The sequence below is a fragment of the Brevundimonas sp. GW822-FHT03E11 genome, assembly GCF_058801445.1.
The window spans coordinates 1-55031 of record NZ_JBXANG010000010.1 but is presented as its reverse complement, the minus strand read 5'-3'; the positions used below and the strand labels follow the sequence as shown (position 1 = coordinate 55031).

Annotated in this window: 60 protein-coding genes, 1 tRNA gene and 1 pseudogene (1 of these 62 running past the window's edge); 28 read left to right on the top strand and 34 right to left on the bottom strand. The window is 67.5% G+C overall.

Annotation, left to right across the window (positions count from 1 at the left end):
- On the bottom strand, positions 1-478 hold the 5' portion of the coding sequence (locus tag AC1RKE_RS14145) for a hypothetical protein (protein ID WP_336966492.1). Its footprint begins 143 nt before the window's first position; 478 of the gene's 621 nt are visible here — the first part of the coding sequence; the start codon lies at positions 476-478; the stop codon falls past the left edge of the window.
- Positions 479-574: 96 nt separating this feature from the next.
- A complete protein-coding gene (locus AC1RKE_RS14140; protein ID WP_054765210.1) occupies positions 575-1069 on the bottom strand; it encodes a winged helix-turn-helix transcriptional regulator in 495 nt (164 codons plus the stop codon).
- Positions 1070-1215: 146 nt separating this feature from the next.
- Between AC1RKE_RS14140 and AC1RKE_RS14135 the strand changes: the two genes are divergently transcribed.
- Complete coding sequence (locus tag AC1RKE_RS14135; RefSeq protein WP_348684367.1) at positions 1216-2073, top strand: acyl-CoA thioesterase; 858 nt, start codon at positions 1216-1218, stop codon at positions 2071-2073.
- A gap of 119 nt (positions 2074-2192) precedes the next feature.
- Entirely contained in the window at positions 2193-2468 is a 276-nt protein-coding gene (locus AC1RKE_RS14130; RefSeq protein WP_348684368.1) for a hypothetical protein, read from the top strand.
- Here the strand turns inward: AC1RKE_RS14130 and AC1RKE_RS14125 are convergent, their stop codons facing one another.
- The 3 genes from AC1RKE_RS14125 to queC are packed head-to-tail and all read right to left on the bottom strand — an operon-like array spanning position 2469 to position 4179.
- Positions 2469-2837, bottom strand: a complete 369-nt coding sequence (locus AC1RKE_RS14125) for a 6-pyruvoyl trahydropterin synthase family protein (RefSeq protein ID WP_054765207.1) — start codon at positions 2835-2837, stop codon at positions 2469-2471.
- A complete protein-coding gene (gene queE / locus AC1RKE_RS14120; protein WP_333897264.1) occupies positions 2837-3472 on the bottom strand; it encodes a 7-carboxy-7-deazaguanine synthase in 636 nt (211 codons plus the stop codon). The genes AC1RKE_RS14125 and queE overlap by 1 nt, the downstream gene beginning before the upstream one ends.
- The gene (gene queC / locus AC1RKE_RS14115; protein WP_395942235.1) at positions 3469-4179 is read right to left on the bottom strand and encodes a 7-cyano-7-deazaguanine synthase QueC; all 711 of its coding nucleotides are present in this window, start codon (positions 4177-4179) and stop codon (positions 3469-3471) included. Before queC ends, queE begins: the two co-directional genes overlap by 4 nt.
- A gap of 340 nt (positions 4180-4519) precedes the next feature.
- On the opposite strand from queC, the gene AC1RKE_RS14110 reads away from it, so the two are divergent.
- Complete coding sequence (locus tag AC1RKE_RS14110; protein WP_348684370.1) at positions 4520-6052, top strand: response regulator; 1533 nt, start codon at positions 4520-4522, stop codon at positions 6050-6052.
- 4 nt (positions 6053-6056) lie between these two features.
- Here AC1RKE_RS14110 and AC1RKE_RS14105 read toward each other — a convergent pair whose 3' ends face one another.
- Positions 6057-7088, bottom strand: coding sequence for a ligase-associated DNA damage response exonuclease (locus tag AC1RKE_RS14105; RefSeq protein WP_395942233.1), 1032 nt, complete (start codon positions 7086-7088; stop codon positions 6057-6059).
- 79 nt (positions 7089-7167) lie between these two features.
- Here AC1RKE_RS14105 and AC1RKE_RS14100 point away from each other — a divergent pair, with 79 nt between their 5' ends.
- The 5 genes and pseudogenes from AC1RKE_RS14100 to AC1RKE_RS14080 all read left to right on the top strand — a co-directional run.
- A complete protein-coding gene (locus tag AC1RKE_RS14100) occupies positions 7168-7635 on the top strand; it encodes a PaaI family thioesterase (protein WP_182714949.1) in 468 nt (155 codons plus the stop codon).
- Positions 7632-8024, top strand: a complete 393-nt coding sequence (locus tag AC1RKE_RS14095; protein ID WP_182714950.1) for a PaaI family thioesterase — start codon at positions 7632-7634, stop codon at positions 8022-8024. Before AC1RKE_RS14100 ends, AC1RKE_RS14095 begins: the two co-directional genes overlap by 4 nt.
- A gap of 164 nt (positions 8025-8188) precedes the next feature.
- The gene (locus AC1RKE_RS14090; protein ID WP_054765200.1) at positions 8189-8533 is read left to right on the top strand and encodes a hypothetical protein; all 345 of its coding nucleotides are present in this window, start codon (positions 8189-8191) and stop codon (positions 8531-8533) included.
- A gap of 97 nt (positions 8534-8630) precedes the next feature.
- Complete coding sequence (locus AC1RKE_RS14085; RefSeq protein WP_395942232.1) at positions 8631-9071, top strand: hypothetical protein; 441 nt, start codon at positions 8631-8633, stop codon at positions 9069-9071.
- A 6-nt stretch (positions 9072-9077) separates the two neighbouring features.
- Positions 9078-9302, top strand: a pseudogene (locus AC1RKE_RS14080) (transposase); the annotation flags it as partial.
- A 506-nt stretch (positions 9303-9808) separates the two neighbouring features.
- Here AC1RKE_RS14080 and AC1RKE_RS14075 read toward each other — a convergent pair.
- Positions 9809-9946: a hypothetical protein gene (locus tag AC1RKE_RS14075; RefSeq protein WP_348684464.1), complete on the bottom strand. Its 138-nt coding sequence runs from the start codon at positions 9944-9946 to the stop codon at positions 9809-9811.
- Between AC1RKE_RS14075 and AC1RKE_RS14070 the strand changes: the two genes are divergently transcribed.
- Positions 9936-10433 (top strand): hypothetical protein, encoded by a 498-nt coding sequence (locus AC1RKE_RS14070; protein ID WP_348684465.1) that lies wholly within the window; start codon positions 9936-9938, stop codon positions 10431-10433. The genes AC1RKE_RS14075 and AC1RKE_RS14070 overlap by 11 nt on opposite strands.
- A 161-nt stretch (positions 10434-10594) precedes the next feature.
- The gene (locus AC1RKE_RS14065; RefSeq protein WP_348684466.1) at positions 10595-11230 is read left to right on the top strand and encodes a S24 family peptidase; all 636 of its coding nucleotides are present in this window, start codon (positions 10595-10597) and stop codon (positions 11228-11230) included.
- Positions 11231-11356: 126 nt separating this feature from the next.
- Here the strand turns inward: AC1RKE_RS14065 and AC1RKE_RS14060 are convergent, their stop codons facing one another.
- The 4 genes from AC1RKE_RS14060 to AC1RKE_RS14045 form a co-directional block, all read right to left on the bottom strand.
- The gene (locus AC1RKE_RS14060; protein ID WP_348684467.1) at positions 11357-11827 is read right to left on the bottom strand and encodes an SH3 domain-containing protein; all 471 of its coding nucleotides are present in this window, start codon (positions 11825-11827) and stop codon (positions 11357-11359) included.
- A gap of 87 nt (positions 11828-11914) precedes the next feature.
- Positions 11915-12292 carry a hypothetical protein gene (locus AC1RKE_RS14055; protein WP_054765196.1) on the bottom strand — a complete coding sequence of 126 codons (378 nt, stop codon included), beginning with the start codon at positions 12290-12292 and terminating at the stop codon, positions 11915-11917.
- A 60-nt stretch (positions 12293-12352) separates the two neighbouring features.
- On the bottom strand, positions 12353-14026 hold the full coding sequence (locus AC1RKE_RS14050) for a lysine--tRNA ligase (RefSeq protein ID WP_464160052.1): 1674 nt from the start codon (positions 14024-14026) through the stop codon (positions 12353-12355).
- Between the two features lie 39 nt (positions 14027-14065).
- A complete protein-coding gene (locus AC1RKE_RS14045; RefSeq protein ID WP_333897258.1) occupies positions 14066-14536 on the bottom strand; it encodes a hypothetical protein in 471 nt (156 codons plus the stop codon).
- Positions 14537-14638: 102 nt separating this feature from the next.
- Between AC1RKE_RS14045 and AC1RKE_RS14040 the strand changes: the two genes are divergently transcribed.
- The 4 genes from AC1RKE_RS14040 to tgt all read left to right on the top strand — a co-directional run bounded on the left by AC1RKE_RS14040 (position 14639) and on the right by tgt (position 17966).
- The gene (locus AC1RKE_RS14040; protein ID WP_054765193.1) at positions 14639-15133 is read left to right on the top strand and encodes a DUF305 domain-containing protein; all 495 of its coding nucleotides are present in this window, start codon (positions 14639-14641) and stop codon (positions 15131-15133) included.
- Between the two features lie 34 nt (positions 15134-15167).
- On the top strand, positions 15168-16253 hold the full coding sequence (queA, locus tag AC1RKE_RS14035; RefSeq protein WP_395942090.1) for a tRNA preQ1(34) S-adenosylmethionine ribosyltransferase-isomerase QueA: 1086 nt from the start codon (positions 15168-15170) through the stop codon (positions 16251-16253).
- Between the two features lie 111 nt (positions 16254-16364).
- The gene (locus AC1RKE_RS14030; RefSeq protein ID WP_152949813.1) at positions 16365-16850 is read left to right on the top strand and encodes a hypothetical protein; all 486 of its coding nucleotides are present in this window, start codon (positions 16365-16367) and stop codon (positions 16848-16850) included.
- Positions 16851-17966 (top strand): tRNA guanosine(34) transglycosylase Tgt, encoded by a 1116-nt coding sequence (tgt, locus tag AC1RKE_RS14025; protein WP_348684291.1) that lies wholly within the window; start codon positions 16851-16853, stop codon positions 17964-17966.
- Between the two features lie 4 nt (positions 17967-17970).
- On the opposite strand, the gene AC1RKE_RS14020 is transcribed toward tgt, so the two are convergent.
- The 3 genes from AC1RKE_RS14020 to AC1RKE_RS14010 form a co-directional block, all read right to left on the bottom strand.
- Positions 17971-18516, bottom strand: coding sequence for a hypothetical protein (locus AC1RKE_RS14020; RefSeq protein ID WP_054765190.1), 546 nt, complete (start codon positions 18514-18516; stop codon positions 17971-17973).
- 30 nt (positions 18517-18546) lie between these two features.
- Positions 18547-19419 (bottom strand): ROK family protein, encoded by an 873-nt coding sequence (locus AC1RKE_RS14015; RefSeq protein WP_287103825.1) that lies wholly within the window; start codon positions 19417-19419, stop codon positions 18547-18549.
- Between the two features lie 25 nt (positions 19420-19444).
- Positions 19445-19521: transfer RNA gene (locus tag AC1RKE_RS14010), tRNA-Lys, on the bottom strand.
- Positions 19522-19610: 89 nt separating this feature from the next.
- On the opposite strand from AC1RKE_RS14010, the gene AC1RKE_RS14005 reads away from it, so the two are divergent.
- The 8 genes from AC1RKE_RS14005 to astB all read left to right on the top strand — a co-directional run bounded on the left by AC1RKE_RS14005 (position 19611) and on the right by astB (position 32533).
- Entirely contained in the window at positions 19611-20699 is a 1089-nt protein-coding gene (locus AC1RKE_RS14005) for a CaiB/BaiF CoA transferase family protein (protein ID WP_348684290.1), read from the top strand.
- Between the two features lie 76 nt (positions 20700-20775).
- On the top strand, positions 20776-21042 hold the full coding sequence (locus AC1RKE_RS14000; protein WP_287397018.1) for a hypothetical protein: 267 nt from the start codon (positions 20776-20778) through the stop codon (positions 21040-21042).
- 107 nt (positions 21043-21149) lie between these two features.
- Positions 21150-22946 carry an autotransporter assembly complex protein TamA gene (locus AC1RKE_RS13995; RefSeq protein WP_348684289.1) on the top strand — a complete coding sequence of 599 codons (1797 nt, stop codon included), beginning with the start codon at positions 21150-21152 and terminating at the stop codon, positions 22944-22946.
- Complete coding sequence (locus tag AC1RKE_RS13990) at positions 22943-27169, top strand: translocation/assembly module TamB domain-containing protein (protein ID WP_395942089.1); 4227 nt, start codon at positions 22943-22945, stop codon at positions 27167-27169. The genes AC1RKE_RS13995 and AC1RKE_RS13990 overlap by 4 nt, the downstream gene beginning before the upstream one ends.
- A 185-nt stretch (positions 27170-27354) precedes the next feature.
- Complete coding sequence (locus AC1RKE_RS13985) at positions 27355-28605, top strand: hydrolase (RefSeq protein WP_348682899.1); 1251 nt, start codon at positions 27355-27357, stop codon at positions 28603-28605.
- Between the two features lies 1 nt (position 28606).
- Positions 28607-29614 (top strand): arginine N-succinyltransferase, encoded by a 1008-nt coding sequence (locus tag AC1RKE_RS13980; RefSeq protein ID WP_348682900.1) that lies wholly within the window; start codon positions 28607-28609, stop codon positions 29612-29614.
- A complete protein-coding gene (gene astD, locus AC1RKE_RS13975; protein WP_348682901.1) occupies positions 29611-31044 on the top strand; it encodes a succinylglutamate-semialdehyde dehydrogenase in 1434 nt (477 codons plus the stop codon). The genes AC1RKE_RS13980 and astD overlap by 4 nt, the downstream gene beginning before the upstream one ends.
- A gap of 151 nt (positions 31045-31195) precedes the next feature.
- Entirely contained in the window at positions 31196-32533 is a 1338-nt protein-coding gene (gene astB, locus AC1RKE_RS13970) for an N-succinylarginine dihydrolase (RefSeq protein WP_348682902.1), read from the top strand.
- Here the strand turns inward: astB and phhA are convergent.
- Positions 32530-33405 (bottom strand): phenylalanine 4-monooxygenase, encoded by an 876-nt coding sequence (phhA, locus tag AC1RKE_RS13965; RefSeq protein ID WP_348682903.1) that lies wholly within the window; start codon positions 33403-33405, stop codon positions 32530-32532. The two genes, astB and phhA, sit on opposite strands and share 4 nt — an antisense overlap.
- A gap of 57 nt (positions 33406-33462) precedes the next feature.
- Positions 33463-33771 carry a heat shock protein HspQ gene (hspQ, locus tag AC1RKE_RS13960; protein WP_287396993.1) on the bottom strand — a complete coding sequence of 103 codons (309 nt, stop codon included), beginning with the start codon at positions 33769-33771 and terminating at the stop codon, positions 33463-33465.
- A gap of 145 nt (positions 33772-33916) precedes the next feature.
- On the opposite strand from hspQ, the gene AC1RKE_RS13955 reads away from it, so the two are divergent.
- On the top strand, positions 33917-35029 hold the full coding sequence (locus tag AC1RKE_RS13955; RefSeq protein WP_348682905.1) for a Ppx/GppA phosphatase family protein: 1113 nt from the start codon (positions 33917-33919) through the stop codon (positions 35027-35029).
- Positions 35030-35192: 163 nt separating this feature from the next.
- Here the strand turns inward: AC1RKE_RS13955 and AC1RKE_RS13950 are convergent, their stop codons facing one another.
- The 4 genes from AC1RKE_RS13950 to AC1RKE_RS13935 all read right to left on the bottom strand — a co-directional run bounded on the left by AC1RKE_RS13950 (position 35193) and on the right by AC1RKE_RS13935 (position 38342).
- Positions 35193-36065: a peptidylprolyl isomerase gene (locus tag AC1RKE_RS13950; protein WP_183218202.1), complete on the bottom strand. Its 873-nt coding sequence runs from the start codon at positions 36063-36065 to the stop codon at positions 35193-35195.
- Between the two features lie 20 nt (positions 36066-36085).
- The gene (locus tag AC1RKE_RS13945; RefSeq protein ID WP_201463870.1) at positions 36086-36961 is read right to left on the bottom strand and encodes a peptidylprolyl isomerase; all 876 of its coding nucleotides are present in this window, start codon (positions 36959-36961) and stop codon (positions 36086-36088) included.
- Positions 36962-36969: 8 nt separating this feature from the next.
- Positions 36970-37458, bottom strand: a complete 489-nt coding sequence (coaD, locus tag AC1RKE_RS13940) for a pantetheine-phosphate adenylyltransferase (protein ID WP_348682906.1) — start codon at positions 37456-37458, stop codon at positions 36970-36972.
- Between the two features lie 83 nt (positions 37459-37541).
- Entirely contained in the window at positions 37542-38342 is an 801-nt protein-coding gene (locus AC1RKE_RS13935) for an aminotransferase class IV (RefSeq protein ID WP_348682907.1), read from the bottom strand.
- A 49-nt stretch (positions 38343-38391) separates the two neighbouring features.
- Between AC1RKE_RS13935 and AC1RKE_RS13930 the strand changes: the two genes are divergently transcribed.
- Together AC1RKE_RS13930 and AC1RKE_RS13925 are read left to right on the top strand one after the other, a co-directional pair.
- Positions 38392-38886: a DUF7662 domain-containing protein gene (locus tag AC1RKE_RS13930; RefSeq protein ID WP_348682908.1), complete on the top strand. Its 495-nt coding sequence runs from the start codon at positions 38392-38394 to the stop codon at positions 38884-38886.
- The gene (locus AC1RKE_RS13925; RefSeq protein ID WP_348682909.1) at positions 38876-39304 is read left to right on the top strand and encodes a type II toxin-antitoxin system VapC family toxin; all 429 of its coding nucleotides are present in this window, start codon (positions 38876-38878) and stop codon (positions 39302-39304) included. Before AC1RKE_RS13930 ends, AC1RKE_RS13925 begins: the two co-directional genes overlap by 11 nt.
- Here AC1RKE_RS13925 and gyrA read toward each other — a convergent pair whose 3' ends face one another.
- A complete protein-coding gene (gene gyrA / locus AC1RKE_RS13920) occupies positions 39305-42079 on the bottom strand; it encodes a DNA gyrase subunit A (RefSeq protein ID WP_348682910.1) in 2775 nt (924 codons plus the stop codon).
- 122 nt (positions 42080-42201) lie between these two features.
- On the opposite strand from gyrA, the gene AC1RKE_RS13915 reads away from it, so the two are divergent.
- Positions 42202-42777: a superoxide dismutase family protein gene (locus AC1RKE_RS13915; protein WP_183218194.1), complete on the top strand. Its 576-nt coding sequence runs from the start codon at positions 42202-42204 to the stop codon at positions 42775-42777.
- Between the two features lie 60 nt (positions 42778-42837).
- Here the strand turns inward: AC1RKE_RS13915 and AC1RKE_RS13910 are convergent, their stop codons facing one another.
- Complete coding sequence (locus tag AC1RKE_RS13910) at positions 42838-43368, bottom strand: DUF1003 domain-containing protein (protein WP_054765113.1); 531 nt, start codon at positions 43366-43368, stop codon at positions 42838-42840.
- A 29-nt stretch (positions 43369-43397) separates the two neighbouring features.
- Positions 43398-44318: a DMT family transporter gene (locus AC1RKE_RS13905; RefSeq protein ID WP_348682911.1), complete on the bottom strand. Its 921-nt coding sequence runs from the start codon at positions 44316-44318 to the stop codon at positions 43398-43400.
- 96 nt (positions 44319-44414) lie between these two features.
- Here AC1RKE_RS13905 and AC1RKE_RS13900 point away from each other — a divergent pair, with 96 nt between their 5' ends.
- Entirely contained in the window at positions 44415-44693 is a 279-nt protein-coding gene (locus AC1RKE_RS13900) for a type II toxin-antitoxin system Phd/YefM family antitoxin (protein WP_287106480.1), read from the top strand.
- Entirely contained in the window at positions 44690-45070 is a 381-nt protein-coding gene (locus AC1RKE_RS13895; protein ID WP_287106482.1) for a type II toxin-antitoxin system VapC family toxin, read from the top strand. Before AC1RKE_RS13900 ends, AC1RKE_RS13895 begins: the two co-directional genes overlap by 4 nt.
- Positions 45071-45073: 3 nt before the next feature.
- On the opposite strand, the gene AC1RKE_RS13890 is transcribed toward AC1RKE_RS13895, so the two are convergent.
- The 11 genes from AC1RKE_RS13890 to AC1RKE_RS13840 form a co-directional block, all read right to left on the bottom strand.
- Entirely contained in the window at positions 45074-45544 is a 471-nt protein-coding gene (locus AC1RKE_RS13890; protein ID WP_054765109.1) for a DUF2269 family protein, read from the bottom strand.
- Entirely contained in the window at positions 45541-46842 is a 1302-nt protein-coding gene (locus AC1RKE_RS13885; RefSeq protein ID WP_348682912.1) for an SDR family oxidoreductase, read from the bottom strand. Before AC1RKE_RS13885 ends, AC1RKE_RS13890 begins: the two co-directional genes overlap by 4 nt.
- Positions 46839-47294 carry a thiol-disulfide oxidoreductase DCC family protein gene (locus AC1RKE_RS13880; RefSeq protein ID WP_333897182.1) on the bottom strand — a complete coding sequence of 152 codons (456 nt, stop codon included), beginning with the start codon at positions 47292-47294 and terminating at the stop codon, positions 46839-46841. Before AC1RKE_RS13880 ends, AC1RKE_RS13885 begins: the two co-directional genes overlap by 4 nt.
- 9 nt (positions 47295-47303) lie before the next feature.
- Positions 47304-47798 (bottom strand): single-stranded DNA-binding protein, encoded by a 495-nt coding sequence (gene ssb / locus AC1RKE_RS13875; RefSeq protein WP_054766868.1) that lies wholly within the window; start codon positions 47796-47798, stop codon positions 47304-47306.
- 186 nt (positions 47799-47984) lie between these two features.
- Positions 47985-48407 carry a PDC sensor domain-containing protein gene (locus tag AC1RKE_RS13870; protein WP_152949785.1) on the bottom strand — a complete coding sequence of 141 codons (423 nt, stop codon included), beginning with the start codon at positions 48405-48407 and terminating at the stop codon, positions 47985-47987.
- Positions 48407-49093, bottom strand: coding sequence for a hypothetical protein (locus AC1RKE_RS13865; RefSeq protein WP_287106487.1), 687 nt, complete (start codon positions 49091-49093; stop codon positions 48407-48409). The genes AC1RKE_RS13870 and AC1RKE_RS13865 overlap by 1 nt, the downstream gene beginning before the upstream one ends.
- Positions 49094-49171: 78 nt before the next feature.
- Positions 49172-51874: a transcriptional regulator gene (locus AC1RKE_RS13860; RefSeq protein ID WP_348682913.1), complete on the bottom strand. Its 2703-nt coding sequence runs from the start codon at positions 51872-51874 to the stop codon at positions 49172-49174.
- A 62-nt stretch (positions 51875-51936) separates the two neighbouring features.
- On the bottom strand, positions 51937-52854 hold the full coding sequence (locus tag AC1RKE_RS13855) for a flagellin N-terminal helical domain-containing protein (RefSeq protein WP_054765103.1): 918 nt from the start codon (positions 52852-52854) through the stop codon (positions 51937-51939).
- A gap of 134 nt (positions 52855-52988) precedes the next feature.
- The gene (locus tag AC1RKE_RS13850) at positions 52989-53312 is read right to left on the bottom strand and encodes a flagellar protein FlaG (protein ID WP_224762229.1); all 324 of its coding nucleotides are present in this window, start codon (positions 53310-53312) and stop codon (positions 52989-52991) included.
- 86 nt (positions 53313-53398) lie between these two features.
- Complete coding sequence (locus AC1RKE_RS13845; protein WP_054765102.1) at positions 53399-54136, bottom strand: flagellin; 738 nt, start codon at positions 54134-54136, stop codon at positions 53399-53401.
- 112 nt (positions 54137-54248) lie between these two features.
- The coding region (locus AC1RKE_RS13840; protein WP_492897281.1) for a flagellin at positions 54249-55031 on the bottom strand (783 nt) is incomplete at its 5' end.

Below are 55031 nucleotides of genomic sequence, written 5' to 3'. Positions count from 1 at the left end.
CAAAAATCTCAAGGATCGACAGACCCTCAGCCGGCCCAGGCCAAAATTGGCACCCCACAACGGCATTCAACTGATCAATGTGAAACCAGGACACATTGTCCGTTGCGGGTTTCGTCCAAGGCCAAGGTTGCGAACTTCTTATCGCAGTGACTCCGCCGGCGCCTGAATTGTAGCGGGAAACGACTTCCGCCTGCTCGAAATGTCGGCGTGCGGCGGCCTCCTGAGGACCGGCTCGATCAAGGAATTGTTCGATAGCGGCCAGCTCTAGTGTTGAAAATCCTGGACCTTGCTGGCTTTGAAGACGCGTTCTGGACCTCCAGCGAAAGTAGTTTCGAACAAACCTCTGCTGCCAAAACAGGAATCCCAAAGTCCAGCAGAACGCATAGAGGCCGAAAAACCAGGGAATGGCGGCGTTGCCGAAGGCGATCAGGACGCCGAAGCAACCACCGGCAAAGGTAAAGGCCGACAGGGCCAGCACGGTGTTCTGAACACGAGCCTTCCTGTTAGGACGCCGACTGAACTTGTCCAACCAAAGCCCCCTGTCCCGCTCTCAAACCCGTCCTCGACGGCCGCCCTAAGCCGCCTCATCATCCTTCGGCATCACATCCCCCACCGTCGGCCGGTTCTCCGCCCGCGTCAGCCGGATGTCCCTCGGCTTGACGATCTCGCCGCAGCAGCCGCAGGCGATGCGCGGGGTCAGGGTGGCGCCGCAGGTCGAGTGGACCATGTCGATGCCGCAGTCGGTCTCGCCATAGACGTGTTTGGCGCCCCAGCCGTGCAGGGTCACCAGAACCCCGTACAGATCCTTGCCCTTGGGCGTCAGCACATATTCGTTGCGCGGGGGCCGTTCGGAATAGGGGCGCGGCTCCAGCACCCCGTGCTGGACCAGGCTTTTCAGACGCGCGGCCAGGACGTTGCGCGCCACGCCCAGATTGTCCTGCCACTGTTCGAACCGGCTGACCCCGTTGAAGGCGTCGCGGATGACCAGCAGGGTCCACGGATCGCCGATCACCTCCAGGGTGGCGGCGATGGAGCAGCTTTGGCGGCTGTAGTCTGCGGTGCGTCCCATGCGACAAAAGTGACCCCGCGTCAGGCGGTTGGCAAGAGGGTTGCCAATCCGAACCGGCTCAGTCAGTCTTGTTTGACAACGGACCTGCAACCCCTCCAGAACGCAGCGCCTTCCGTCCCTTCTTCGCCTGACGCAGGATGGCGCCCATGGCCGATACGACCCACCCCATCTCCCTCGACGCCGCCCTGGCCTTCCACACCCTGGACGACGGCGGCCTTTCGGCGCCCGTTCCCGGTCACTTCTCCAACGGTCCGTCCGGCCTGCCGCCGGAGAAGGGCTTCCCCTTCGGCGGCCTGCTGGCGGCCCTGTGCGCCCAGGCGATGCGGCAGGGCCTGTCCCTGACCGCGCCGCTGCGGACCCTGTCGGTCCAGTATCTGTCGGCGGCGCGGTTCGGCGAACAGGTCGCCTTTCGTCCCCGACTGCTGCGCGGCGGCCGCAATGTCGTCTATGCGGCGGTCGAGGCCGAGCAGGACGGCCGCATGACCCATCACGCCACCGGCACCTACGGCTTGGACGGCGACGCACCGCCGCTCGCCCCGCTTCATCGGCCTCCGCCCCCGCCGGACGGCCTGAACCCCGCCGCCACCATCCGAGGGCCGATGTCGCCCCACTTCGCCCAGCATGTCGAATACCGGTTCGACGGCGGGCCCAACATCCTGGGCGGCAATGCGGGCAAGCCGGTGATCGAACGCACCTGGATGCGGATGGCCGACCGCCGCCCGCTGGACGAGGTCGGGCTGTGCTATCTGCTGGACGCCCTCTATCCCCCGGCCTGGACCGCCTCCTCCACCCCCGCCCCCATGACCACCGTCGATCTGCGTATCGACATTCTGACCGACCCGACGCCGCAGACGGCGCCCGAGGGCTGGGCCTTCTTCGAGTTCCGGATGCTGGATCTGGGCCTGGGCTGGACGGTGGACGAAGCCACCGCCTGGGGCGCCGACGGAAGCCCGCTGGCCATCTCGCGCCAACGTCGCAAACTGTTGCCGCAACGGGCCGGCTGATCCCGACCACGGTCAGCCTGCGTTCATCATTATCAGGGACTATTCGAAATCTCTGGAGTAGGCTCCGGACGTCGCTGTCGTCGCCCTATCCTCTCTTCCAAATCTCTGGTGTCTCACCCATGCGTCGCAGCCGTCTTATCGCCGCTTGTCAGACCGTCGTCGTCATGGGCGGAGCCTTGATGCTCCAGGGCTGCGTCGCCGGCGCCGTGGTCGGCGGAACCGCCGCCGTCGTGGGCGGCGCGGCCAAGGCCGGGGGCGCGGTCGTCGGCGCCGGCTTCGACGCCGTCACCACCTCGGACGAAGAAACCCGCGCCCGCCGCGAACGCGAACAGCGCGACTACGAACGCGAACAACGCCGCTGCGAACAGCGGCAGAGGCAGGGCAAAAGCTGCTGACTACAGCGACAGCACGCACCGCTCGTTGATCGTCGGCCGCGCCACCTGCACCCGGCAAAGCCCCGGCCAGTCCGGCTTCAGGGTCTTGGCGAACCACAGGCACAGGTTTTCCAGGCTGGGCAGCTCCAGCCCCTCGTGCTCGTTCAGCATGCCGTGGTCCAGCTGCTCCGCCGCCGACTTCAGCGCCCGGTCCAGCGCCCCCAGGTCCGCGACCCAGTTGTGCTCGGCGTCCAGGGTCTCCGACCGGATCGTCGCCTCGACCGTGAAGGAATGGCCGTGGACGCGGCGATAGATGCTGCCCTCGGGTTCGTTGGGGAAGTGGTGGGCCGCGTCGAAGGTGGCCTGTTTGGTGATCTCGAAAACGGGCATTAGCGGACGCCGATGTATTTGTGGGTCTGGACGCTCAGGCGCCACTGGGGATGGGTCAGGCAATATTCGATGGCGGCGGCGGTGTTCGCCGCCTGGTCGGGGCCGTCCAGGGGCTGGAGCCAGAACCGCTCGAACGCCAGGTGTTCGAACCGCTCGGGCGGGGCCTTGGGCTGCGGATAGACCAGCTTCAGCTCCTGCCCCTTGATCTGGATCACGTCTGCGTCCGCCTTTGGGCTGACGCAGATCCAGTCGATCCCGTCGGGCGCCGCCAGGGTGCCGTTGCTCTCTATGGCGATCTCGAAACCGCGCGCGTGCAGGGCCGCGACCAGGGGCGCATCCAGCTGCAGCAGGGGCTCTCCCCCGGTGCAGACCACCAGTTTCGGATCGCCCTCGCGCCCCCGCCACATCGCCGCGACATGATCGGCCAGCCCGTCCGCGGTGGCGAACTTGCCCCCGCCGTCCCCGTCTACGCCGACGAAGTCCGTATCGCAGAAGCTGCAGACGGCGCTCGCCCGATCCTGCTCGCGCCCGCTCCACAGATTGCAGCCGGCGAAGCGCAAAAAGACCGCCGGCCGGCCCGCCTGTCCGCCCTCGCCCTGGACCGTCAGAAACACTTCCTTGGCCGAATAGGTCACTTCGAAGCGACCCATTCCGCATGACCCGCCGCCCGCAGCTCGCACGCCGGGCATTGGCCGCAGCCATAGCCCCAGGCGTGGCGATGCGTCCGGTCGCCCTGGTAGCAGGTGTGGCTGTCCTCGATGATCAGCTCGACCAGCGGCGCCCCGCCGATCGTATGCGCCAGGTCCCAGGTCTGGGCCTTGGTCAGCCACATCAGCGGGGTCTCGATCACCACCGGCTTGTCCAGCCCCAGCGACAGGGCCCGCGCCATGGCCTCCATGGTCTCGTGGCGACAGTCGGGATAGCCGGAATAGTCCGTCTCGCACATGCCGCCGACCAGCACCTCCAGCCCGCGCCGATCCGCCAGGGCCGCAGCCGCCACGAGGAAGATCAAGTTGCGCCCAGGGACAAAGGTGGTCGGCAGGCCGCGCGCATCCATCTCGATCTTGCGGTCGGCCGTCAGGGCGCTTTCGGCGATCCGGCCGTATCCGGTCAGGTCCACCACATGATCGTCGCCCAGCCGGTCGGCCCATTGCGGCAGGGCCGTCTTCATCCCCGCACGCACCGCCTGGCGCGCCTCCATCTCCACGAGGTGCCGCTGGCCGTAGTCGAAGCCGACCGTCTCCACCCGCCCGAACCGCTCCAGCGCCCAGGCCAGACAGGTGGCGCTGTCCTGCCCGCCGGAAAAGAGAACCAGGGCCGATGTCGTAGACTTTTCCAGGATGACGCTCATGACGAATCTGCGGTCGGCCGGTCGGCCGCGCGCATGCACAAAGGGATGAGGACCTCAGATGGGTCGGGCGGGCCTTCTACACCAGACCCGCCCCCGGCGCAAAATCCTGAAACAGCCGGCGCCCGCCCCTGAGATGACACCGAGGGTACAGGCCGAAACTTTCTGATCCGGCTTAACTAATCGGCAAGCGCTACTGGTGCATATGGGAGGCGAGTAAGGAGTTCCAGGCAGTATGCCGACGATTGAGACCCTTTCAGAACAACCCGAGCCGGTAGGTCCGTCCACGCTCGGCTGCGAGGTTTTCGCCCGGTTCGAGCGCGAACCGGACACTTTGGTCATACCTGTCGTAGAGAACGACCGCCCCCTGGGCCTGGTGGAACGCACCACCTTCATACAGAAGATCGCCGGCCGCTTCGGCCACGCCCTCTACGATCTGCGCCCGATCACCTTCGCCATGGACCCCGAGCCGGCGGTGGTGGAAGGCGACGCTGAAATCGACGCCTTCAGTGAAATCCTGCTGAGGGGCGGTCCCGCCGCCCTGCTGCGCGGTTTCATCGTGACGAAAAACGGCCGCTATCACGGCGTGGGCACGGCTGCGACCCTGCTCCGCAGCGCGACAGACCGCCAGCGGCGCCACGAGGCGGAGTTGGCCAACCAAGCTGCAGCCCTCAACGACACGCGCGCCCAAGCCCTCATCGCCGCCCGCGCCAAGAGCCAGTTCCTGGCCATCATGAGCCATGAGCTTCGCACCCCGATGAACGGCGTCTTGGCCGTCGCCGAACTGCTGCGCCGCCAGCCCTTGAGCACGACGGCCCAGGCCCATGTGCAGACCATCGTCGAATCGTCCGAAAACCTGCTGCGCATCCTTCAGGACGCCGTCGACCTGGCCAAGGCCGAGGCGGGAGAGCTGGAGTTGACCCCCGTCGCCACCCCGCTGCGGGCCGTGATGGACGACGTCCAATCCCTATGGGAGCCGCGCGCCTCCCAGGACGGCGTGACCCTGCTGGTCGGCTACGAAGGCGACACGGAGCTGGCCGCCGTCATCGACGGAGTCCGCCTGAAGCAGGTGTTCAACAATCTGATCGGCAATGCGCTGAAATTCGCGCGCAATGGGGTGGTCGAGGCCGGGCTGAAGGCCTGGGTCGACGGCGACCAGGTGCGGATGGAGGCCCGGGTTCGCGACGACGGCCCCGGCGTCGACGCCGACCGTGTGGATTCCATCTTCGAACCCTTCGTCCACGGCTCGGGCCCGGACGGCGCCGGACTGGGCCTGTCCATCTGCCGCCAGGTCATCGAGCGTATGGGCGGTCGGATCTGGGCCGAGAACAACAAGGGTCGGGGCGCAACCTTCGCCTTCGACATCACCGCGCGCCGCGCCGCAGCGGTCGTCGAGCCCGCCTCCAATGTCTCGAGCCTGCCGGAACTCGATCTGAAGTCCGCGCCCCACGTGCTGATCGTCGATGACAACGCCACCAACCGCGTCGTGGCCCAGGCCTTGTGCGAAATGTTCGGCTGCAGTTCCGAACTGGCGGAGGACGGGCTGGAGGCGGTCCAGGCGGTTCAGGAAGGTCGCTATGATCTGATCCTGATGGACATCAAAATGCCGCGCATGGACGGGGTCCAGGCGACCCAGGCCATCCGCGCCCTGGGCGGCGAGGTGGGACGCACCCCCATCGTCGCCCTGACGGCCAACGCCGATCCCGAAGACGCCAAACACTATCTGTCCGTCGGCATGGCCGCCGTGGTGGAAAAGCCGATCAAGCCCGAGCGCCTGCGCATGGCGATGAACGCGGCCCTCGTCGAGAACAAGGGCGAGGACGAGACGCAGACGTCGGCGCCGGCCCCTCGCCGGGCGCGGCGCTGATCGCTCAGTCCGGCCGGACCTCCAGCGTCTCTTCATCCTCCTCGTCATAGCCGACCAGGCGCAGCGCGCGCGCCTTCTGGCCGTTCAGTTCGGCCCAGCGCAGAAGCCCCTCCTCCCGGCCATGGGTGATCCAGACCTCGTCGGGTTTCAGCTCCTCGAAGGTCGTGACCAGTTCCTCCCAGTCGGCATGGTCGGAGATGACCAAGGGCAGCTCCACCCCCTTCTGGCGGGCCCGCGCCCTTACCCCCATCCAGCCCGAGGCGAAGGCCACGACCGGATCGGCGAACCGCCGGGACCAGCGATCCTGCACGGCCGACGGCGGCGCGACCACCACCTCGCCTCCCAGCGCCCCCTTTGGGAGATCGCGCGTCGGCAGGATCGGCCCCAGATCGACGCCCTCGCGCTCATAGAGCGCGTTCAGCCGCTCCATGGCGCCGTGCACATAGATGGCTCGGTCCCAGCCCGCCTCACGCAGCGTGCGTATGATCCTCTGGGCCTTTCCCAAGGCGTAGGCGCCGACCAGATGGGCTCGGTCAGGAAACTGCGCCAGCGACCGAACCAGCCGACCGATCTCATCCTGCGCCGGCGGATGGCGGAATACAGGCAGGCCGAAGGTCGCCTCAGAGATGAAGACGTGACAAGGCACGGGTTCGAACGCCGGACAGGTCGGATCGCGCCGCCGCTTGTAATCGCCCGACACGACCATGGTCAGACCCTTCCAGCGCACCTCGACCTGGGCGGATCCCAGGACATGGCCTGCCGGAAACAGCCGCAGCTCGACCCCGTTGATCGCGGCCCTCTCTGCGTATTCGACCGCCTGCTCCCGCGCCGTAAAGGCGTCGCCGTAGCGCTCGGCCATGATGGCCAGGGTCTGGCGCGTGGCCAGCACGGCGCCGTGCCCCGCCCGCGCATGATCGGAATGGCCATGGGTGATCACGGCCCGATCCACGGGGCGCACCGGATCGACGTAGAAGTCGCCGGGCGGGCAATAGAGGCCGGCCGGCGTCGGATGCAGCAGATCTTCGGGTCGGATCATGGGGGCGTAACGCTCTCGACGCCGTCGGGTCGCCCCGTCATACAGAAGACTGTCACCGACTCCACGGACGCCCTTTCGCATGCACGACAGTTTCGTCGACGCCATCCTGCCACAACTCGCGGCGGGCGCCGCCCACACGGGCGCTCTGGGCTTCATCTTCGACGGGCTTCATGACGGCGCGCCGCGCATTCGGGTTCCCTGGCGGCCCGACCTGGTCGGCGATCCTGACACGGGGGTGCTGGCCGGGGGGCTGGTGACGACCCTCTTGGACCATATCGGCGGCCTGGCCGTCTGGACCGCCATGGACGCCTTCCACCCGATCGCCACCCTGGACCTGCGGGTGGACTATATGCGCGCGGCCCGGCCGGGCGTGGACCTTTTGGCCCAAGCCAGCTGCTATCGTTTAACCCCCACGATCGCCTTCGTGCGCGGCTGGGCGTTCGAGGACGATCCCGCCGATCCGGTTGCGGCGGCTCAGTCGGCCTATGTGCTGAACCGCTCGCGCAGCAGCACCAAGCCGGCGCCCGCAGGAGACCTCGGCGCATGAACGAGCTTCTGGATCGGCTTCCCTACGCCCGCTTTCTGAACCTCCAGACCCAGATGAACGGCGACGAGGTCACGGTGGTCATGCCCTTTGCAGATCAGTTGATCGGCAATCCGATGCTGCCGGCCCTGCACGGCGGCTCAACCGCCGCCCTGTTGGAAATGACGGCCATGGCACAGATCGCCCTGGCGTTTCCGAGTTCGCGCCTGCCGCGGCCGATCAACGTCACCGTCGCCTATCTCAGGACCGGCCGTCCGGTCGACGTCTTCGCCAGGGCCGAGATCAGCCGCGCTGGCCGGCGGATCGCTCACGTCCAGGCTGAGGCGTGGCAGGAAAGCCGGAGCCGCCCCATCGCCTCCCTGACCGCGCACTTCCTTCTGGAGGAATCCTAGCCTTTTCAAAGACTTTTGCTTGAGCTGAGGAAGGCTGCACTACGCATGCGCACCAGAACGCCTCCCCGCTCAACATTGATCGATTAGGTTAACAATATACTACCAGAAGCGGTTAAGCCGTGTTAGGATTTATCCATTGTAAACCTTGTTTGAGGGGCTTCCCAATGGACCGTACTGAAGTCATCGCCGGCGTGGCTGCTGATCTGCACGCCACGGAACACGCTATCGACGCCGCCATCGCTCAAGCGACGACGCTGGTTCAATCCTTCATCAGCGCGCGCGCCGACCTCTCGCTGTCGCCGGTCGCCGCCACGGCCTCGCAAGCCAAGGCCATGGAAACCATCGCCGCCCTCGCCGCCGCGCGGGAGTCCATCGTGGCGTGCCACGGCGAGTTGCAGAAGGACCATCGCCGCCTCGGCTTCGGAACCTACGCCGCCGGCCCGATTGGCAAGCCCGACGACTGGCTTGACCCCAAGGACACGCGCAATCATCTCCGCTCGGTTGCATGAAATTAAGTTAAGGTTAGGCCTCATTATCACTTAACCTAACATCGCCTAAAGTCGCCCCCTTCGCGTAAAACGCTTGGGGGCGACAATTATGGTAAACATGATGTACGCCGTCATAGGCGCCGTTTTCATGGTTACGATGGCGCTTTTTGCGCTGCTTAAGGGCGGAAATACTGAAAAGGTGGGCGCCAGCGCATACCTGATGGCGTGGTTTGCTTCGCTTGTCGTCCAACAGGAATCGCCCCGCGCCGATCAGGCTCCCCAGGGCGTCTTCTTCATCGACCTGATCCTGCTGGCCGTGTTTGCCGTTCTCGCTTTGAGATCAAACCGCGCCTGGCCCATATGGGCCGGAGCCATCCAACTTCTCACAGTCCTGTGCCACCTCATCCTGCTGATGAACGGCCGGACGCCGGTCAGCGCGCTGTTCACCATCATGAACCTGAACGGCTACCTCATCATCATCTCCATCACCGTCGGCACCTTCTGGGCCTGGCAGGAACGGAAGGCGGCGACTGAGCATCAGCTAAGTAGAAATTCCTAATCATGCACCAACTCGGCGGAAGGCTTCTTCGGCGTCTTCAAGAAGGGTATGAAGGGCGTCTATCAGCATTGCTCTGAGAAGCACCTGAACCGCTACGTCACCGAGTTTGGCTTCCGCCACAACACCCGCGCCAAGCTGGGCTTCACCGACGCCATGCGCACCGACGCAGCGCTTATCGGAACCATCGGTAAGCGCCTGACCTATCGGCGGACTGACGAAGCCTACGTTTAGGTTTCAGGCTCTGAGGCTGACGAGACTCAGAAAGAAGCTGAGGGCAACCTAGCGTCGCTGTGGACAGCGGAACAAACCGTGCACAGCGGCATGGCGCTGTATGCTAAGCTGGAATCGTTTGACCGCCCGCCTCTGCAAAAGTCGGCGGCAAACGATCACCAGCCCCACGCGGGCGTCACCAGAGACCACCCACATGACTCTTTTAAATTATCTCTCGCGTCCTGAACAGGACAAGTTCGCCGCTTGGCAAGCTTGCAGCCCTGTCCAAGGCCTTTTGCCCTCCGACTATCGCGTCGATGCCGATGGGAACATCATTCGGTGGGCGGACTACGGCTCTCAGTCTCAATATGGCTGGGAGATCGATCACGTCCTGCCGTCCGCGTTGGGCGGGGCCAGTCATGCGAGCAATTATCGCGCCCTCCATTGGAAAGCGAACCGCTCTCGCGGCGGCGTGTTGGGCAACGCCCTGAAGCCGAGAGGCTTGTTCGGCTGGGTGACCCGCTAACTCAATCAGCCTTGGGCGCGGGCTTCGGCTTGCGCCCCTCTTTCTTGGGCTTCTGCTTCACCGGCGGCATCGCCAGCATACGCTTCACAACCTCATCACGGCGTTCAGCCGTAGGATCGGAGACATTCTTGTCCGCCAAATCGTTCGCCATGGATCCTCTCGGAAATCTGCCCTCAAACCAAATGCTCATGGCCTACGGCGCGAGCACCCTACACTGGTCGGTACTTGAGAACTGCATCGACCTCCTAGTGGCCATCACTTTTCATCGCTTCGGCGGCAACGAGATCGACAAAGAAATACCCAGGATGTTTGGTCGAAAAACCAAATACCTGAAAAAGGTTTTTCGGCGATCTTCCGCACTCTCTCCTGTCGCCGACATGGCGATCAGAGCGATAGAAGATGCCGAGGAGCTCTCAGATCGTCGCCATTTGATCACTCACGGCTCCCCACGAGAATACCACCCAGATCGCATCGAATACCGCTGGCTCAAGGTCACGCCATCCATGCACGTCCTGGAAAGCCACACCGTCACCTTAGTCCAAGTCCGAAAGCTGGCTGAAGACGCTCTCCTCACGAGCGTCCCTCTCGCTCGCATCGGCGAACGCCTTGCTCAAGAGCTCGGCTGAAATTCGGAACTCTTTTACCGCCTCAGCAAGGCTTTGAGGGGTTAGTGCCAGCCTGTCGGCTAGATCCTCTGACATAAATTCCTCGGTATGCAAAGTGCACAGCTAGGTAGAAATTCCTAAGCTCTCACTCTAGGCTGGGCCGACTCATTGTCGGGAACGCCATGCCCCTGTCCCACGCAAAACTATGGAAGGCCGTCGACGCCCTGGCGCGGCGCGAGGGCTTGTCGCCGTCGGGGTTGGCGCGGCGGGCCGGGCTGGACGCCACCAGTTTCAATCCGTCCAAGCGGTTCAGCGCCGGGGATCCGCCGCGGCCCCGCTGGCCCTCGACCGAGAGCCTGACCCTGGTTCTTCAGGCGGCCGGCGTATCCCTCGCCGACTTCGCCGCCTTGGCCGACGACGCGCCCGCCACCCCGTCGACCGTGCCACTGCTGGGCCTGGCCCGCGCGGGCCTGGACGGCTTTTTCGACGAGGCGGGCCTGCCGACCGGCGACGGCTGGGACCAGACCGAACTGCCGCAGGTCAATCCCACCACCTTCAGCCTGCGGATCAGCGGGGATTCGATGGCGCCCCTGTACCGTGAGGGCGACCGGGTCATCGTCGACCGGGGCGACCCGGCCGTGCGGCGCGGCGACCGGGTCGTGGCGCGTCTGACCTCGGGCGAGGTGGTGGCCAAGGAGCTGACGGCGCTCAACGCCCGCACCGCCACCCTGTCCTCGATCAATCCCGACTATCCCCCGCGGGTCGTGTCCCGGCGCGAGATCGAATGGATGGCCCGCATCCTCTGGGTCAGCCAGTAGAAGACCCCGGCCGGCGAACCGGACGGGGTCTGGGCTCAAACGGCGAACCGCGAGCCTGGCGACCGTTCCGGCGGGATCGACGGGGGCAAGAACGACCCCGCCGGCGCGGTCTTTCCGGACGCGACCTCAGCGGGTCACATAGTTGGCGTTCACCCAGCCTCCGCCGGCGATCTGGATCCAGTCGCCCTGACGGGCCACGGCGGTGAAGGGCTGGCCGGCCGCCAGGCTGCCCGACTGGCGGAAGCCGGTGCCGGGGCCGCTGCGGATCCGCAGAGTGGTTCCGGCGCGATAGGTGTTGGCGTTGGCCTCGGCTGCGGCGCGGGCGCGCTGCTGGTTGCAGCCGATATAGGAGCCGGCCGCCGCGCCGGCGCCGGCGCCGACGATGGTCCCGGCCGTGCGCTCGTTACGCGCCAGGTTCGAGCCGACCACCCCGCCGACGACTGCGCCGATCAGGGCGCCCGCGCGCTGGCGACCGCCGGGGGCGTCGCAGTTGGTCACGCCATTGGCCTGGGCCTGGGCGGCCATGGGGGCTGCGGTCACCAGGGCGGCCAGAGCCGCAGCCGTGGCCAGACCCGTCTTCAGAAACTTGCTCGACATATTCATCTCCTGTCATCGGGTTTGCCGATGAGGGGAGAATGCCGAGCTGAACCTGAAGGCTCCCGGAGCTTCGCCGTTATTTTCCGTTCATCTTAAGGGACGCTCGGCGCGTCGGCGTTCGATCAACCGCCGCGCGGCCTCGACGTCGCGCTCGACCAAGTGTTTGCGGCGCAGAAATTGGAAGTCCATCACCCGGGCCCACAGGTGCAGCAGCCGGTCCTGAGTGACGAAAACGGTCAGCGCCTCGACCGTGGGCGGTGCGCCCCAGGCCTGGGCCAGTTTCGACAGATGGTCCACCGTCGCATCGTCGGGCAGGGGCTGGCATTCGACGATCCAGTCCCAGCTGCACAGCTCCGGCCGCGCCTTGATCAGCGCCAATGTCGCCGTCAGCACCTTGTCTGCGGACCCGGCCGAAACCAGGTCCATCCACAAGATCCGCGCCTGTTCGTCGATCTCGTACTGCACGTCGCCTCCCCGGCCACGTCGCCATACAAGCCCTTCGCGGTTAAGAAATATTACCTTGCGTCAAGCCTGCGCCAGTTCGCCGCGCGCGCCCTTTTTGATCAGGTCGATCGTCTGCGGCAGGCCGTAGATGGCCGCAAAGGAGCCGAAACGCGGTCCCTGGCTGGCGCCCAGCAGCACTTCGTACAGCGCCCCAAACCAGGCTCGGAGCGGCTCGAACTCATGCGCCTTGCCTGCTGCATAGACCTCGTTCTGGATCAGCTCGCCGTCGGTCGTGTCCGCCGGCAGGGCCTTCAGCCGCTCCGCCAGGTCCTCCAGCGCCGCCTTCTCCTTGTCGTCCGGCAGGCGGTACGACTTCGAGGGCTTCACGAAGTCCTCGTAATAGTTCAGCGCGTGGTCCATCAGCCGGTCCAGAAGCGGCTCGTTCTCCGGCGTGGCCTCGGGCAGATATTTGGCGAAATAGGCCCACAGCTGCGCCTTGGTCGAGGCGTTCGCCACCCCCACCAGGTTCAGCAGCAGGGCGAAGGACACCGGCGAGGTATGGGTCGGCGGATCGCCCGCATGGATCGACCAGACCGCATTGTCGATCCGCTTGGCCGGCTCCTGGGTCTTGTAGCTTTCGATGAAGGCCAGATAGTCGTCGATGGCGCGCGGAATGACGTTGAAGTGCAGGCTCTTGGCCGACTTCGGCGACTGGAACATGTACCAGCTCAGGCTCTCCGGCGTGCCGTAGCGCAGCCATTCCTCCATCGTCAGGCCGTTGCCCTTGGACTTCGAAATCTTCTTGCCCTCGATGTCCAGGAAGAGCTCGTAGTTGAAGCCTTCCGGCGGCGTCCCGCCCAGGGCGCGACAGATCTTGCCGCTCTCGCGCACGCTCTCGATCAGATCCTTGCCCGACATCTCGTAATCGACGTCCAGGGCGGTCCAGCGCATGGCCCAGTCCGGCTTCCACTGCAGCTTCACATGGCCGCCCGTGACCGGCAGCTCGGTGCGCCCGCCCGCGGGATCGTCGAAGACGATGGTCCCCTTTTCGACGTTCCGCTCAAGCGTCGGGACCTGCAGCACATGGCCCGTAATCGGGCTGACCGGCAGGAAGGGCGAATAGGTCGCCCGCCGCTCTTCGCCCAGGGTCGGCAGCATGATGGCCATGACCGCGTCGAACCGCTCCAGCAGGGTCAGAAGCGTCGCGTCGAAGGCGCCGGACCTGTAGGTCTCGGTCGAGCTCATGAACTCATAGTCGAAGCCGAACGAGTCCAGGAACGCCCGCAGCCGCGCGTTGTTGTGCGCCCCGAAACTGTCGTGCGTGCCGAACGGATCGCGCACCCGCGTCAGCGACAGGTTCAGGTCCTCGCGCAGCATCTCGGGGTTCGGCACCCCTTCCGGCACCTTCCTGAGGCCGTCCATATCGTCCGAAAACGCGACCAGCCGCGTGGCCCAGTGGTCGCCGGTCAGGGCGCGGAAAGCGTTGCGCACCATGGTGGTCCGCGCCACCTCGCCGAAGGTGCCCATGTGCGGCAGGCCCGAGGGCCCGTATCCGGTCTCCAGCAGCACCGGCTTCTGCAGGGCCTCGAACTTCGCCAGGGCCTCGTCGGCCTTGCCCGCGTCGATCAGCGCCCGCGCCTCGGCCCGCTCGCTCTCGCCCAGCCGTTTCTTCAGCACATGGGCCAGCAGATTACGGGCTTGTTCGAACGGCCAGGACTTGGCCTCGCGGGCGAGGGTTTCGAGGTTCTGAAGCATGGCGGCGGTTTGACTTGTCCCGCCCCCCGGGTCAACGGCTCAACGACGTCGGCCGGTCGCCATCGCCACCACCGCCGCCCCGGCCGCCACGATGAGGGCATCCTCGATCAGACCGCTCTTCGTCTGCCCGATCCGCGCCATCGCCTTTTTCCGCCCGGCCAGCCCCAGATAGGCCAGCGGAACCGCCGTCCCCACCGCAAGCGCCGCGCCGAGCTTCTCACGCCCGCGCGGCGCCAGGGCCGAGCCCGCGATCCCCGCGCTCATCACCCGCGCCAGCAGGCCCAGGAAGACCGTCCGGTCCGGGGCCGACTTCATCTTGTCGCCGAACAGCTCGCCTGCGCCCATGGCCAGACCGCCGAACTTGAACAGCGGATGATCCAGCAGCAGCAACCGCCCCGGCGTCTTCCGGTGCGCCAGCCGGGCCCCGGCTATGGCCGCCATGGGCGTCATGGACCGGGCGCTGGCGACGGCGCCGATGAGGACGGAGGGGACAAGGGCGAGGGCTTTCATCTCCGCTGAACACGCGCCGGATCGGAAGGTTCAGCCGGATCATTCCCGCCTCGACCGCATTCCTCCTCAGCGACACCCGCCGAGGCCGCCCATGAGGTTCCCGTGAGCTATCGCCGCTTCGCCGCCATGATCGGGGTCTCCACCCTCGTCATGTACGGCCTGATGTATCTGAACACCTATCAGATCGACCACGTCCGTTTCAGCGAGACGCGGCTCTACATGGCCCTGCTGATGGGGGCGGTCATGGCCGCCATCATGATGGGCTTCATGTGGTCGATGTACGAAAGGCCGCGGATCAAACAGATGATCCTCGCCGGCGCCGTCGTCGTCTTCGCCGGCTCCCTGTGGCTGGTCCGCAGCCAGGCCACCGTCGGCGATGTCGCCTATATGAAGGCCATGATCCCGCACCACTCCATCGCCATCATGACCAGCGAACGCGCCCATATCCGCGATCCTCGCGTCCGCGAACTGGCGGACGAGATCATCGAGGCCCAGGTGCGCGAGATCGATGAGATGAACGATCTGGTCGCCGATCTGTCCCGGAATCCCCCGCCCCGCGACGCGCCTGACCTGCCGGCCCGCTCTCCCGCCCCTTGACCCCCCGCCCCCGGCGTGGCCTGTGCGCCGCCTGATGAAGACCGCCGATTTCGACTTCGACCTGCCCGAGGACCGCATCGCCCTGCGGCCCGCCGATCCACGCGATTCCGCCCGCCTGCTGGTGGTGAAGGACGGCGCCCTGGACGACCGGATCATCCGCGACCTGCCCGACTTTCTTCAGCCGGGCGACGCCCTGGTCTTCAACGACACCCGCGTCATCCCCGCCCGCCTGTCCGGCGTCCGCACCCGTCCCGGCCCCGAGGGAGAGACCCTGACCGTCGCCGTCGAGGCCACGCTTCACCATCGCGACGCCCCCGACGTCTGGTCCGCCTTCATGAAGCCCGGCAAGCGGATCAAGCCGGGCGACCGCATTCGCTTCGGACAGGGAGCCGACGCCGCCTGCGACCTGGGCCGTCTCGACGCCACGGTCACGGCCAAGGGCGACGACGGCCTGATCACCCTGAAGTTCGACCTGTCCGGCCCGGCCCTGGACGACGCGATCCGCGCCGTCGGGGTCATGCCCCTGCCCCCCTATATCGCCGCCAAACGGCCCGAGGACGACCGCGACCGTTCGGACTATCAGACCGTCTTCGCCGAACACGACGGCTCGGTCGCCGCCCCTACGGCGGGCCTGCACTTCACGCCCGCCTTGCTCGACGCGATCCGCGCCCGGGGCGTCTCGACCCACGCCGTCACCCTGCACGTCGGCGCCGGCACCTTCCTGCCGGTCAAGGTCGAGGATGTCGCCGAACACCGGATGCACAGCGAATGGGGCGAGGTCTCGCCCGAGACCGCCGCCGCCCTGAACGCCGTCCACGCCGCCGGCGGCCGCATCGTCTGCGTCGGCACCACCTCGCTGCGCCTGCTGGAATCCGCCACGACCGAGACCGGCGAGATCCGCCCCTTCCACGGCGACACCGCAATCTTCATCACCCCCGGCTACCGCTTCCGCGCCGTGGACGTGCTGATGACCAACTTCCACCTGCCCAAATCGACCCTCTTCATGCTGGTCAGCGCCTTCGCCGGTCCGGAGACGATGAAGGCCGCCTACGCCCACGCCGTCGACAACGGCTACCGCTTCTACTCCTACGGCGACGGCTCCTTGCTGTTCCGGGCCTGAAAACCCCACGCCGCCGGCGCGAACCTTCTGCTGAGGCGGATCGAACCGCTTGTCCTGTGGCCTTCCGGCGCGCGAACCCTTAAATGCCGTCCTCTGACGAAAGAGACTTCCGTGACGCCTGACGACGCCGAGCTTGATCTGCCGCAAGAGCTCCGCGACGGCCTGATCGCCGTCGGAGAGGCCGCGCGCGACCTGGACCAGCCCTGGTGGATTTTCGGCGGGGCGGCGATGGCGCTTTACGGCCTGACCGACATCCATGTGCCGGACATCGACGTCCTGTGCGCCCCGCGCGACGCCCGCGCCCTGCTTGCCGCCTTGGGCGGCCAGATCGTGCCCGACCCCGGCGAGGGTCTGTTCCGCTCCGCCGTCTTCGGCCGCGCGCATGATCAGTCGATCCTGATCGAGGTCATGGCCGGGCTGGAGGTGCGCGACGGCGGCGACTGGGCGGACGTCCAGTTCGGGTCGCGCCGGCCGGTGTTTATCGACGACACCCCCCTGTTTGTCCCCGATATCCGGGACCACATCGCCCTGTACCGCCTTTTCGGCCGTCCCAAGGATCTGGCGCGCGTCGAACAGCTTGAACGACTGATCGCCTGAATGCCCTTTCCTTTTGACATTGCGGCCGTCGAAGGCCGCGCGCGCACCGGCGTGCTGAAAACCGCCCGCGGCGAGATCCGCACCCCAGCCTTCATGCCGGTCGGCACCGCCGCCACGGTCAAGGCCCTGACGGTGGACCAGGTCAAGGCGACCGGCGCCGACATCATCCTGGGCAACACCTATCACCTGATGCTGCGCCCCGGCCCCGAGCGGATGGAGCGTCTGGGCGGCCTGCACAAATTCATGGGTTGGGACAAGCCGATCCTGACCGACAGCGGCGGTTTCCAGGTCATGTCCCTGGCCGGAATTTCCAAGGTGAAGGAAGAGGCCGTGACCTTCTCCTCCCACATCGACGGCTCCAAACACGTCCTGACCCCCGAACGCTCGATCGAGATTCAGGCCGACCGGATCGGCGCCGACATCTCGATGCAGTTGGACCAGTGCGTCGCCTATCCGGCCGAGAAGGACGCGGCGCGAAAGGCCATGGAACTGTCGATCCGCTGGGGCGCCCGCTCCAAGGCCCGGTTCGGCGAGCGCGAAAACCAGGCCCTTTTCGGCATCCAGCAGGGCTCGACCTTTGAGGATCTGCGCCGCCAGTCGTCCGAACAGCTTCAGGACATCGGCTTCGACGGCTACGCCATCGGCGGCCTGGCCGTCGGCGAGGGCCACCAGGCCATGTGCGAGGTGCTGGACTATGCCCCCGAATTCCTGCCTGCCGACCGGCCGCGCTATCTGATGGGGGTCGGCAAGCCGGTCGATCTGGTCGAGGCGGTCTGGCGCGGGGTCGACATGTTCGACTGCGTCCTGCCCACCCGCGCCGGCCGTCACGGCCAGGCCTGGACCTGGGACGGCCCGTTGAACCTGAAGAACGCCCGCTTCGCCGAGGATCAGGATCCGCTGGACCCCACCATCCCCTGTCCCGCCTCCTCGGCCTATTCGAAGGCCTATCTGCACCACCTGATCCGCGCCGACGAAATCCTCGGCAAGGTCCTGCTCAGCTGGCACAATATCGCCTTCTACCAGGCTCTGACCGCCGCCATGCGCGCCGCCATCGCCGAAGGCCGCTTCGAAGCCTTCCGCCGCGACTTCCACGCGCGGCACGTGTCGAACGGTTGAGGCCCTACCGCCTCGGGCGGAACCAGCTCGGCGCCGCCGGCGGGGCGCAGTTCCTCTGCATGCCGATCCCCTTCAGAAAGGCGCGCCGCATCCGCCCCGCCTGTATGGCCGACTGCACATGGCGGCTGTGCTGTTCGGCTCCGCTCAGCCGACGAATCCAGCTGCGACCCGGAATAAAGTCGGTCGTCGTGCCGCGAATGGCGTCCAGCGTCGCCTTGGCCGCCGCATCGGCCGCCTGTTCGCTGCGGTAGGAGCCGTCCTGGCGCGGCGGCTCGTCCGTGTCGGGCCCGAGCGCCTCGTCCAGCCGCGCCACCTCGGCGCCGATGGTGGTGCACTGGTTCAGATTGCGCAGATCATAGGGATTGGCCTCGGCCTGCAAGAGGACCGTCGGAATCAGCTGGCGGCGCAGATTGAAGTCCTCCAGCGGCGCGGTGACCGCGTCTCCCAGCCCCGCGCCCACCTGCTCGGCCCCGCTCATGGCGGAACGACCGGCGTTGCAGCCGGCCAGCACGAGAAGGGCGGCGAGGACAGGCCACTGGATCAGCTTCATGCGGCCCTTAGACCACGGATGCCGCTCCGATCAAAACCCCTGGATGGATTCCCGCGCCATCAGCATGGCCCCATCCAGCCCGGCGTGTCCGCGCTCGGCCGCAACCAGATAGCCGCCCTCGCCCATCACGAGCGCCGCGCCATAGCCGTTGACCCAGCGCCGCGCCGCCGCCTCGACCTCGGCGATCAGGCCGGACGTCGACATCACGCCGCCGCCCATGACGATCCGGTCGGGCGCCCAGGCGAAAACCAAGCCGGCGATCATCTGGCCCAGATAGTCCGTGACCACGGCCCGAACCGCATCCACTTCTTCCAGCCGACGCCCCGCCAGCCGCACCTGCACCGCCGGTCCCGCCGCCAGCCCCTCCACACAGTCAGCATGAAAAGGGCAGGCGCTGACCTGGGCGTCGCCCGAGAGGCGCTGGACGAACAGATGGCCGATCTCGGGATGAAGTGCGCCTTTCAGGGTCTGGCCGTCCACACACAGCCCGCCGCCGATCCCGGTGCCGACGGTGACATAGGCCACAGCCCGCGCCCCGCGCCCCGCGCCCAGTCGCGCCTCCGCGACGGCGGCGGCGTTGACGTCGGTGTCCACGACGAAAGGGGTGTTCAGCCGCTCCGCCAGGGTCTTCGCCAGATTGAACCCGGTCCAGCCCGGCTTGGGCGTCGCCAGCATCAGGCCGCGATCCTGCGAGGCCGGATCGACCACCAGGGGGCCAAAACTGGCCACGCCCAGTCCCGAGACCGCCCTGTCGCCCGTCGCGGCGATCAGGGCCTCGACCGCCGCCTCGGGCGCGCCAGTCGCAAACCGTCCCTGATCCAGCACCGCGCCGGCCGCATCCTCGACCCGCCACACGATCTTGGTCCCGCCGGTTTCGACGGCGAAGAAGACGGGCTTGGACATGGGGAGGCTCCTCCGAAGGGAGAAATGGTACGTCCTCTCGGGCTCGAACCGAGGACCCTCTGATTAAAAGTCAGATGCTCTAACCAACTGAGCTAAGGACGCACCGCGCGACGTTCGGGCCTGGCCCAAACCGTCGAAGGGCGCCTTCTGTTGCAATCCGCCCTTCCGGTCAAGACCGGGTCTGCTACTCAATGCATATGAAACCGCTGAACGGACTTCGCATCCTCGAATTCGACGGACTGGGGCCCGTCACCTTCGCGGGCATGATGCTGGCCGACATGGGGGCCGAGGTGCTGCGCCTCACCCGCTCGGAAGCGGCGGCTTCGGCCGTCTTTTCCGAGGTGGGCGGCGCCGTCCTTCACCGCAATCGGGCCGCCGTGCCGGTCGATCTGAAATCGGCGTCGGACCGGCGCGGGGTTCTGAGCCTGGCCGGGTCCGCCGACGCCGTGATCGAGGGTTTTCGTCCCGGCGTCATGGAACGTCTGGGCTATGGCCCGGCCGATCTGCTGGGCCGAAACCCCGCCCTCGTGTTCGGTCGGATCACGGGCTGGGGACAGAGCGGCCCCTTGGCCCAGACCGTCGGACACGATCTGAACTACATCGGACTAACCGGTCTGCTTCACGCCATGGGGTCGCCGGACCGACCGCCGACGCCGCCCTTGAATCTGGTCGGCGACTACGGCGGCGGGGCGATGATGCTGGTCGTCGGCGTTCTGGCGGCCCTGCTGGAGGTCCGAACCACCCGGCGCGGACGCGTCGTGGACGCCGCCATGACGGACGGGACCGCCCTGCTGGGCGGCCTGTTCCACGCCCTGCGCGCCCAGGGCTTGTGGAACGACCGCCGCGGCTCCAACCTTCTGGACGGCGGCGCGCCCTTCTATCGGTGTTACATCTGCCGGGACGGCGGCTATGTGGCGGTCGCGGCGCTGGAGCCCCGCTTCTATCTCGCCCTGCTCTCGGGTCTGGGGATCGAACCCGCCGAAGCGCCTCAGTACGACACCTCCGCATGGCCGGATCTCCATCTTCGCTTCGCCGCCCTTTTCGCCGCCCGGAAGCGTGACGACTGGGCGGAGCATTTCGCGGGGACGGAGGCCTGCGTCACCCCCGTGCTGAGCCTGGGCGAGGCGCCGGGCCATCCGCACAATCAAGCCCGTGGGACATTCGTAGACGGCGCCCCGGCCCCGTCGCCCCGCTTCGACGACCAGCCCTCTACGGTCGCAAATCCGCCGCCCCTTCCGCTCGACGCGGCCATTCTGCGCTGGGGCTCCGAACCCGGATGACCGAAGACGTTTTCGGCGCTATGGAACGGAGCCACGCAGCAGGCGTTGCAGAACCAACCCAGGGGAACCGTTTTTCATGAGACGCTCGATCTTCATTCTGGCCGCGACAGCGCTGGCCGCGTCCGCATTGGCGGGCTGTGAGGATCGCCAGTCTCGGCCCGAAGACGGCTACCAGCCCACCGTTGAACAACCCGCCGAGACCGACGAGGCCGCCGGCGAGCCGGTCGTCGCCCCTGAAGTGACCGATCCCGCGCCCACGCCGCCTGAGGAGACCCCGCCGCCGCCGCAAGAGCGGACTTCGGAACAGTCGGTTCAGCCCGAAAGCGAAACCCTGTTCTACTGACGGGCCTTGTCCCTCCCTCCTGCGGTCGGATAGGGGCTTACCTAAGCGCTTGAAAGGGCGTGCCGAGGCGCCGATCCGGAGGCCGTGATCTTGACGAAAGCTGTAGTTTGACGATCCGGCCCGCCCTGTTTCTCACCGCATTGACGACCTGCAGCCTTCTCGCCCAGGCCGCCGCCGCAGATCCCCGCGCGCAAATCCGCGGCGAGGTCGACACCGAGCTGCGCCGCATGTTGGAGCGGGCCATCGGCGAGGTGGACGCCCCCCCCGAAAGCCGGTTCGAAGCGCGGCGCCGCGCGCGCAGCGCCGTGTCAGCGGCCGAGGCCCTGCTGCGGTCGGAAGCCTATTATCAGCCGGTGCTCGAAGACATCGTCGAAGGCGAAGAGCGGCCGACCGCCATCGTCTCGGTCGAGCCGGGTCGCCGCTTCGTGCTGACCCCGCCGACCATCAGCTGGATCGACCCCGCCCCCGACGCCGAGGCGGCCGAGGACGCCAGGGCCGCGATCGGGTTGAAGGCCGGCGATCCGGGCCGGGCCGTCGATGTGATCGCGGCGGAAGGGCGGATCGTCGCGCGCCTGGTGCGGGACGGCTATGCGGACGCCAAGGCCGATCCCCGCCGCGTCGTGGTGGACCACGCCGCCTTCACCGTCGCGCCCGAATACCGCATCGTATCGGGCCGGCCGGTCCTGTTGGACGGCGTCCTGATGCCGCGGCCGGGGCGCACCAATCAAGCCTGGGTCGCCGCCCTGGCGCCGTGGCGCGAAGGCGACCGGTATGACCCGGACAAGGTCGGCGAACTTGAGCGCCGCCTGTTGGACACCGGCGTCTATGACGGTGTGGGCGTCGCCCTCGCGCCGCCGGAACAGACCACCGCCGAAGGGCTGCGTCCCGTGATCGTGACGCTCCAGGACCGGCCCCGCCGCGTGCTGGAGGCCGGCGCCACCTGGGCCACCAAGGAAGGCGCCGGCGTTGACTTCATCTGGACCCGCTACAATCGGTTCGGGCGCGCCGACACCCTGGCGCTTGAGACCCGGTTCGCCCGGCTGGACAGCCGCATCGGCGCCGATCTGTCCCTGCCTCACTGGCGCAAGCCCGGCCGCACCTTGAAGCTCAGCGCAGGCGTGGTGAAGGAGGACACCGACGCCTATGAACGCACCGCCCTGGTGCTGGCGGCCGAGCTGCAGCAGCGGATCGGCCGGACCTCCTACTTCAACTACGGCATCGGCCTGGACGCGGGTCAGTACCGCGAGAACCGTTACGACTATGCGTCCGTCCCCCCTAGGGCGGTCAGCTTCGACCGGGATCTGGCGATCGTGACCGGCCGCACCAGCGCCTATATAGACAACTCCAACGATCCCTTGAATCCCACGCGGGGATGGCGCGTGACCGCCTCGGTCCAGCCGACGGCCGTGGCCGGGGAGGACACGGTCCTTTTCCTGCGTAATGAGGCCCAGGCGACCGCCTATCTGCCGCTGCAAGATCAGGCGCGCACCGTCCTGGCCGGGCGCCTTCGCCTCGGCGCCATCATCGGCGGGGGTGAGCTGAGCGTGCCGTCGGACCGTCTGTTCTACTCCGGCGGCGGCGGGTCGGTGCGGGGCTATTCCTATCAGGGGGTCAATCCGCAACTGCCGGATCAGACCCCGCGCGGCGGTCTGTCGCTGTTCGAAACCTCGCTGGAAGTACGTCACGACATCGGTCAGAGCTTCCAGGCCGTGGCCTTCGTCGACGCCGGCGCCGTGGGCTTTCAAGAGACGCCCAACTTCAGCAACATGCGCTACGGCGCCGGGGTCGGGGTCCGGTACAAGCTGCCGTTCGGCCCCATCCGCGCCGACGTCGCCATCCCCTTGGACAAGCGTGAAGGCGACTCGGCCTTCCAAGTCTACATCAGCATCGGGCAGGCGTTTTGACCCAGGAGCCGCCCGAACAAGCGCCTGAAACCGCGCCCGAAGAAACCGCCGCCCAGGTGCGCCGCAGACGCAGCCTGCCGCAGCTGATCGCCCTGATCGCCGGTGGAATAGTCGGCGGCGTGCTGGTGCTGGCGCTGATCGCCCTGATCGGCGGCCGGATGTACATCGTCTCGGATGCGGGGCGAGAACTGGTGTCCGGCTTCGTCCAGGGCCAGAAGATCAGCCGTTACGGCCGGATCAACGTCTATGGGCTGAAGGGCGATCTGTTCGACGACTTCACCCTGGAGCGGGTCACGGTCACGGACCGCGACGGGGTCTGGCTGGACGCCCGAAACGTCAGGGTCGACTGGTCCTACTGGCCCCTGGTCACGCGGCGGTTTCACGCCACCGAGATCAGCGCCGATGTGATCCGACTGATCCGCCGCCCCATTCTGGACGCGCCGAGCGGCGAACCCGGCGGGCCTCAGCCGATCGACGTCGATATCGACAAGTTCTCGGCGCGAGTCGAGTTGCTGGAAGGCTTTTCCAAGGAATACGGGCGCTGGGACCTGTCGGGCATGGTCGACCTGCCGCGTCGCGGTGCCAAACACGCCGAGCTGAAGGCCGACAGTCTGAACCGCCCCGGCGATCTTTTGCGCCTGGCCGCGACCTTCGGCGGCAGGCTGGAAGACACGCGCGTGGATCTGCGCGCCAAGGAGGCCCAGGGCGGCCCCCTGGCCGGCGCCCTGGGCTATTCGCCCGACGAACCCTTCTCGGCCGTGGCGGTCGTCAACGCCGACCTGGTGCGGGCCAAGGTTCAGACCGGCCGCTTCGTCCCGCTGACGGTGGACGGACGGTTCGGCGAGGCCGGGTCTCGGGTCTCGGGCTATTTCGATTTCAGCGGCTCGGACCTGTTCGCCCCCTTCGTCGAGCGAGTCGGGCGCACGGCGCGGTTCGGCTTCGCCATGGTCCCGGCCAAGGACAAGGCCTTCCAGGGCGTGGGCTGGAAACTGATCTCCGACAACGTCGCCTCCGAAGCGCGGGGCGTCATCCGCATGTCCGACCGCAGTTCGCCCGACGGAATCCGGCTGGACGTTCAGACTGCGTCCCTGAGCCGATTGACGGGTGCGGACGTCGCCGGTCCCGCCGCCTATTCCGGTCTGTTCAAGGGCGACGCCCAGACCTGGAGCCTGGAAGGCCAGGCCACCCTGTTGAACGCCAACCTGGCCAGCTACAGGGCGACCCGCATCGCAGGGCCGCTGAACGTGCAGGTCCGCGACGGACGGATGGATCTCGACGGCGACGTTCGGGCCTTCGGCGGTTCGACCCAGGGCCTGATCGGCGGTCTGCTGGGCGCAGCCCCGCGCGTTCAGCTTGAAGCCGCACGCATGAAGGACGGCGCCCTATTGCTGGAGAAGATCGATCTGGACGGCCAGGGGCTGTCGGTCGAGGGATCCGGCTCCCGCAATCTTCTGGGCGGCATGAGGTTCCGCGGCGATGCGCGGCTGACCGACGTTTCGCGCATCCAGTCCGGCGGCAAGGGGTCTTTCGGCGGGTCCATTCGCGCCGCCTCGGCCAAGACGGGCGCGCCCTGGACCCTGAGTTTCGACGGCCGGGGCCGCGAGCTGAGCGTGGGCATGGACGAGTTGGACCGTCTTCTGGGCCGCACGCCGCGTCTCCAGCTGGACGGCAAGCTGAACGGCGGCCGGATCGAGGTGGATCGCGGCGAACTGACCGGCGCCGCCGGACGGGCCGGCGCCAAGGGGCTGATCGAAACGGACGGCCGCCTGCGGCTGGCCCTGAACTGGAACGCGCGCGGCCCCTTCGCCGCCGGTCCAGTCGAAATCGCCGGCGACATGAACGGACAAGGCGCCCTGACCGGAACCCTGTCTCAGCCGCGCGTCGATCTGACCGCAGGGTTCGACCGGGTCACGGCCGGCGGATTGATCCTGACCAACGCCGACCTGATCCTGAGCTTCCGCAAGGGCGCAGACGCCTCGGACGGCCGGATCACGATCACCAGCGGCTCCAACTACGGCCCGGCCCGCGCGTCGGGGAACTTCGCCCTGGGCGGCGACCGGATCAGGCTGAGCGATCTGGACGTCAACGCCGGCGGCGTCACGGCCCAGGGCGCCATGGCCTTGTCGGACAACCTGCCTTCCAGCGCGGACCTGACCTTCACGGCGCGCGCCGGCGCCTTCCTGGCTTCCGGCGAAGCCAACGGGCGGGTCCGCCTGACCGAGGGCGGCGGCTCCGACAGCGCCATCCTGGACGTCAGCGGGCGAAACATCCGGCTGTCCGGCCAAAGCTGGGTCATTCGCACCGTCGATCTGGACGGCCGCGGAACCCTGAACAATCTGCCCTTCACCCTGGCCCTGGACGTCGGCGGCGGCACGCCCGCCCAGTTCAATGGCACCGGCGTCTATGCGCGACGCGGCGACGCCCAGACCGTGAGTTTGCGGGGCGGCGGCCGGGTCCGCGAGGTGGCCTTCACCACCCGAACCCCCGCCACCTTGACTCTGAACGGCGCGGAACGGGCCGCCCACCTCGACCTCGGCGTCGGAGGCGGGGTCCTGATGGCGGACCTGCGTCAGGATTCGCGGATCGCCGTCATCCAGGCCGACCTGACCAGCGTCGACCTCCAGACCATTTCGCCGGATCTGCGCGGGCGCGCGACGGGCCGGGTCTCTCTGCGCGGCGCCGGTGACGATCTGTCCGGTTCGGCCAACGTCACCTTGCAGGACGTCCGCAGCATCGACGCCCCGCGCGGCCTGGCGGTCGACGGCCGTCTGGACGCCACCCTGATCAACAACAGCCTGACGGTGAAGGCCGTCGCCTCGGACGAGGACGCCGTTCAGGCGGCCGCAGACATCACCTTGCCGGTCGAAGCCTCAGCGGCGCCGCTGCGGCTGGCGATTGCCCGCCAGCGCCCGATGTCCGGCAATGTCTCGATCAATGGACAGATTCAGCCGATCTGGGATCTGTTCCTGGGCGGTGACCGCACCTTGGCGGGCCAGGTGGACGGCCGAGCGACGATCGCCGGCACCCTGGCGTCTCCGCGTCTGAACGGCCGGTTCGACCTGTCGCAAGGCTCCTATCGCGAGAAGTCGGTGGGGCTGGTTTTGGGCGACCTCAATCTGAGGACGCGGTTCGACGACACCACGGCCTTGATCGAAGCCTTCAGCGCCAATGACACGGCGGGCGGCACGGTGAACGGCCAGGGTCGGATCGGACTGCGCGAAGGCTCGGGCTCGACCGCCCAGCTGAACCTGACCCGCTTCCGCGTCATCGACAACGACATAGGCGAGGCCCGCGCCACCGGCCCCGTGACCATCGTCCGCGGCCAGGACGGCAACATCCAGCTGTCGGGTCAGATCAATGTCGATGAAGCGCGGATCGAGCCGGAGGTGCCCGGTTCCACCGGCATCGTCTCCATGGACGTGGTCGAGATCAACCGGCCCGGCGGAGACGACCAGGAAGCCGAGGTGCGCCGGCGCGGCCCTCAGATCGGCCTGGACATCGCCCTGCGCTCCAGCGGGGGCAAGGTGCGGGTCAGCGGCCGCGGCCTGAACGTGGTGCTGGACGTCAACGCCCGGGTGCGCGGCACTGTGGCCCAACCCCAGCTGACCGGCACGGCCAATGTGGTGCGCGGCGACTATGAGTTCGCCGGCAAGCGCTTCGTCTTCGACGAATCCGGCCGCGTCACCCTGTCCACCGACCCGGAGGACATCCGCCTGAACCTGTCGGCGACGCGAGAGGACGCGGCCCTGACCGCCACCATCAATGTCACCGGCACGGCGGCCCAGCCGAAGATCGCCCTGACCTCCACCCCCGCCCTGCCCCAGGACGAAATCCTGTCCCAGGTGCTGTTCGGCCGGTCGGCCGCCCAGTTGTCGCCGTTCGAGGCGGCGCAGTTGGCGGCGGGGGTTGCGGCCCTGGCGGGCGGCGGCGGCTTCGACGTCATCGGCAATCTGCGCGAACTGGCGGGGCTGGACCGGCTGTCCTTCGGCGGACAGGCCAGCGCCCTGACGGTGGCGGGCGGCCGCTACATCACCGACGACGTCTATCTGGAGGTCATCGGCGGCGGTGAGGGCGGGGCGGCGGTCAAGGTGGAGTGGCAACCGCGCCGGAATCTGGCGATCAGCTCCCAGTTCGGCGGCCAGGGCGAAACCAGCCTGTCGATCCGCTGGCGTCGGGAAAGCCGCGACCCCGGGCAACGCGCCGACCGGCGCCCGAACCGGTAATCTGTCGGCTCGACCTTCACCTTTGGACGCGCGGCGTCTAGAGCCTGATCCGTTGAGGAGGAACCGCTACGCGGTTCCGCTGAAACGGTGAATCAGGCTCCAGATTAAAGCGAGAGCATGATTCACGCTTCTGTCGGAACCGCAAAGCGGTTCCGTCCGAAACGATCATGCTCTAGGGTCCGGCCATGCGGATTCTGAACGCCGACCAGGCCGTCCTGGACCATGTCGCCGGGCGACGTGACGCCATCATCGGCCGCACCATCGACTGGGCGAACATCAACTCCGGCAGCCGCAACGCCGCCGGGTTGAACGCCGTGCTGGACGCGCTGGAGACTGAGGCCCGGCTCCTGCCTGCCACGGTCGAACGCATCCCGACCCAGGGCTCGACCACTGTCGCAGACGACGGATCGGTGCGGACCGAGGCCCATGCCGACGCCCTGAAGATCACCGCCCGGCCGGAGGCGCCGATCCAGGTGGTCCTGACCGGCCACTACGACACCGTCTTCCCCGCCGACAGCCGCTTCCAGACCGTGACGACGCGCCCGGACGGCGCTCTGAACGGTCCCGGCGTCGCTGACATGAAGGGCGGCGTCAGCGTGCTTCTGGCCGCGCTCGAAGCCTTCGAGACCCACCCCGACCGTCACGGCGTGGGCTGGACCGTTCTGCTGAGCCCGGACGAAGAGATCGGCTCGCCCGCCTCCGCCCCCCTGCTGGCCGAATTGGGCGCGCGCGGCCATGTCGGCCTGACCTATGAGCCGGCCCTGGCGGACGGCACCCTGGCGGGGGCGCGCAAGGGCAGCGGCAACTATCACCTGATCGTCACGGGCAAGGCCGCCCACGCCGGCCGGGCCTTCGACGAAGGCCGCAATGCGGTGGCGGGCGCGGCCATGATCGCCGCCGCCCTGCACGGGCTGAACGGCAGGCACGAAGGCGTCACCGTGAACGTCGCCAAGATCTCCGGCGGCGGCGCCCTGAACGTCGTCGCCGACAACGCCGTGGTCCGCTTCAACGTGCGCGTGCCGGACAAGGCCGCCGCCGACTGGATCGACGCCTCAGTCCGCGCCATCGCGTCCGCGCCGCCGTTCGAGGGCCTGACGCTGGATCTGCACGGCGGCTTCACCCGCGCGCCCAAGCCGATGGACGCCGCCCAGACCGCCCTGTTCGAAGCGGTGAAGGAAGCCGGCGCCCTCTTGGGCCAGTCCATCGCCTGGAAACCCTCTGGCGGCGTCTGCGAGGGCAACAATCTCCACGCCGCCGGCCTGCCCAATATCGACACCCTGGGCGTCCGCGGCGGCGACATCCATTCGGACCAGGAGTTCGCCTGGCCCGACAGCTTCGTCGAACGCGCCCAGCTCAGCGCCCTGATCCTGTGCAAGATCGCCTCGGGCGAGATCGACGCGGCCAAATTGAAATCCCTGCGGATGGAAACCCTGTAGAATGCTTGTCGTCCGCCCCGCCGGCCCCGCCGACCTCGACCATCTGCTCGAACTGGCCATCCTGTCCGGCCCCGGCTTCACCAGCCTGCCCGAGGATCCCGACGCCTTGGCCGAGCGGCTGGACCTCAGCCAGGCCAGTTTCGAGGGCAAGGTTCCCTGGCAGGAAGCCTGGTACACATTGATGCTGGAAGACGGCGACACGGGCGACATCGACGGCGTCGGCTCGGTCAAGGCGACCGTCGGGCTGAAACGCCCCTTCTTCTCGTTCCGCGTGGTCAACAACACCGTCCAGTCGCCGTCCCTGGGGGTGAAGCTGGACCATCAGACCCTGGTGCTGGTCAATGAATGCACCGGCTGGACCGAGGTCGGGTCGCTGTTCCTGAAGGCGGATCGGCGAAAGGGCGGCGCCGGCCGTCTGCTCAGCCAGTCGCGATACATGCTGATCGGCGCCCAGCCCGACCTGTTCGCCGACATGGTTCTGGCCGAACTGCGCGGCGTCTTCACCCCCGACGGCGCCTGCCCCTTCTGGGACCATGTGGCCCACAAATTCTTCCCGATGGAGTTCGACGACGCCGACCGGATGACCGGCTCGACCGACAAGCAATTCATCCTCGACCTTGCGCCGCGCCACCCGATCTATGTCGAACTGCTGCCCGAACCGGCCCGCGCCGTCATCGGCAAGGTCCATCCGCAGGGCGTGCCCGCCATGGCCCTGCTGGAAAGCGAAGGGTTCCGGCCCAACGGCTTGGTGGACATCTTCGACGCCGGTCCGACCGTCGCCTGCGGCCGCGACAATATCCGCACCGTGCGCGACGCCCGCCGCCTGAAGGTCGAATTGGTCGATACGGTCCAGGCCGAACTGCCGGCCCTGATCTCGACCGACAGCGTCGCCGCCTTCCGCGCCGTCCGCGCCAAGGCCGACATCGACGGCGACATCGCCCGCCTGACCGCCGAAACCGCCGCCGCGCTCAAGGTCCGCAGCGGAGACACTGTGCGAGTAAAATCATGACCCGTTTCACCTCCACCGATCCCGCCACCGAAGCCGTCAACTGGGAGGGCGAGGCCGCCTCCCCCGCCCAGGTCCAGACCGCCGTCGACGCCGCTCGCGCCGCCTTCCCTGACTGGGCCGACCGCCCGCGCCAGGAGCGGATCGACGCCGTCAAACGCTATCAGGCCGTGCTGAAGGACCGCGCGCCCCAGATCGCCGAGGCCATCGCCCGCGAGACCGGCAAGCCCCTGTGGGAGACCAAGACCGAGGCCGCCGCCATGATCGGCAAGGTGGACATCTCGATCCGCGCCTATGACGAACGCACAGGCGAACGGACCAGCGACACGGCGTTCGGCCGGGCGACCCTGCGCCACCGTCCGCACGGCGTGGCGGCGGTGTTGGGCCCGTTCAACTTCCCCGGCCATCTGCCCAACGGCCATATCGTCCCCGCCCTGCTGGCCGGCGACACGGTCGTCTTCAAGCCGTCGGAAGAAACGCCCCTGGTCGGTCAGGTCATGGCCGAAGCCTTCGCCGCCGCCGACCTGCCGACCGGCGTGGTCAATGTGGTCCAGGGCGGCCGCGAGACCGGCGCGGCCCTGCTGGACGCCGGGATCGACGCCCTGATGTTCACCGGCTCGGGCGCGGCGGGCGCCCACTTCCGGCGCAAGTTCGCCGACGATCCCCACGTCATCCTGGCGCTGGAGCTGGGCGGCAACAATCCGTTGGTCGTCTGGGACGCCGCCGACGCAGAAGCCGTCGCGGGCATCGCAGTCCAATCCGCCTTCATCACCACCGGCCAGCGCTGTTCCTGCGCCCGACGCCTGATCGTGCCGGAAGGGGCTCAAGGCGATGCGATCGTCGAAGCCATAGCCGCCCTGTCCGACCGCCTGGTCTTCGGCCCCTGGGACAGCGATCCCGAACCCTACGCCGGACCTCTGATCTCGGCCCGCGCGGCCGAGGCGGCGCTGAAGGCGCTGCAGGAGCGGATCGACAGCGGGGCCAAGGTCATCCGCGCCTCCGGCCCCGTCGCCAACCTGCCCAATTCCGTAAAGGGGGGCGCCTTCGTCAAGCCGGCCATCATCGACGTGACCGGGATCGACGTTCCCGACGAGGAGATGTTCGCCCCCTTCCTGTCGGTGATCCGCGTCCCGACATTCGACGCTGCGATCCAGGCCGCCAACGCCACCCGCTACGGCCTGTCCGCCGGTCTGGTCAGCGACGATCCGGCCAACTGGGACCATTTCATCCGCCGCATCCGCGCGGGCGTGGTCAACTTCAACCGTCCGACCACCGGCGCCGCCGGCGACATGCCCTTCGGCGGCCTGGGCGCCAGCGGCAACCACCGCCCCAGCGCCTACTACGCCGCCGACTACTGCGCCTATCCGGTCGCCAGCTTCGAGGCCGACGCGGTCGCCAACATCGAAGGCGAGATCAAGGGGTTGAAACAATGACCCTCTCCCGCCTGCGGGAGAGGTGGCCCGTCGTTCGCGAAGCGAACCAGGGTCGGAGAGGGAAGTCTTCTGGAGCAGAACTTCCCCCATCGTCACGCGTCTCGCTTTGCTCGACGACGCGACACTTCCCCCGCAAGCGAGGGAAGATTTCATGACCACCGCCGTCGAAGCCAACGCCGACGGCCTGATCGGGCCGACCCACTCCTACGCCGGTCTGTCGCCGGGCAATCTGGCCTCCAGCCTGAACAAGGGCGAGGCGTCGAACCCGCGCGCGGCGGTGTTGCAGGGGCTCGACAAGATGAAGACCCTGGCGGACCTGGGCCTGCCCCAGTTCGTCCTGCCGCCGCATGAGCGGCCCAACATCCCCTTCCTGCGCACCCTGGGCTTCACCGGATCGGACGCCCAGGTGCTGGAACAGGCCTGGGAGGATGCGCCGTCGTTCGCCGCCGCCGCCTGCTCGGCCTCGCCCATGTGGGCCGCCAACGCCGCGACCGTGACCCCCAGCGCCGACGCCGCCGACGGCCGAGTGCACTTCACACCCGCCAATCTGGTCACCAATCTGCATCGGTCGCTGGAACATCAGCAGACGAAGCGGGCGCTGGACGCCCTCTTCCCCGATCCTGAGCGGTTCGCCGTCCATGACGCCCTGCCCTCCGTCGCCCATCTGGCCGACGAAGGCGCCGCCAACCATGTGCGCCTGTGCGCCGAGCATGGCGCGCCGGGCGTCAATCTGCTGGTCTGGGGCCGAGAAGCCTTCGAGCCCTGGGACGGCCCCTACCCCGCGCGCCAAACGCGCGAGGCCTCTCAGGCGATCGCCCGTCGGCATGCGGCCGGGCGCCCGGTTTTGACTCAGCAGTCGAAGGCCGCCATCGCCGGCGGAACCTTCCACAATGACGTAGTCTGCGTCGGCGCGCTGGAGACCCTCTTCTTCCACGACCTCGCCTTCGAGGATACGGCCGCGACCCAGGACGCCATCCGCCGCGCCGCCGACGGCCTGTTCGACCCGATCTTCGTCGAGGTCTCCTCCGCCGACCTTCCCCTGGCCGACGCCATCAGCTCCTATCTGTTCAACTCCATGCTGATCCAGGTTCCGGGCGATGACCGCCTGACCCTGATCTGCCCGACCGAGACGCGCGACAACCCCCGCAGCCATGCGGTGGCGCAATCCCTGGCCGCCTCCAACGGCCCCATCGGGCAGGTCCGCTATGTCGATGTGCGCCAGTCGATGCGGAACGGCGGCGGCCCCGCCTGTCTGCGCCTGCGGGTCGTCCTGAACGAACCGGAGCTGGCCGCGACCAACCCGGCCATGCGCCTGACCGACGCCCTGTACGCCCGACTGTCAGACTGGGCGCGCCGCTGGTACCGCGACGAGCTGCGTCCCGCCGATCTGGCCGATCCCGCCCTGCTGGACGAGAGCTGGGGGGCGCTAGATGAACTGACGCGGATCTTGCAGTTGGGCGGAGACTTCTATCCGTTCCAGCGGCCCTAGGCCGCGAACCGGCCGCCCTTGGCCGCATAGGCCTGGGTGCCGCGCGTGAACACCTGATCGTTGGGCAGGACGGAATCGATCGGCAGGTCGGCCTGCCCCTTCAAGGCGTCATAGACCGGGCCGAAGTCCTTCAGCGTCTCGTCCTTCAGGGCTTCCAGACTGTCGATGACGAAATAGACCTGCTGGAAGTCGTCGATTCGATAGAGGGTCCGCATGACCCGCTCCAGGTCGAAGCCCAGACGGTTCGGCGACGGATCTTCAAGCGCGAAAACACTCTCCGTGGCCGAGGAGACGATGCCGGCGCCGTAGATGCGCAAGGCCCCCGCCTCCTTCATCAGGCCGAACTCGACCGTGTACCAATACAGCCGCGCCAGGTTCGGCAGCATGCCCAGGCCCGCCGCCCTCTGTCCGCCCTTGCCATAGGCCTCCATATAGGCGGCGAAGTCCGGGTCGGTCAGCATGGGCACATGGCCGAAGACGTCGTGGAAGATGTCGGGCTCCTGCAGGTAATCCAGCTGGTCCGGCTTCCTGATGAACTGACCCGAGACGAATCGACGGTTGGCCAGATGGTCGAAGAAGACCTCGTCCGGCACCAGCCCCGGCACGCAGACCACGGTCCAGCCGGTCAGGGCCTGAAGCTTGGGATTGATGACGTCGAAGTCGGGAATGCCGCCTGCGTTCAGGTCCAGCGCGTCCAGTCCTCGCAGGAAGGCGTCGCAGGCGCGTCCCGGCAGGATCTTCATCTGACGGGCGTACAGGGTGTCCCAGGTGCGGTGTTCGACCTCGGTATAGGCGTCCCAGTTCTGCGGGATGGTCCAGTCGGCGGCCGCCCCTTCCGGGGGCTTTTCAAAGACATGTTCGAAGTCGGACATGGAGCGCTCCTCTTTGCCCCATCCTAACCCTCCGCCCGCGCCCGTTCCATCGCTTCCTCAGTGGATGCCCGCATGGAGCGGCGCATGATGGCCCTGTCCATCGACGGTGAACCAGCGTCGAACTTCGTCCGTCAGCAGCGCCGACCGACCGTCTTCCAGAACCGATTCCGCCGCATAGGCGACGAAACCGCCGTCCTCGCCCAAGGCGAAGATGCGATAGAAGGGCTGATCCGGCGAGACCGCGCCGGTGTCAGAGGCCGGCCCCTGATAGGCCGGATCGACATCCATCACCACGCCGCGAAAGGCGTCGTCGCGGTGGCGCACGATATGGCCGATGGCGAACCGGGCTGTGTGAATCTGGTTCATGCCGCCTGTTACGCTTGGCCGGATGACCCTGACGCCACAGACCTGTTCATCTTCCTGACAGAATGGCTTGGCGCGGACGATCTTGCCGGGCTAGGTTGATCGGGACGGGCGCCGCTTTGGACCGCCCACATCGGAATGACGGCCCATGCCGGAGACCCGCGGCGCGCCCCGACGGCGCGACGAGCGGTCCCAGCCTTCCCGCGAGCGGGATGCGTCGGGTCGGGACGCGCCCCTGTATGGCGCGCTCGATCTGGGGACCAACAATTGCCGGCTGCTGATCGCCAGACCGTCCCGCGACGGTTTTCGGGTGGTCGACAGCTTCAGCCGTATCGTGCGGCTGGGCGAGGGCCTGTCGCGGACAGGGCGGCTGGACACGCGCGCCATGGACCGAGCCTATGACGCCTTGGCCCTTTGCGCCGAGCGGATCGTCAGGAAGGGCGTGGATCCGGTCAGGCTGAGCGCGGTGGCCACCCAGGCCTGCCGGGCGGCCGAGAACGGGGCCGAGTTCATCGACAGGGTCCGCAAGGGCACCGGGCTGCGGCTGCGGATCATCGATCCGGCCGAAGAGGCGCGGCTGGCGGTCGAGGGCTGTCTGAACCTGATCGACCCGAAAGCCGAGGGGGTGGTGATCATCGACGTGGGCGGGGGGTCGACCGAACTGTCCTGGCTGAGGCGCGACGGGCCGAACTGGAAGACCACCGACTGGATGTCGGCGGCCCTGGGGGTCGTCACCCTGGCGGAGCGGCATCCCGAACCCGAAGGGGCCAGTCCTGCGGACCACGCCCAATGGTATGAGACCATGGTCGCCGACATGGGCGCGGCCCTGGCCGGAGGCGGCGTCGAGGATCCCGAGATGCTGGACCTGCTGCGGCGAAACCGCGCCCATCTGATAGGGACATCGGGCGCCATCACCAGTCTGGCGGGCATCCATCTGAAGCTGCCCCGCTACAACCGCGATCGGGTCGACGGCCTGTGGATGACCCGGGCCGAATGCGAGGCGGCGGCGGAGCGGCTGAAGCGGCTGGGGCCGGACGGGCGCGCCAAGGAGGCCTGTATCGGGCCGGATCGGGCCGATCTCGTCCTGGCGGGGGCGGCGATCCTGGAGGCGATCCAGCGCGCCTGGCCGTCAGAGCGTGTCAGGGTGGCGGATCGCGGCCTGCGCGAAGGCCTGCTGCTGCAACAGATGCGGGCGGACAAGGCCCCGCCCAAACGCCGCAGGCGGCGTCGGGGCCGGGGGCGAGGACCTGGCGGCGCCTGACGCACCGTCTCCTCCCCACGACGTGGGGAGGTGGCGCGACGCCTCTTCGCGTCGTGACGGAGGGGTTCTTCCCGCATCGCAGACGCCTGTGCGGCGTCCAGAACCCCTCCACCACGCTTCGCGCGCCCCCCTCCCCATTGCATGGGGAGGAGACAGTGCGGGCTCAGCCCGCCGTGGCCACCCGCACCGGCAGGTCGATGTCGCAGACTGAGAAGTCCGCGCCCTTGGCCTGGCGCGCCTCATCGACCAGGGCGCGGAAGGCGGGCGAGGCGGGGTTCAGCATCTGAACCGCCGGGCGTTCGGCGGCGGGCAGGTCGGAGGCCAGGCGGACGCGGGTCATCCGGTCGGGATCGGTCACGATGCCGCTGGGCTCCGGACTGGCCTTCAGGGCGCGGACCACCTCAAGCCCCACGACCACCCGCCCCCAGACGGTGTAACGCTTGTCCAGGGCGGGATAGGGCTGGCGCATCAGGAAGAACTGGCTGTTGGCGGTGTCATTGCCCTCGTCGCGCGCCATGCCGGCCACGCCGGGGCAATAGAGACCCCAGCCGTGGACCTTGCGATCCGAGGTGCCGGCCATCAAGGCGTCGGGCTGGGTCTGGACCGGAATGGAATGATAGAAGCCGACCAAGGCCCCGGCCGGCGCCGCCACGGGGGTGAAGGCCATGTCCGGCCCACGCCGGAAGGTGAACTCGGCCTTCAGGTCGGGATACCAGCTCTGGCCGTCGCCGGTGCCCAGGGGATCGCCGGTCTGGGCCATGAACCAGTCGATGACCCGATGCCAGGCCAGATTGTCGTAGAAGCCGCGCGAGGCCAGCAGCTTGATCCGCTCGACATGGGCCGGGGCGATCTCGGGCGCCAGCTCGACCAGAATCCGCCCCTTGGTCGTGTCGATGACCAGCAGATTGTCGGGGGCGACGGCGCGCCATTCGGTCGGGCCGGGCGGCGGCGGCGGCGCGGCCGCCTCCTGCGCCTGGGCGGCCCCGGTCAGCAGGGCGGCCAGCCCTGCGGCGATCAACGTCTTGCGAAAGATCATCACCCCTCCCCTGTCGCGTCTCAGCCCCCGACGACCTCGGCCACCGGCTGGACGTCGCAGATGGTGAAGCCGCCGCCGCGCGCGGTGCGGGCCGCGGCGATCCGTTCGGCGAAGGCGGCGCCGGCGGGGTTCAGCACCCGCACGGTCGGGCGTTCGCCCTCGGGCAGGGCCGAGGCCATGCGGACCTTGGTCATCACATCAGGATTGGCCACCTTGCCGTCTTCCGCGTCGGAGCCCTTGTTCAGCTTGTTGACGACGTCCAGGCCCGAGACCACGCGGCCGAAGGCGGTGTAGGCGCCGTTCAGCTGGTCCCTTTCGCCCATCATCAGGAAGAACTGGCTGTTGGCGCTGTCGGGCGAACCCGCCCGCGCCATGCCCAGAACGCCGGGGCAGAACAGGCCGTGGGCGTCGACCTTGAAGTCGGCGGTGACCATCATCTGAGCGTCCGGCTGGGTCTCGACCGGCAGGACGCCGACCAGGCCCCGCACGCCCTGACCGGCGTTCGGCACGGCGACGAAGCCGGCGTCGCGGCCGCGTCGGAAGCTGAACTCGGCCTTCAGATCGGGCAGATCGCTGCCGCCCTCGCCCGTGCCCTGGGGGTCGCCGGTCTGGGCCATGAAGTCGGGGATGACGCGGTGGAATTTCAGCCCGTCATAGAAGCCCTGGTCAGCCAGGGTGCGGATGCGTTCAGCGTGACTGGGCGCCGCCACCGGCGTCAGTTCGACCAGGATCCGCCCCTTCGACGTGTCGATGACCAGCAGATTCTCGGGCGCGACGGTGCGCCAGTCAGAGGCGGGCGCCTGAACCTGAGCCTGGGCTTGGGCCAAGGCCGGAGCCTGGGCCGAAGCCGTCGCCAGAAGAGCGGCGGCCGCCGCCGCGATCGCACCAAGACGCATTGCCGAACTCATCCCTTGTTCTTGACCTTGTCCCGCACGCGCGCGGCGATGGCGGGGCTGACGAAACTGTCGATCGCGCCGTCCAGACGGGCGATCTCCTTGACCAGGCGCGAGGCGATGGCCTGATGCCGAGGATCGGCCATCAGAAAGACCGTCTCGATGTCCTGATTGAGGCGCTGGTTCATGGCCGTCATCTGGAACTCGTATTCGAAGTCGGCGACCGCGCGCAAACCTCGGATGATGACATTGGCGTTCAGCTCTTCCGCAAAATGCATCAGCAGGGTCGAAAAGGGCTGGACCACGATGTCCCCGCCCAGGCTCGCGACCTCGGTGCGAAGCATCTCGACCCGCTCGGCCGTGGTGAACAACGGTCCCTTCTCGTCATTCTGGGCCACGCCGATGACGACCCGATCGACCAGCTTCAGGGCCCGTTTGATGATGTCGGTGTGGCCGTTCGTGACCGGATCGAAGGTGCCCGGATAAAGTCCGATGCGCATGGCGTTTCTCCCCGGCCTGTCGCCTGCTGTCGGGGGTGACTTAGCAGGTGCGAAATCAACGGCCTAGACGGCTGACGCGATCGTCATGCGTCATCGGCGACGGATTGAGGCGGCTGCGAGGTCCAGGCCCGGTTGAGCCGCTCAAGGACGGCGGGATCATTGCCGAACGTCGCGTCGTCAACATGAGTGATTGGACACACGGGTGTGGCGCTGTTGCACAGGAAGGCGCCGTCGAAATCCGCGAATTCGGACACATGCACCGGGCGGGTCTGAGACGACAGCCCCTGCCCAGCCAGCCCCCGGTCGATCAGGACCTGGGTCACGCCCGCCAGCATCGGCGCCTGGGGCCAGACAATGCGATCCCCCTGAATGAAGCCGATGTTCCAGGTCACCCCTTCCGACACATGACCCTGATCATCGACGAACAGGGCGTCGTCAAAGCCCGCCGCCCGGGCGGCCCGGCGCACGCGCGTCTGACCAAAGGTGGCGACATGCTTCAAATGCGGCGTCTCGCGCACATAGGGGACGGCGGTGACCCGCATCGAGGTCGCCAGCGGCGGCGGCGGCGAGACGACGGTCATCACCTTGGGCCGTCCGACGAAGGACGGATTTCGGTGGCCGATCTCCGGCGAGAACAGGCTGACGCGCAGCCAGCAGGCGTCGCTGCCTTCGACGGCGAGCGCCGCCAGACGCCGGACCTCGGCCTCGCCGGGGCTTTCGCCGAACAGTTCGACAGCGGCCTGATCCAGACGGGCGAGATGCAGATCCAGCCCCCGGACCGCGCCGTGCTCGACGCGGAAGGAGGTGTAGGCGCCGTAGTTGACCAGGGCCTGGTGCGCCAGGTCGTCAGGGGCGGCGGGAAGGCCGTCGATCAGGATCGACATTATCGGTATGTACCTATATATAAAGTTATATAACTTTGGAGTTGCCGAAATGTCGGTCTACGCCCCGCTGGAATACCGCCTCGCCCAAACGAAGCAAAACGCCCTCACTCTGTCGTTCGAAGAGATCGAAGCCCTGCTGGGCCGAAAGCTTCCCCAATCCGCCTATGACGAGCGGATAAGGCGTCAATGGTGGGCCAATACCGACACCCATGTTCAGGCCAAGGCCTGGCTGAAAGCGGGCCGCAAGGCCAAGCTCAATCCCGCTCGGAACGAGGTCACCTTCGTAAAGGAACAGACCGAAACGGGGGTAGAGGGCGCCCTTCTATCCTTGGCCGCCCTGACGCCCGCTGCGCGCAATTTAGTGGAGCGCACCTGTCAGGAGCGCGGCGTCGACCTTGGAACGGCCGTCGCCCTCCTGTTGAACGAAACCGCACGAAGCCGGAACGAGGCCTTTCTGGACCGGATGGACCGCTCACGCAGTCGCTCGATCTATTCCAGCGTTTCCAGCGTCGATCTGATCCGGGAAGATCGCGATGGCCGATGAGGTGGTGATCGACGCCTCGGTCTTTGCGGCAGCCCTGTTCGACGAGGAACATTCCGCCGCCGCCAGACGGTTTCTGGGCGACTGCGTAAGCTCGGAGCGGATCATGATCGCGTCCGACCTGATGCCGCTCGAAATCGCCAGCATAGCGGCGAAGAAGGTCTGGCGAGGCGAATGCTCCGAGCATCTCGGGGCTGAAGCCGTAGATACGGCGCGGGGCATGATGGCCATGCCGGTATCACTGCCGGATCTGTTGGGGCGCGCCTACGACCTGGCCGCGCGTCACCGGTTTTCCGTCTATGACGCGACCTATATCGCTTTGGCGGAAGTGCGAGACAGCCAGGTCGCGACGCTGGACGCCCGACTGGTCAGGCGCGCCGAGGCGGAAGGCTTCGCCGACCGCCTCGTGCTCGTCGCCTGATCAGGCCTCGCCGCCCTCTTCACCGGCGGCGTCCGCCTCATCCGCCCCGCCGCTTTCCGGCAGGCGTTCGACCGAGACGACCCTTTCGTCCTTGCCGGTGCGGAAGATGGTGACGCCCTGGCTGGAGCGGCCGACGATGCGGACCTGATCCACGCGGGTGCGGATCATCTGACCGCCCGATGTGACCAGCAGCAGGTCGTCGGTCTCCTCGACCGGGAAGGCCGCCGCCAGGCGCGCGCCTGCGCGACCGCCCAGGCCGTGGGCCGTAAGCCCCTGGCCGCCGCGACCGGTGCGGCGATACTCATAGGCCGATGACCGCTTGCCGAAGCCGGTTTCGGTGACCGTCAGGATGAACTGTTCGGCCGCGCCCAGTTCGGCGATCCGCTCGGGCGAGATCGGGGCCTCGGCGACGTCGTCCTCGGCCTCTGCGGTCGCCGGCTCGTCTTCACCCTCGGCGCCGGCCAGGGCCTTGCGCATGGCGTTGGCGTGTTTGACGTAGGCGGCGCGTTCCTCCGGCGTGGCGTCCACGCGGCCCAGGATGGCCATGGAGATGACCTCGTCCCCGTCCTGCAGGCGCACGCCCCGGACGCCGGTCGAATCCCGGCCCTTGAAGACGCGCACGTCGTCGGCCTTGAAGCGGATGGCGCGGCCCAGGGCCGTGGTCAGCAGCACGTCGTCGTCCGCCGTGCACAGGCCGACGCCGACCATGCGGTCGTCGCCTTCCAGCTTCATGGCGATCTTGCCGGCGCGGTTGACCGTGGCGAAGTCCGACAGCTTGTTGCGGCGCACGTCGCCCGAGCGGGTGGCGAACATGATGTCGTAGTCGCCCCAGGTCGCCTCGTCCTCGGGCAGGGGCAGGACGTTCATGATGCTGTCGCCCGGCTCGATGGGCAGCAGGTTGACGAAGGCCTTGCCGCGCGACTGCGGATTGCCCAGCGGCAGACGCCAGGTCTTCAGCTTATAGGCCTTGCCGTTGGTGGCGAAGAACAGGACCGGGGTGTGGGTCGAGGCGCTGAACACGCCGGTGATGGCGTCCTCGTCCTTCATGGCCATGCCCGAACGGCCCTTGCCGCCGCGATGCTGGGTCCGATAGGCGTTCAGGGCCACGCGCTTGACATAACCGCCGTGGGTGACGGTGACGACCATATCCTCGCGCGGGATCAGGTCCTCGTCCTCCATCTCGCCGTCGCCTTCCCCGATCAGGGTGCGGCGCGGCACGGCGAACTTGTCCTTCACGTCGATCAGGTCGTCGCGAATGATGGCCAGGACGTTCTTGCGGTCCGACAGGATGGTCAGGTGGCCCTGGATGGTGTCGGCCAGGCCGTGCGCCTCGCCGAAGATGTCGTCGCGGCCCAGGCCGGTCAGACGCGACAGGGTCAGGGCCAGGATGGCGCGAGCCTGTTCGTCGGTCAGGCGGATCTTGTCGCCCTCGACGATCACGCTGCGCGGGTCGGCGATCAGCTCGACCAGGGCCATCATGTCGCCGACGGGCCAGGCCTTGGCTTGCAGCCGCTCGCGCGCCTCGGTCGGATCGGCCGAGGAGCGGATGATGTGGATGACCTCGTCGATATTGGCGACGGCGACGGCGAGACCGACCAGGACGTGGCCGCGGTCGCGGGCCTTGTTCAGCTCGAACTTGACGCGGCGGACCACCACCTCCTCGCGGAAGTCGAGGAAGGCTTCCAGAAGAGCGCGCAGGCCCATCTGCTCCGGTCGGCCGTGGTTCAGCGCCAGCATGTTGACGCCGAACGAGCTCTGCATGGCGGTGTAGCGCCACAGCTGGTTCAGGATGACGTCGCCCGAGGCGTCCCGTTTCAGCTCGATGACGATCCGCATGCCCTGACGGTCGGATTCGTCGCGAACGTCGGAGACGCCCTCCAGACGCTTCTCGCGAACCATTTCGGCGATGCGCTCGATCAGCGTCTGTTTGTTGACCTGGTAGGGCAGTTCGGTGACGACGATGGCCTCGCGATCCTTGCGGATCTCCTCGATCGAGGCGCGGCCGCGCACGACGACCGAGCCGCGACCGTCGCGCAGCGCATTGCGCGGCGCGGTGCGGCCCATGATCTCGCCGCCGGTGGGGAAGTCCGGGCCGGGCACGATGTCCAAAAGGGCGTCGTCCGAAACGTTGGGATCATCCAGCAGGGCCAGGGCCGCATCGACGACCTCGCCCAGATTATGGGGCGGGATGTTGGTCGCCATGCCGACGGCGATGCCGCCCGCGCCGTTGACCAGCAGATTCGGGATTCGGCTGGGCAGGACGACCGGCTCCAGCTCCTTCTCGTCATAGTTCGGCTGGAAATCGACCGTGTCCTTGTCGATGTCGGCCATCAGGGCCGTGGCGGCCGGCGCCATCCGGCACTCGGTGTAACGCATCGAGGCCGGCATATCGCCGTCAACCGAGCCGAAGTTCCCCTGCCCGTCGACCAGCATCAGCCCCATGGAGAAGGGCTGGGCCATCCGCACCAGGGCCATATAGACCGAGGCGTCGCCGTGGGGGTGGAACCGCCCCAGCACGTCGCCGACCACGCGCGCGCATTTCGAATAGCTGCGCTCGGGCGTCATGTTCAGGTCGTGCATCGAATAGAGGATGCGACGGTGAACCGGCTTCAGCCCGTCACGGGCGTCAGGCAGGGCGCGGCTGACGATCACGCTCATGGCGTAGTCGAGGTACGAACGCTTCAGTTCGTCCTCGATGGTGATCGTGGAAATGTCTGAGCCGCCGCCTCCCGGAACAATCGGAGTTGCGGCGTTTTCGTAGCTGTCGTCGGTCAAGGAAGCGTGGCTTTATGCGGCCGGAATCGGAACGTGATCCGCTGTCGCGTTTTCTAGCATTCTAGGACTGCGGTGGCAAAGCGACGCCGCCGTGAAAGCCCGTCTCTGAAAGGACTTTCCACATGCACGCCAAGACCCTCGCCTTCGCCGTCGCCCTGGCGTCTCCCCTGGCCTTCACCGCAGCCTGCGCCGCGACCGGCAACGCCCCCCAGACCCAGGCCGAGCGCTCCCCGGTCGGTGCGGCGGGACAGGCAGTCTTGGTCAACGCCTCGGGCGCCAACATCGGTCGCGTCGATTTGCGTCAGGGGCCGACCGGCCTGGTGATCAGGGTCGAGGCTTCCGGCCTGACGCCGGGCTGGCACGGCATCCACATCCATGCGACCGGCGCCTGCGCCGCCCCCTTCACCTCGTCCGGCGGCCATATCAACCACAGCGAGCCCAAGGCTCCGCACGGCCTGCTGAACGCCCAGGGGCCGGACGACGGCGATCTGCCGAACGTCTATGCGGGGGCGGACGGCAAGGTGAACGCCGAACTGTTCACCACCCGCGCACGCATTTCCTCGGAAGGCCCCGGCCAGTGGCTGTGGGACGAAGACGGCTCGGCCATCATCATCCACGCCAATCCCGACGACCATTCGACCCAGCCGATCGGCGGCGCCGGCGATCGGGTGGCCTGTGCGGCCCTGAGCGCGAGCTGAGTTCTCTCGCCCTCCTGCGTCATCCTCGGGCCTGACCCCGAGGATGACGGGGGTGTGGCGTCATCGCCCCTTCTGGATCAGCAGCCGCTCGATCATGCGGGTCTGTTCCTCCTGGCGCGTCGCCAGCTGCTCAACCTTGTCCAGCAGGGCCATGATCTCGATCTCGGCCTTCAGATTGACCTGATAGTCGTTGCTGGCGTCCAGCCGGTCCTTCGCCGCCTGGCGGTTCTGGCTCATCATGATCACGGGCGCCTGCACCGCCGCCAGCATGGACAGGACCAGGTTCAGGAAGATGAAGGGATAGGGATCAAAGGCGGCCTTGCGCAACAGCAGGTTCCCGGCGGTCCAGACCGCCAGAAACACGCCGAAGGCGATGATGAAGGGCCAGGATCCGCCGAAGGCGGCGACCCGATCCGCCAGTCGGTCGCCGAAGGTCTGACGCCCCTGAAAGGCGGTGTTGACGTCCTCGGAAATGGGACGTCGGTCGGCGGTGCTCTGCATCACGCTGGCGGCGTTTGCGGGCAGATCGTGTTTGGCCTTGCCCAGCCAGCGGCGGGACAGATGGTCGGCGTCGATCGGGGCGTGGGACAAGGGCGGGCTCCTGAGGCTTGCGCCCCAGATCAAGCCTTGGCGGCCCCCGCGCGCAAGCCCCGTTCGGCCAGGGCCACCAGGGCCACCCCGCCCATGGCGATGGCCGAACCGGTCAGGATCTGGGGCGTCAGCACGTCCCCCATGAAGCCCCAGCCGATCAGCATCGACACGACCGGCGTCACCAGCAGATAGGGCGTGACCCGGCCGGCCTCGCGCCTCTGCACCAGCCAGAACAGCAGGGTGGTCGCCAGCACGGACGAGGTGATCCCGGCCCACAGCAGCGAGGCCCAGACCAGGGGGGTGGCGGTCTTCACCGCCTCCCACTGGCCGTGTTCGAACACCGCCGAGCCGAAGGCCATGACCGGAAAGGCGCCCAGCGCCAGAAGACCCTGCATCTTCAGCGGCGGGATCGAGGTGGTGCGCCGCGCGACCACCGTCGTCACGCCCCAGGCGGCGCCCGCCGCAATGGCGACCAGAATGGCCTTCCAGTCCTGAAGCGCATGGGCGTCCAGGGTCATCCAGGCCACGCCGACAAAGGCCACCCCCATGCCGACCAGGGCCGCCTTGTTCAGCCGCTCGCCCAGGATCAGGAAGGCGAACAGGGCCGTAAAGGGAATCCACAACTGGTTGGCCACGGTGACCGGACTGACGTCGGTGGCCAACCAGTAGGCGGTATAGGCCAGACCATATTGGATCGGCCCGCCCAGCAGGACGATCAGGGTCAGGCTGCGCCAGTCCGGAAAGGGCGGGCGAACGAAGACGATCAGGCAGGCGGTGGCGATGCCGAACCGGATCGCCCCGACCAGAAGCGGCGGCAGGGTCTCGGTCGCCAGCTTGGCGCCCGCATTGTTCACGCCCCAGACGATGATGATCGCCACGATGGCGGCGATCTCCAGCCCGGTCAGGGCATGGGGCTTTGCAGGCGGCGGGGCGGCGGCGGCGTCGGACATGCCCCGCCTATGGCACGGCCCGCGCCTGAACGCCCTTCACATGCCGTGTCCGGGCGTTGCATTGACATGTACAGGCCTGACGCCCAACATGTACATATGACCGAAGTCACCCTGACCGCCCTGCGCAAAGACCTGTTCCGGCTGGTCGACAGCGTGCTGGAAACCGGCGAGCCGCTGGTGATCCGGCGCGGCGGACGGCGGCTGACCCTGGTCGCCGAGGCGGTCGAACGCAAGTTGACGCCCGAGGAACGCTGGGACGCCTATATGGCCCAGGGTGTGCGGGAGGGCGCCGACGACTGCCCCGACGATATCGACACCAACAAGAGCCATTGGACCTGGGACCCTGACGCCAAGTTCGACTTCGGCGACAAGTGATCCATCTCGACACCCAGGTCGCCCTCTGGCTCTATTACCGACTGGATCGGCAGATCAGCCGTGGGGCGAAGGCGCAGTTGGCGCGGGCTCGCGACCTGCGTCTGTCCCCCTTGGTCGTGGTGGAGATCGAAATCCTGATCGAGATCGGTCGGGTCAAGCTGAAGACGGCCGACCTTCTGCTGCATGACCTTCAGGAGCGTCTGGATCTGGAGTTGTCGGACGCCTCGGCCGCCGCCGTCGCCGAGGCCGCCTGCCGCTTCGCCTGGACGCGCGATCCGTTCGACCGGCTGATCGTCGCCAACGCCATGGCCGACGGGGCGACGCTGATCACCGCCGACCGGGTGATCCTGCGCCATTTCGATCAAGCGGTCTGGTAGAACTTAGAACGTCGGCTTGGCGACCATCAGCCAATAGATGGCCAGGACGCCGGCGAAGGCGGGCCAGCCCAGGGCGAACCACCAGCGGAACAGGCGATGATAGGCCGGCGGCAGGGCCGCCCCCTGCCCCGCCGCCTGCTGGGCCAATTCCATCATCCGGTACTGGATCCAGACGACCGGCAGCCAGCAGAGGCCGACAAAAACATAGAGCCCGTAAGCCGCCAGCAGCCAGGGACTGGTCAGGGACCAGCCCTGCAGATGGATCAGGCCCAGGCCGCTGATCGGCTGGACCACGACGGCGGTGGCGGTGAAGACGAAATCGGCCAGGACCACGATACGGCCGACCTCGGCCACCGTCCTGGCGTCGCGCGTGGCGTGGGCGCGCAGCATGAAGAAGGCGATGCCTGCGCCTGTGCCGAACAGGACGGCGCCGGACAGGATGTGGATGATCTTCAGCGCGAAATAGAGGCTCATCGACGGGAGTCCGTGGCGGCGACGAACAGGCAGAGGGCCATCATCGGCAGGACTTTCAGCCACGGCCCCAAGGGGTCGATCCAGTAGTGCGGCAGGCTGAGGCTGCCGGCGATCAGATAGCCCACGGTGGCCAGACACATGAGGATCGCCACCCGCGCCGTCCAGGACCGCACGAACAGGGCCAGGCCCAGCACCACGTCCAGCAGGGCGCCCCACCCCGCCACCGGCCCGGCCCAGCGACCGTAGCCGCCCTCGTGCAATATGGCGACGGCGCCGCTCCAGCCGGGGCCGAAACTGATCAGGCCGGTGATCAGCCAGAACAGGCCCAGGGTCAGGATCGAAATCGGGCGGACGAACCACAGCCGGGCGTGCCAGACGTCCTGGACCGAGGCCGGGGTCTCGGCCAGGAAACGGGAGAAGCCGCGCGACGATACGCCCAGCCGCTCGGCCCAGCCGCTGTCATGGCCGGCGACGTCGTGATCCATCTGGCGCATGGCCGTGGTGCGGATCGGCGAGGACCAGCCCAGCCGTCCCAGCAGATCGCCGATCGCCAGGGCGGGCGCGGCCAGGGCGCGGGGAATGCGAACGACCGGCGCCGGCTTCAGACCCAGCCAGCCGCGATAGAGGCGCACCGTCTCGGCCATGGTGACCGCCTCCGGCCCCGGCATGTCCAGGATCAGGCGCGACGGCGCGCCGGGCCGCAGGGCTGCGACGACGGCGACGGTGAGATCGCCCAAGGGGATCGGACGGAAGATCTGGTCGCCGCCGACGACGGGCGAAAACAGCGGAAAGGCCGCCAGCGCGCGGATCAGACCCGTGCCGCCGAAGGCCGCCCGGTCCACCACCAGCGACGGCCGCAGGATCAGCCAGTCCAGCGCGCTGTCTGCGACCCGTCGTTCGGTCTCGGCCTTGGTGCGGGCGTAGTCGGTGCCCGCCGCTTCGTCGGCGCCGACGGCGGAGAGGTGGATCAGTCGGGCCACGCCTGCCGCCTCGCACGCGGCGATCAGGGCGCGCGGGCCGTCCACATGAGCGGCGCGGGTGCTGTCGCCCCCGCCGTCCTGAAGCACGCCGACGCAGTTCACCACGGCCGACACCCCCTCCAGCAGCGGCGCCCAGGCCTGGGCCGTCGTCAGCTTCGAAAAGTCGGCCGCGACCCAGTCGAACCCCGGCGCGCGTCGGGACGGTTCGGCGATACGCCGCGCGCCCGCTCTTAAGCTCCAGCCTTCTGCGGACAGGGCCGCCGCCACATGCGAGCCGATGAAGCCGTTGGCGCCCAGCACCAGCACGCGTCCGCTCATCCCAGCACTCTGTCCTTCAGATCGACACCCGCCGGAGGGAGGGCGCACCAGGTCGCGCCCGGAAACCGCCGACGGCGACGCGCCACGAAATCGTACAGGCGGTCGCGAATGAACCGGGGCGCGATCCGACCGATGATCGCCCACCGATAGGGTGCAGGCAGCTGGGCGATGATGGCCAGAACAGCGTCGGAGCGTTCGCGCGCCACCCCGTCCTGGATCAGCAGCATGGTGGCGGGGTCGTCGGGGCTGACGCCGTAATGCGTCAACAAAGCCTGCCCCAGAGCCGACTGGGTCGGCGCCAGCCGGAACAGGCGGGCCCGATCGGCCTTTAGTATCTTGCGCGCCGAGCCGGAGCAGAGGGCGCAATCCCCGTCGAACAGGACCAGGGGCCGGTCGTCCGGAAAGGCCGGCACGGCGGGATCGTGGCGATAGCTGTAAGGCCCCCGCCCCACGTCGCAGACTTAGAACGGAATGTCGTCGTTCAGGTCGTAGCTTTCCTTGGGGCCGCTGGGGCGGTTGGCGCCGCCGGTGGAGAAGCCCGAGGAATAGTCGTCGTCGCCGCGACCGCCGCCGTAACCGCCGCCCTGGGAGGCGCCGCCCTCGGACCGGCCGCCCAGCATGGTCAGTTCACCCTTGAAGCGGCTGACCACGATCTCGGTCGAATACTTTTCGACGCCCTGCTGATCGGTCCACTTCCGGGTCTGGAGCGCGCCCTCGACATAGACGGTCGAGCCCTTCTTCACATAGTTCTCGACCACCTTGACGATGTTGTCGTTGAAGATGACGACCCGGTGCCACTCGGTCTTTTCCTTGCGCTCGCCGGTCGACTTGTCGCGCCAGGTTTCCGAGGTGGCGATGGACAGGTTGGCGATGCGGTCGCCGTTCGGCATCGACCGGATTTCAGGATCGCGGCCCAGATTGCCGACCAGAATGACCTTGTTGACGCTGCCCGCCATGGAAACTTCCTTCTCACCAGACCGGCGATCACCTCGCCCGCCCTTCAAATTCAGTCGGATGTCTTAGAGCCGCTGCGGATCACCGTCAGCCGCATTCGACGCCCAACCCGCCAAAACGGTGGATTAACGCTTTGTTCCACTTTTGTTCGAGCGCCGCAAGTCCCTCGGCGGGGACTTGCGGCGCTGTTAGGGCGTCTCAGGCGGCGGGGCGGCGACGGCGACGGGCCTGCCCGTCTCGTCCCGCTGGATCGCACCCGGTATCGCCAAACGCCCGTCGCCGGTGCGGGCCATGGCGAAGAAGCGGCTTCCCGTCAGGCTCTTGCCGAACTTCACCCCTTCCCGGTCGATGAAGATGAAGCGGCCCTGATAGGCGCCGGCCACCTCCTGGTTCGATCCGCCCATGCGCAGGAAGCGCAGGCGCATCTCCTCCAGCTGGGCGGCGCACAGTTCGATCTGGGCGACGTTTTCGCTCATCTTCTGAAGCCGCGGCGGCTGTCCGTCCGGCGTGGCGACGAAATAGCAGACGCCGGGCTGGAACTCGAACTTCGGCGCGTTGGAGCAGGCGCCCAGAGCGGCCGCGGCGATCATCGAAAGGGCGAGCACGCGCATCAGTTCAGACCCGGGAATTGGCAGTTGCGGTCCTGCTCCGCCAAGGTGCGGAAACGGGTGTTGTCGCTGGACTGTTCCACGCGACGCGGCACCAGACGCAGGGTGGTCTCGCCCCAGCGGCCGTACTGGGCGTCGCCGGGACGGACGCAGGTTCCGGCGTAAAGGGCCTGGACGCAGGCGTTCAGGCTCATGCCGCTGGACAGGACGCGCCAGTCTGAGCCGGTGTGGCGCAGACACTGCGCGCCCGCCGTCGCCGGCGCTGAAGACGCAGGCGCGCTGGGCGTCGTGGGCTTGGGTTCCATGTGCGGCGCGGGTTCCGCCTGGGCCAGTTCGACGGACGGCAGCTCCGGCGGCGGGGCGAAGGCGGCGGTCGGCGCGGCGGCCAGGGCGCCCGTTTCGTCAATGCCGACGTCCAGGGCGTCGGTCGCCAGACCGTTGCGCTGGGCGCAGTCCGCCAGGGTCGCCATCCCGACGAACTGACCATTGACGAAGCAGCGCAGTTCGCGCGTCGGCTCCAGCGAGGGGGCGTCGGCCAGATCGACCGTCAGGCCGCCCTTGGCCGCAGGCGGCGTCTGGGGGGTCTTGTCGCCGCCGCTGGTGAAGATCAGAGCCAGGACGACGGCGGCGATGATCACCAGTCCGGCGCCGACGGCGATGATGACGCGATTGTCTTGAGGAAGGGCCATGGCGAACTTTCGCGACTGAGGCGTCCAATAACCCGGAACCGGCGCCGGCCGTCAACCGGGAACCACGCGCCTTCGCAATCAGCCGACAAGACGGCTGAGCGCCGCCTGATAGTTGGCCAGTTGGGTCTGCTGATAGACGGTGGACGAGCCCTTGTTCGTCTGGGTGTTGGTGATCGTCCCAGTGGAGGGAGCCAGGGCGCGATAGCCGGAGCGGACCGCCGTCAGGGCGGCGGCCAGGGCGTCGTTCGCGGCCTTGATCGAGGCGGCGTCGTTCAGATTCAGAGTGTTGGGCAGATTCAGCCCGATCGTCTTCTTGTCGCTCGTCGCCGTTTTGCTGATGAGGCCGGGCGTCAGACCCAGGGCGGCCAGAGCATCCTTGCCGGCGGGTCCGGCCGTGATGACCGCGCCCTCGCGATTGGCCGCGGGGGTGATCTGCAGCCTCTGGGTCGGCGGATTCGATTTCAGGTCGGAGACGATCTTGGCCTCCAGCTGACGCCCCGAGGCGACGGAAATCTTCTTGGCCAGGGTGTCCAGCGTATCCTTGGCTTCGATGGTGACGGTCAGGGCTCGCCCCCCGCTGGCCGGGGTAATCGAGAACTGATCCCCGACACGGGCGGAGGTCGCCACGGTCAGAAGTTTGGAGTCCGCCTGCATGACTTCGCCCTGCGGCAAGCCCAGCCGATCCAGAACGCTGGCGCCGCCGGAGACGATGCTGAGGCTGGCGGGTTTGGCCTGGTCGCCGTCGGCGCGCCAGGTCTGGTTGGACTCCACCGCGCCCGTCGCCAGATCCAGCCGCGCCAGATAGGCGCGCGTCGGATCGGTCTTTGTCGCCCCCTCGTCCCGGTTGGAGCCGGTGATCCAGACCTTGCCGTTGCGCACCTCGACATCGGCGGCGGTGTCGTCCCCCGCCCCGCCGAAATAGGTCAGGCGATCGGCGCCGGTGTCCTGAAGATCGGTCGAGAAGGCGGCGACGAAGACGTCCGTGCCCCCCGCATGCGCCTGGGTCGGGCTTCCCAGGTCCAGGGCCGGATTGCTGGTTTCCCCCGTCAGGACCACCCTGCCGTTCTCGACGGAAATCCCCGCGATCTTGCCGCTGGCCGATCCCAGGTCGCGCGTCGCGGCCAGGGTGGGAACGCCCGAGGCGTCCAGCGTGAACCGGCGAACCACCGCGCGGCCGTTCTCCACGCCGGCGGTGAACAAATCCGCGCCGGACACCGTCATGGCCTGGATCGAATCGTCTCCCGCCGTGCCGAACTGCTGGGTGGACATGTTGATCGCAGTCACGACGCCTTTTCGATCCGGCGCGGTCTGGGAAAAGGTCTGCACATAGCTGTCCCAGCCGCCGAGAGCCATCGTGCCCGGCATGGCCGACTTCGACCGACCCGCGACATAGACCAGGCCGTCGGCGCCGAAGCCCACCTGGGTCGCTTCGTCCGCCGCCTTCGCGCCGCGGCGTTGGGTCCAAAGCTCCTGGCCCGAACTGTCGAAGACGGTGACGAAACTGTCGGCCACAGCCGCATCGGCCCCGCTCTTGCCCGGCTCAAGGGCCCCGGTGACAGAGCCCGCGACAGCGATGCGGCCGTCCGCCGCCGCCGCCAGAGAAAAGCCGTTGGCCTTGCTGGCGGCGCCCAGGAGCTTGGTCTGCACCAGATTTCCGGCGCTGTCGTACTTCATCAGGGCGACGTCGCGCGTCCCCTTGATGGGCTGATTGGCCTCCCCCGCCTTCAGGTCAGCCAACACCCAAACCGAGCCGTCGGCGGTCGTCACGCTGTCGCGGACGGATTCGACGCCCGGCGGAAGTTCGGATCGGCCCACCCGGCCTTCGACCCAGAAGGGGTCAGCCACGCCCTGCTGCGGCGTCGGGGCGGCGCCCCCGTCCGTCTGAAACTTCAAAAGCTGGCTCGAACCCGTCGTCCCGCCGACATTCTGCGTCACATAGACGGCGTCAGACGTATCGACGGCCTGATAGGAGACGGTCTCCCCGGAAGAACCCCAGACCTTCAACGCCCACTGGTCCGGCCCCGCCGGCAGGGTGATGGTCTTGTCGCCGCTCTTGATCGTCTTGGGCTCGACCTTGATCATTTCGCGGCCCATGCGGCTGGCTACCCCGGCCGCTTCCAGCTTGCCGTTCATATAGGCCACGACATTGTCCAGGGTGCGCGTCGTATCGCCCATCTCCGACAGGTCCATGGACACCGAGACGGTTCCCGTGGCGCTCTTGACCGACATGGCGAACTTGACGTCGCCGGCGAAGGCGGCGACCGGCGCATCCAGGGTGCCCTCATGGATCGGCTTGGCGACGAAGCTGGCGGGCGCCTTTTCCTGGGCGTAGCCGGTCTTCACACTGGTTTTAGAGACGCCCTGAACGACCTTCAAATCCTCGAACTTGGCAGTCTGGAGATATTTGGACACCTCTTCGAGACCGGCGGAGAAGCGCCGGTTCAGCTGATCCGCCTCGAGCTTGGTCAACCCCTTGTCGTCGGCGCGATCCGCCAGGGCGCTCAGCGTGTTCAGTCCCTGGTAGATGGCGAAAAGCTTGCGATAGTCGGGGGACGCGCCCGCCATATCCAGATCGACGGCGCTCTCGTCGATCACCTTGCGCCCGGCCAGGGCCGCCCGCACCAGGTCGCTGGCCTTGGGCGCCGTCGCAGCAGAGGAATTGGCCCAGGGCGCGGTGGGCTGGGTCTTCTTGGCCTTGGCCGGAGTCGCAGAGGCGCCGATCAGCGAGGACGAGTCCGCCGAAATCCCATACAGACCTAGCAAATAGCTGTTGCTTATCATAGCGCGGCTCCGCTCAGGGGCAGCCTACGACGCAAGCGATAACGAGCTGTTAAGTCGCCCTATCAGCCCTTGAACAGCGACAGGATCATCTGCGGCGCCTGGTTGGCGATCGCCAGGGCCTGAACCCCCAGCTGCTGCTGGACCTGCAGGGCCTGCAGTCGCGCGCTTTCCTTGGCCAGGTCGGCGTCCACCAGATTGCCGATGCCCGCCTCCAGCGAATCCGACAGCTTGCCGACATAGGTGGTGTGGCGTTCGATCTGTTTGGCCTGGGCGCCCAGTTCCGACAGGCGCGAGCCGGCGACGGTGATGGCCGCATCGATCCGCTGAAGGGCGAACTTGGCCTTTTCCTGGGTCAGCAGGTCGGGCGCGGCATTCAGCAGGGTTTCGTCTTCCGGCGTGGCGGCGTTGTTGGTCCAGGCCTGAACGCCGGCGGTGGCGGGATCGGAATCGAAGGAGTTGGCCGCCAGACCCAAGCCCACCAGGCCGAGGTTCTGACGCTTCAAGGCGATCGTCTCATTGCCGTCGGCGCTGGCGAGAAAGTTCAGATCCGCCGTCGCCGAGCCGTCCAGAATATTGGCGCCGTCGAAGATGGCGTTGTCGGCGAACGACTGGATCGACTTCAGCAGCGACTGGAATTCCTGATCGTAGGAGGCGCGCGTCGCCGCCGTGGCGCTGGGGTCGGCAGCCGCAGTGGCCTTCTGCTTCAGCTCCAGGAGGATGTCCGAAATCTGCTCCCCGGCGGCCAGGGAGACGTCGGCGATCGAGGTGGCGCGGTTCAGGCTGGTGGTGACCGCCTCCAGCGACCCTCGGTCCGCCCGCTGGCCCTGGGCCACAGCCCACACCGCAGCATTGTCCTTGGCGCCCTGCACCTTCAGTCCCGTATTCACCCGGCTCTGCGTCGACGCCAGGTTCTCGCTGGTGCGATTCAGGTTCTGCAGGGCGATCATCGCCGAGGTGTTGGTGTGGATACTGCTGGTCATGGCTTCAAGCCCCGGACTTTCTGTTCCTGCCAGTATTAATCATGAGTCGTGAGCGGATGGTTAACGCCCCGGAAACCATGATTGCGCCGTCCGGCGGGCCGGCGGCGTTAAAAAATTCAGGCTCTCCCGCCGGCTCAGACGGCGGTGTCGACCACCCGGCCTCCGCGATAGGTCGGATCGCTGATCAGCTTCTCGACGTCTTCGCGAGGCAGTTGGCGGATCACCTCGCCCGTCACCCGATCCAGAACCTTGTAGACAAAGCGGTGACGACCGACCGCCTCGATCGTCAGACGATAGCGTCCGGCGTCTGCAAGACTGTTGGGCGTCTGGGGCGCTTCATCCGCGGTCGGCGCGGCGGCCGAGGCGTTCACGGGCTTCACCTCCAAGGAGGCTTCGGCCGCCTTGGCGGGTGCGACGGGTGCAAGAGCGCTGCTTATTCTGGCGACATTCTCCGTCATGGCTCCTTGCGCGGATCACTCCGCGTCTCCTTGATGAAACGAGGACGATGGCCGGGGCGGTCGCGAAACCGCCCCGGCCGCTCGCCTTAGCGGAACAGGCCGAGCAGGGTTTGGCTCGACGAGTTGGCGATCGACAGCGCCTGCACGCCCAGCTGTTGCTTGGTCTGCAGGGCGGTCAACTTGGCGCTTTCCTTGGCCAGGTCGGCGTCCACCAGATTGCCCACGCCGGCTTCAAGAGCGTCCTGAAGCTTGTTGACGAAGCTGATCTGACGGCCCAGCGACTTGGACTGGGTGCCCAGGGTCGACAGGGTCGAGGTCGTCGCCGCAATGGCGGCGTCGACGTTGGCGGTCGTGGCGTTGGCGGCGGTGATGCTGCCGGTGTTCACGGCGGTGATCGCCGCGTTCGAGCCGAGCGCCGTCAGGCTGTTGACGCCGTCAAAGGAGGCGCCGGTGATCGCCGAAGCGATTTCCGTACCCAGGGCGTTGTATTCGGCCAGGTAGGAGGTCTGGGCCGCGCCGGTGGATCCGGCGATGCTGACCGCCAGCCCCTTCATTTCTTCCAGAGCGGCCGTGATCGTATCGCCTGCGGCCAGGGCCACGTCGGTGATCGATTGGGTGCGTTGCAGACCGGCGCGGACCGCGTCTTGCGAAGCGGCGGCGGCCCGTTGCGACGTGGCGATCGAATAGATCGCCCCGCTGTCCTTGGCCGACGAGACCTTCATGCCGGTGTTGATGCGGTTTTGGGTCCGCTCCAGCTCCGAGTTGGTCTTGTTCAGGTTTTGCAGCGCGATCGAAGCGCCGTAGTTCGTATTGATGCTCGCCATTTTGGCGTTCCTTCTTCACTTCGTGATGGCCGACGCCGTTTTGGCGACGGGAGCGTTTTGCTCGGGGTTCAAGACCTTGGCCCTGCCGCCGAGGCGACCGGGCCTCCGGGTCTTAGCGGAAGAGGCTCAGCACGGTCTGGCTGGAGGAGTTGGCGATCGACAGCGCCTGCACGCCCAGCTGTTGCTTGGTCTGCAGGGCGGTCAGGCGCGCGCTTTCCTTGGCCAGGTCGGCGTCCACCAGATTGCCCACGCCGGCTTCAAGGGAGTCCTGAAGCTTGTTGACGAAGCTGATGGTGCGCCCCAGCGACTTGGACTGGGTGCCCAGGGTCGACAGGGCCGTCGTCACGGCCGTCATCACCAGATCGACGTTGGCCGAGGTGAAGTCAGCCACCGTCGGAGACGCGGCCGTGAACTTGGCCAGGTCCGTATTGGCGCTGAGATCGGTCGTGATGCCGATGGTCTTGGTGTCGGTGGCGCCCGTGCCGATACGGACGTTGACCGCAGTGCCGCCGGTTGAGGCCGTCTTCAACAGGTTGACCCCGTCGAAGCTGGCGCCGTCCAGCGCGCTCTTGATTTCCTGACCCAGGGCCGCGAACTCGTTCTCATAGGAGGTCTTGGCCGAGCCGGTGGAACCGGCGATGCTGACGGCCAGGCCCTTCATCTCTTCCAGAGCGGCCGTGATCGTATCGCCGGCGGCCAGGGCCACGTCGACGATGGATTGGCCGCGCTGGATCGAGCTGCGGACTGAGTCCTGAGCGCTGGCGGCGGCGCGTTGGGACGTGGCGATGGCGAATATCGCCCCGCTGTCCTTGGCCGACGAGACCTTCATGCCGGTGTTGATGCGGTTTTGGGTCCGCTCCAACTCCGAGTTGGTCTTGTTCAGGTTCTGCAGCGC

Coding starts and splice junctions, on each gene's coding strand:
- AC1RKE_RS14140 (WP_054765210.1), bottom strand. CDS start 1,069: ATGGGACGCACCGCAGACTACAGCCGCCAAAGCTGCTCCATCGCCGCC.
- AC1RKE_RS14135 (WP_348684367.1), top strand. CDS start 1,216: ATGGCCGATACGACCCACCCCATCTCCCTCGACGCCGCCCTGGCCTTC.
- AC1RKE_RS14130 (WP_348684368.1), top strand. CDS start 2,193: ATGCGTCGCAGCCGTCTTATCGCCGCTTGTCAGACCGTCGTCGTCATG.
- AC1RKE_RS14125 (WP_054765207.1), bottom strand. CDS start 2,837: ATGCCCGTTTTCGAGATCACCAAACAGGCCACCTTCGACGCGGCCCAC.
- AC1RKE_RS14105 (WP_395942233.1), bottom strand. CDS start 7,088: ATGATCCGACCCGAAGATCTGCTGCATCCGACGCCGGCCGGCCTCTAT.
- AC1RKE_RS14100 (WP_182714949.1), top strand. CDS start 7,168: ATGCACGACAGTTTCGTCGACGCCATCCTGCCACAACTCGCGGCGGGC.
- AC1RKE_RS14095 (WP_182714950.1), top strand. CDS start 7,632: ATGAACGAGCTTCTGGATCGGCTTCCCTACGCCCGCTTTCTGAACCTC.
- AC1RKE_RS14090 (WP_054765200.1), top strand. CDS start 8,189: ATGGACCGTACTGAAGTCATCGCCGGCGTGGCTGCTGATCTGCACGCC.
- AC1RKE_RS14085 (WP_395942232.1), top strand. CDS start 8,631: ATGATGTACGCCGTCATAGGCGCCGTTTTCATGGTTACGATGGCGCTT.
- AC1RKE_RS14065 (WP_348684466.1), top strand. CDS start 10,595: ATGCCCCTGTCCCACGCAAAACTATGGAAGGCCGTCGACGCCCTGGCG.
- AC1RKE_RS14060 (WP_348684467.1), bottom strand. CDS start 11,827: ATGTCGAGCAAGTTTCTGAAGACGGGTCTGGCCACGGCTGCGGCTCTG.
- AC1RKE_RS14050 (WP_464160052.1), bottom strand. CDS start 14,026: ATGCTTCAGAACCTCGAAACCCTCGCCCGCGAGGCCAAGTCCTGGCCG.
- AC1RKE_RS14045 (WP_333897258.1), bottom strand. CDS start 14,536: ATGAAAGCCCTCGCCCTTGTCCCCTCCGTCCTCATCGGCGCCGTCGCC.
- queA (WP_395942090.1), top strand. CDS start 15,168: ATGAAGACCGCCGATTTCGACTTCGACCTGCCCGAGGACCGCATCGCC.
- tgt (WP_348684291.1), top strand. CDS start 16,851: ATGCCCTTTCCTTTTGACATTGCGGCCGTCGAAGGCCGCGCGCGCACC.
- AC1RKE_RS14020 (WP_054765190.1), bottom strand. CDS start 18,516: ATGAAGCTGATCCAGTGGCCTGTCCTCGCCGCCCTTCTCGTGCTGGCC.
- AC1RKE_RS14015 (WP_287103825.1), bottom strand. CDS start 19,419: ATGTCCAAGCCCGTCTTCTTCGCCGTCGAAACCGGCGGGACCAAGATC.
- AC1RKE_RS14005 (WP_348684290.1), top strand. CDS start 19,611: ATGCATATGAAACCGCTGAACGGACTTCGCATCCTCGAATTCGACGGA.
- AC1RKE_RS14000 (WP_287397018.1), top strand. CDS start 20,776: ATGAGACGCTCGATCTTCATTCTGGCCGCGACAGCGCTGGCCGCGTCC.
- AC1RKE_RS13985 (WP_348682899.1), top strand. CDS start 27,355: ATGCGGATTCTGAACGCCGACCAGGCCGTCCTGGACCATGTCGCCGGG.
- AC1RKE_RS13980 (WP_348682900.1), top strand. CDS start 28,607: ATGCTTGTCGTCCGCCCCGCCGGCCCCGCCGACCTCGACCATCTGCTC.
- astD (WP_348682901.1), top strand. CDS start 29,611: ATGACCCGTTTCACCTCCACCGATCCCGCCACCGAAGCCGTCAACTGG.
- astB (WP_348682902.1), top strand. CDS start 31,196: ATGACCACCGCCGTCGAAGCCAACGCCGACGGCCTGATCGGGCCGACC.
- phhA (WP_348682903.1), bottom strand. CDS start 33,405: ATGTCCGACTTCGAACATGTCTTTGAAAAGCCCCCGGAAGGGGCGGCC.
- hspQ (WP_287396993.1), bottom strand. CDS start 33,771: ATGAACCAGATTCACACAGCCCGGTTCGCCATCGGCCATATCGTGCGC.
- AC1RKE_RS13955 (WP_348682905.1), top strand. CDS start 33,917: ATGCCGGAGACCCGCGGCGCGCCCCGACGGCGCGACGAGCGGTCCCAG.
- AC1RKE_RS13950 (WP_183218202.1), bottom strand. CDS start 36,065: ATGATCTTTCGCAAGACGTTGATCGCCGCAGGGCTGGCCGCCCTGCTG.
- AC1RKE_RS13945 (WP_201463870.1), bottom strand. CDS start 36,961: ATGCGTCTTGGTGCGATCGCGGCGGCGGCCGCCGCTCTTCTGGCGACG.
- coaD (WP_348682906.1), bottom strand. CDS start 37,458: ATGCGCATCGGACTTTATCCGGGCACCTTCGATCCGGTCACGAACGGC.
- AC1RKE_RS13935 (WP_348682907.1), bottom strand. CDS start 38,342: ATGTCGATCCTGATCGACGGCCTTCCCGCCGCCCCTGACGACCTGGCG.
- AC1RKE_RS13930 (WP_348682908.1), top strand. CDS start 38,392: ATGTCGGTCTACGCCCCGCTGGAATACCGCCTCGCCCAAACGAAGCAA.
- AC1RKE_RS13925 (WP_348682909.1), top strand. CDS start 38,876: ATGGCCGATGAGGTGGTGATCGACGCCTCGGTCTTTGCGGCAGCCCTG.
- AC1RKE_RS13915 (WP_183218194.1), top strand. CDS start 42,202: ATGCACGCCAAGACCCTCGCCTTCGCCGTCGCCCTGGCGTCTCCCCTG.
- AC1RKE_RS13905 (WP_348682911.1), bottom strand. CDS start 44,318: ATGTCCGACGCCGCCGCCGCCCCGCCGCCTGCAAAGCCCCATGCCCTG.
- AC1RKE_RS13900 (WP_287106480.1), top strand. CDS start 44,415: ATGACCGAAGTCACCCTGACCGCCCTGCGCAAAGACCTGTTCCGGCTG.
- AC1RKE_RS13890 (WP_054765109.1), bottom strand. CDS start 45,544: ATGAGCCTCTATTTCGCGCTGAAGATCATCCACATCCTGTCCGGCGCC.
- AC1RKE_RS13885 (WP_348682912.1), bottom strand. CDS start 46,842: ATGAGCGGACGCGTGCTGGTGCTGGGCGCCAACGGCTTCATCGGCTCG.
- ssb (WP_054766868.1), bottom strand. CDS start 47,798: ATGGCGGGCAGCGTCAACAAGGTCATTCTGGTCGGCAATCTGGGCCGC.
- AC1RKE_RS13870 (WP_152949785.1), bottom strand. CDS start 48,407: ATGCGCGTGCTCGCCCTTTCGATGATCGCCGCGGCCGCTCTGGGCGCC.
- AC1RKE_RS13865 (WP_287106487.1), bottom strand. CDS start 49,093: ATGGCCCTTCCTCAAGACAATCGCGTCATCATCGCCGTCGGCGCCGGA.
- AC1RKE_RS13860 (WP_348682913.1), bottom strand. CDS start 51,874: ATGATAAGCAACAGCTATTTGCTAGGTCTGTATGGGATTTCGGCGGAC.
- AC1RKE_RS13855 (WP_054765103.1), bottom strand. CDS start 52,854: ATGACCAGCAGTATCCACACCAACACCTCGGCGATGATCGCCCTGCAG.
- AC1RKE_RS13850 (WP_224762229.1), bottom strand. CDS start 53,312: ATGACGGAGAATGTCGCCAGAATAAGCAGCGCTCTTGCACCCGTCGCA.
- AC1RKE_RS13845 (WP_054765102.1), bottom strand. CDS start 54,136: ATGGCGAGCATCAATACGAACTACGGCGCTTCGATCGCGCTGCAAAAC.